The sequence below is a fragment of the Salicola sp. AFF1 genome (genome assembly GCF_056783195.1).
Map to the genome: position 1 here is coordinate 1 of NZ_JBXAYL010000020.1, position 55,525 is coordinate 55,525.

The 55,525-nt window shown below is 60.4% G+C and carries 58 protein-coding genes (1 of these 58 cut by a window edge); 40 read left to right on the forward strand and 18 right to left on the reverse strand.

Annotated features, from left to right (window positions below):
• Positions 1–160: 160 nt before the first annotated feature.
• A complete protein-coding gene (locus AC1RQI_RS12720) occupies positions 161–487 on the reverse strand; it encodes a hypothetical protein (protein ID WP_481905075.1) in 327 nt (108 codons plus the stop codon).
• Positions 488–490: 3 nt separating this feature from the next.
• Positions 491–1,018 (reverse strand): HEPN domain-containing protein, encoded by a 528-nt coding sequence (locus tag AC1RQI_RS12725; protein WP_481905076.1) that lies wholly within the window; start codon positions 1,016–1,018, stop codon positions 491–493.
• Positions 1,019–1,392: 374 nt separating this feature from the next.
• Between AC1RQI_RS12725 and AC1RQI_RS12730 the strand changes: the two genes are divergently transcribed.
• The gene (locus AC1RQI_RS12730) at positions 1,393–2,148 is read left to right on the forward strand and encodes a zinc ribbon domain-containing protein (protein WP_481905077.1); all 756 of its coding nucleotides are present in this window, start codon (positions 1,393–1,395) and stop codon (positions 2,146–2,148) included.
• A gap of 31 nt (positions 2,149–2,179) precedes the next feature.
• On the opposite strand, the gene AC1RQI_RS12735 is transcribed toward AC1RQI_RS12730, so the two are convergent.
• A complete protein-coding gene (locus tag AC1RQI_RS12735) occupies positions 2,180–3,571 on the reverse strand; it encodes an esterase-like activity of phytase family protein (protein ID WP_481905078.1) in 1,392 nt (463 codons plus the stop codon).
• Between the two features lie 394 nt (positions 3,572–3,965).
• Between AC1RQI_RS12735 and AC1RQI_RS12740 the strand changes: the two genes are divergently transcribed.
• Both AC1RQI_RS12740 and AC1RQI_RS12745 read left to right on the forward strand, forming a co-directional pair.
• Complete coding sequence (locus AC1RQI_RS12740; RefSeq protein WP_416632756.1) at positions 3,966–4,436, forward strand: DUF5615 family PIN-like protein; 471 nt, start codon at positions 3,966–3,968, stop codon at positions 4,434–4,436.
• Positions 4,437–4,465: 29 nt separating this feature from the next.
• The gene (locus AC1RQI_RS12745) at positions 4,466–5,143 is read left to right on the forward strand and encodes a class I SAM-dependent methyltransferase (RefSeq protein WP_481905079.1); all 678 of its coding nucleotides are present in this window, start codon (positions 4,466–4,468) and stop codon (positions 5,141–5,143) included.
• A gap of 4 nt (positions 5,144–5,147) precedes the next feature.
• Here AC1RQI_RS12745 and AC1RQI_RS12750 read toward each other — a convergent pair whose 3' ends face one another.
• The gene (locus AC1RQI_RS12750) at positions 5,148–5,576 is read right to left on the reverse strand and encodes an organic hydroperoxide resistance protein (RefSeq protein WP_481905080.1); all 429 of its coding nucleotides are present in this window, start codon (positions 5,574–5,576) and stop codon (positions 5,148–5,150) included.
• Between the two features lie 73 nt (positions 5,577–5,649).
• Positions 5,650–6,099, reverse strand: a complete 450-nt coding sequence (locus AC1RQI_RS12755) for a MarR family winged helix-turn-helix transcriptional regulator (protein ID WP_416635645.1) — start codon at positions 6,097–6,099, stop codon at positions 5,650–5,652.
• 118 nt (positions 6,100–6,217) lie between these two features.
• Between AC1RQI_RS12755 and AC1RQI_RS12760 the strand changes: the two genes are divergently transcribed.
• Positions 6,218–6,853 carry a class I SAM-dependent DNA methyltransferase gene (locus AC1RQI_RS12760; RefSeq protein WP_481905081.1) on the forward strand — a complete coding sequence of 212 codons (636 nt, stop codon included), beginning with the start codon at positions 6,218–6,220 and terminating at the stop codon, positions 6,851–6,853.
• 17 nt (positions 6,854–6,870) lie between these two features.
• On the opposite strand, the gene AC1RQI_RS12765 is transcribed toward AC1RQI_RS12760, so the two are convergent.
• Positions 6,871–9,909: an efflux RND transporter permease subunit gene (locus tag AC1RQI_RS12765; RefSeq protein ID WP_481905082.1), complete on the reverse strand. Its 3,039-nt coding sequence runs from the start codon at positions 9,907–9,909 to the stop codon at positions 6,871–6,873.
• Complete coding sequence (locus AC1RQI_RS12770; RefSeq protein WP_416632751.1) at positions 9,909–11,036, reverse strand: efflux RND transporter periplasmic adaptor subunit; 1,128 nt, start codon at positions 11,034–11,036, stop codon at positions 9,909–9,911. Before AC1RQI_RS12770 ends, AC1RQI_RS12765 begins: the two co-directional genes overlap by 1 nt.
• Positions 11,037–11,270: 234 nt before the next feature.
• On the opposite strand from AC1RQI_RS12770, the gene AC1RQI_RS12775 reads away from it, so the two are divergent.
• Positions 11,271–11,621: a hypothetical protein gene (locus AC1RQI_RS12775; RefSeq protein ID WP_481905083.1), complete on the forward strand. Its 351-nt coding sequence runs from the start codon at positions 11,271–11,273 to the stop codon at positions 11,619–11,621.
• 15 nt (positions 11,622–11,636) lie between these two features.
• Positions 11,637–11,864, forward strand: a complete 228-nt coding sequence (locus AC1RQI_RS12780) for a hypothetical protein (RefSeq protein ID WP_481905084.1) — start codon at positions 11,637–11,639, stop codon at positions 11,862–11,864.
• A 61-nt stretch (positions 11,865–11,925) separates the two neighbouring features.
• Here AC1RQI_RS12780 and AC1RQI_RS12785 read toward each other — a convergent pair whose 3' ends face one another.
• Both AC1RQI_RS12785 and AC1RQI_RS12790 read right to left on the reverse strand, forming a co-directional pair.
• Complete coding sequence (locus tag AC1RQI_RS12785; RefSeq protein WP_416632749.1) at positions 11,926–12,582, reverse strand: alpha/beta hydrolase; 657 nt, start codon at positions 12,580–12,582, stop codon at positions 11,926–11,928.
• Positions 12,583–13,037: 455 nt separating this feature from the next.
• Positions 13,038–13,502: a hypothetical protein gene (locus AC1RQI_RS12790; protein WP_481905085.1), complete on the reverse strand. Its 465-nt coding sequence runs from the start codon at positions 13,500–13,502 to the stop codon at positions 13,038–13,040.
• Between the two features lie 45 nt (positions 13,503–13,547).
• On the opposite strand from AC1RQI_RS12790, the gene AC1RQI_RS12795 reads away from it, so the two are divergent.
• Positions 13,548–13,808, forward strand: a complete 261-nt coding sequence (locus AC1RQI_RS12795; RefSeq protein ID WP_481905086.1) for a hypothetical protein — start codon at positions 13,548–13,550, stop codon at positions 13,806–13,808.
• On the opposite strand, the gene AC1RQI_RS12800 is transcribed toward AC1RQI_RS12795, so the two are convergent.
• The 7 genes from AC1RQI_RS12800 to rsmD all read right to left on the reverse strand — a co-directional run bounded on the left by AC1RQI_RS12800 (position 13,805) and on the right by rsmD (position 18,619).
• Complete coding sequence (locus AC1RQI_RS12800; protein ID WP_481905087.1) at positions 13,805–14,476, reverse strand: hypothetical protein; 672 nt, start codon at positions 14,474–14,476, stop codon at positions 13,805–13,807. The genes AC1RQI_RS12795 and AC1RQI_RS12800 overlap by 4 nt on opposite strands.
• 386 nt (positions 14,477–14,862) lie before the next feature.
• A complete protein-coding gene (hslO, locus tag AC1RQI_RS12805; protein ID WP_416632748.1) occupies positions 14,863–15,711 on the reverse strand; it encodes an Hsp33 family molecular chaperone HslO in 849 nt (282 codons plus the stop codon).
• Positions 15,712–15,720: 9 nt separating this feature from the next.
• Positions 15,721–16,140, reverse strand: a complete 420-nt coding sequence (locus AC1RQI_RS12810; protein WP_416632747.1) for an RNA-binding S4 domain-containing protein — start codon at positions 16,138–16,140, stop codon at positions 15,721–15,723.
• Positions 16,141–16,144: 4 nt separating this feature from the next.
• Complete coding sequence (gene yrfG, locus AC1RQI_RS12815) at positions 16,145–16,819, reverse strand: GMP/IMP nucleotidase (RefSeq protein ID WP_481905088.1); 675 nt, start codon at positions 16,817–16,819, stop codon at positions 16,145–16,147.
• Positions 16,812–17,144, reverse strand: coding sequence for a hypothetical protein (locus AC1RQI_RS12820; RefSeq protein ID WP_416632745.1), 333 nt, complete (start codon positions 17,142–17,144; stop codon positions 16,812–16,814). Before AC1RQI_RS12820 ends, yrfG begins: the two co-directional genes overlap by 8 nt.
• Positions 17,145–17,216: 72 nt before the next feature.
• On the reverse strand, positions 17,217–18,026 hold the full coding sequence (gene mutM / locus AC1RQI_RS12825; protein ID WP_481905089.1) for a bifunctional DNA-formamidopyrimidine glycosylase/DNA-(apurinic or apyrimidinic site) lyase: 810 nt from the start codon (positions 18,024–18,026) through the stop codon (positions 17,217–17,219).
• Positions 18,027–18,031: 5 nt separating this feature from the next.
• Positions 18,032–18,619 (reverse strand): 16S rRNA (guanine(966)-N(2))-methyltransferase RsmD, encoded by a 588-nt coding sequence (rsmD, locus tag AC1RQI_RS12830; RefSeq protein WP_481905090.1) that lies wholly within the window; start codon positions 18,617–18,619, stop codon positions 18,032–18,034.
• A 124-nt stretch (positions 18,620–18,743) separates the two neighbouring features.
• Between rsmD and ftsY the strand changes: the two genes are divergently transcribed.
• The 6 genes from ftsY to AC1RQI_RS12860 all read left to right on the forward strand — a co-directional run bounded on the left by ftsY (position 18,744) and on the right by AC1RQI_RS12860 (position 24,798).
• Entirely contained in the window at positions 18,744–19,895 is a 1,152-nt protein-coding gene (ftsY, locus tag AC1RQI_RS12835) for a signal recognition particle-docking protein FtsY (RefSeq protein WP_481905091.1), read from the forward strand.
• A 23-nt stretch (positions 19,896–19,918) separates the two neighbouring features.
• Positions 19,919–20,605, forward strand: a complete 687-nt coding sequence (gene ftsE, locus AC1RQI_RS12840) for a cell division ATP-binding protein FtsE (RefSeq protein WP_416632741.1) — start codon at positions 19,919–19,921, stop codon at positions 20,603–20,605.
• The gene (ftsX, locus tag AC1RQI_RS12845; protein ID WP_481905092.1) at positions 20,598–21,578 is read left to right on the forward strand and encodes a permease-like cell division protein FtsX; all 981 of its coding nucleotides are present in this window, start codon (positions 20,598–20,600) and stop codon (positions 21,576–21,578) included. The genes ftsE and ftsX overlap by 8 nt, the downstream gene beginning before the upstream one ends.
• Before the next feature lie 113 nt (positions 21,579–21,691).
• The gene (rpoH, locus tag AC1RQI_RS12850; RefSeq protein WP_416632739.1) at positions 21,692–22,546 is read left to right on the forward strand and encodes an RNA polymerase sigma factor RpoH; all 855 of its coding nucleotides are present in this window, start codon (positions 21,692–21,694) and stop codon (positions 22,544–22,546) included.
• Positions 22,547–22,715: 169 nt separating this feature from the next.
• Positions 22,716–23,396 carry a response regulator gene (locus AC1RQI_RS12855; protein ID WP_416632738.1) on the forward strand — a complete coding sequence of 227 codons (681 nt, stop codon included), beginning with the start codon at positions 22,716–22,718 and terminating at the stop codon, positions 23,394–23,396.
• Positions 23,383–24,798 (forward strand): HAMP domain-containing sensor histidine kinase, encoded by a 1,416-nt coding sequence (locus AC1RQI_RS12860; protein ID WP_416632737.1) that lies wholly within the window; start codon positions 23,383–23,385, stop codon positions 24,796–24,798. Before AC1RQI_RS12855 ends, AC1RQI_RS12860 begins: the two co-directional genes overlap by 14 nt.
• Positions 24,799–24,814: 16 nt before the next feature.
• On the opposite strand, the gene AC1RQI_RS12865 is transcribed toward AC1RQI_RS12860, so the two are convergent.
• Positions 24,815–25,090: a hypothetical protein gene (locus AC1RQI_RS12865; RefSeq protein ID WP_416632736.1), complete on the reverse strand. Its 276-nt coding sequence runs from the start codon at positions 25,088–25,090 to the stop codon at positions 24,815–24,817.
• Positions 25,091–25,203: 113 nt separating this feature from the next.
• Here AC1RQI_RS12865 and greB point away from each other — a divergent pair, with 113 nt between their 5' ends.
• The 3 genes from greB to AC1RQI_RS12880 all read left to right on the forward strand — a co-directional run bounded on the left by greB (position 25,204) and on the right by AC1RQI_RS12880 (position 26,575).
• Complete coding sequence (gene greB, locus AC1RQI_RS12870) at positions 25,204–25,704, forward strand: transcription elongation factor GreB (protein ID WP_416632735.1); 501 nt, start codon at positions 25,204–25,206, stop codon at positions 25,702–25,704.
• A gap of 87 nt (positions 25,705–25,791) precedes the next feature.
• Positions 25,792–26,229, forward strand: coding sequence for a hypothetical protein (locus AC1RQI_RS12875; RefSeq protein ID WP_416632734.1), 438 nt, complete (start codon positions 25,792–25,794; stop codon positions 26,227–26,229).
• A gap of 70 nt (positions 26,230–26,299) precedes the next feature.
• Entirely contained in the window at positions 26,300–26,575 is a 276-nt protein-coding gene (locus AC1RQI_RS12880) for an acyl-CoA-binding protein (RefSeq protein WP_416632733.1), read from the forward strand.
• 12 nt (positions 26,576–26,587) lie between these two features.
• Here AC1RQI_RS12880 and AC1RQI_RS12885 read toward each other — a convergent pair whose 3' ends face one another.
• The gene (locus tag AC1RQI_RS12885; RefSeq protein WP_481905093.1) at positions 26,588–28,492 is read right to left on the reverse strand and encodes a serine/threonine-protein kinase; all 1,905 of its coding nucleotides are present in this window, start codon (positions 28,490–28,492) and stop codon (positions 26,588–26,590) included.
• A gap of 208 nt (positions 28,493–28,700) precedes the next feature.
• Between AC1RQI_RS12885 and tagH the strand changes: the two genes are divergently transcribed.
• The 24 genes from tagH to AC1RQI_RS13005 form a co-directional block, all read left to right on the forward strand.
• Positions 28,701–29,864 carry a type VI secretion system-associated FHA domain protein TagH gene (gene tagH, locus AC1RQI_RS12890; RefSeq protein ID WP_481905094.1) on the forward strand — a complete coding sequence of 388 codons (1,164 nt, stop codon included), beginning with the start codon at positions 28,701–28,703 and terminating at the stop codon, positions 29,862–29,864.
• On the forward strand, positions 29,864–30,307 hold the full coding sequence (gene tssJ, locus AC1RQI_RS12895) for a type VI secretion system lipoprotein TssJ (RefSeq protein WP_481905095.1): 444 nt from the start codon (positions 29,864–29,866) through the stop codon (positions 30,305–30,307). Before tagH ends, tssJ begins: the two co-directional genes overlap by 1 nt.
• An 11-nt stretch (positions 30,308–30,318) precedes the next feature.
• Positions 30,319–31,644, forward strand: a complete 1,326-nt coding sequence (tssK, locus tag AC1RQI_RS12900) for a type VI secretion system baseplate subunit TssK (RefSeq protein WP_481905096.1) — start codon at positions 30,319–30,321, stop codon at positions 31,642–31,644.
• Between the two features lie 23 nt (positions 31,645–31,667).
• Entirely contained in the window at positions 31,668–32,942 is a 1,275-nt protein-coding gene (icmH, locus tag AC1RQI_RS12905) for a type IVB secretion system protein IcmH/DotU (protein WP_416632728.1), read from the forward strand.
• Between the two features lie 15 nt (positions 32,943–32,957).
• Positions 32,958–36,458 (forward strand): type VI secretion system membrane subunit TssM, encoded by a 3,501-nt coding sequence (gene tssM / locus AC1RQI_RS12910; protein WP_481905097.1) that lies wholly within the window; start codon positions 32,958–32,960, stop codon positions 36,456–36,458.
• A 12-nt stretch (positions 36,459–36,470) separates the two neighbouring features.
• Positions 36,471–37,142, forward strand: a complete 672-nt coding sequence (gene tagF, locus AC1RQI_RS12915) for a type VI secretion system-associated protein TagF (protein ID WP_416632726.1) — start codon at positions 36,471–36,473, stop codon at positions 37,140–37,142.
• A 3-nt stretch (positions 37,143–37,145) separates the two neighbouring features.
• Complete coding sequence (locus AC1RQI_RS12920) at positions 37,146–37,952, forward strand: PP2C family protein-serine/threonine phosphatase (RefSeq protein ID WP_481905098.1); 807 nt, start codon at positions 37,146–37,148, stop codon at positions 37,950–37,952.
• A gap of 14 nt (positions 37,953–37,966) precedes the next feature.
• Positions 37,967–39,097: a type VI secretion system protein TssA gene (tssA, locus tag AC1RQI_RS12925; RefSeq protein WP_481905099.1), complete on the forward strand. Its 1,131-nt coding sequence runs from the start codon at positions 37,967–37,969 to the stop codon at positions 39,095–39,097.
• Positions 39,098–39,158: 61 nt separating this feature from the next.
• Positions 39,159–39,671 carry a type VI secretion system contractile sheath small subunit gene (gene tssB / locus AC1RQI_RS12930; RefSeq protein WP_416632723.1) on the forward strand — a complete coding sequence of 171 codons (513 nt, stop codon included), beginning with the start codon at positions 39,159–39,161 and terminating at the stop codon, positions 39,669–39,671.
• Positions 39,668–41,158 (forward strand): type VI secretion system contractile sheath large subunit, encoded by a 1,491-nt coding sequence (gene tssC, locus AC1RQI_RS12935; protein ID WP_416632722.1) that lies wholly within the window; start codon positions 39,668–39,670, stop codon positions 41,156–41,158. Before tssB ends, tssC (AC1RQI_RS12935) begins: the two co-directional genes overlap by 4 nt.
• 72 nt (positions 41,159–41,230) lie before the next feature.
• Positions 41,231–42,742: a type VI secretion system contractile sheath large subunit gene (tssC, locus tag AC1RQI_RS12940; protein WP_481905100.1), complete on the forward strand. Its 1,512-nt coding sequence runs from the start codon at positions 41,231–41,233 to the stop codon at positions 42,740–42,742.
• Positions 42,743–42,814: 72 nt separating this feature from the next.
• Positions 42,815–43,624, forward strand: a complete 810-nt coding sequence (locus tag AC1RQI_RS12945; protein WP_481905101.1) for a type VI secretion system accessory protein TagJ — start codon at positions 42,815–42,817, stop codon at positions 43,622–43,624.
• Positions 43,611–44,075, forward strand: coding sequence for a type VI secretion system baseplate subunit TssE (gene tssE, locus AC1RQI_RS12950; protein ID WP_416632719.1), 465 nt, complete (start codon positions 43,611–43,613; stop codon positions 44,073–44,075). Before AC1RQI_RS12945 ends, tssE begins: the two co-directional genes overlap by 14 nt.
• A gap of 2 nt (positions 44,076–44,077) precedes the next feature.
• Positions 44,078–45,892 carry a type VI secretion system baseplate subunit TssF gene (gene tssF / locus AC1RQI_RS12955; RefSeq protein ID WP_481905102.1) on the forward strand — a complete coding sequence of 605 codons (1,815 nt, stop codon included), beginning with the start codon at positions 44,078–44,080 and terminating at the stop codon, positions 45,890–45,892.
• Complete coding sequence (gene tssG / locus AC1RQI_RS12960) at positions 45,889–46,857, forward strand: type VI secretion system baseplate subunit TssG (protein WP_416632717.1); 969 nt, start codon at positions 45,889–45,891, stop codon at positions 46,855–46,857. The genes tssF and tssG overlap by 4 nt, the downstream gene beginning before the upstream one ends.
• Before the next feature lie 17 nt (positions 46,858–46,874).
• Positions 46,875–49,457 (forward strand): type VI secretion system ATPase TssH, encoded by a 2,583-nt coding sequence (tssH, locus tag AC1RQI_RS12965; protein WP_481905103.1) that lies wholly within the window; start codon positions 46,875–46,877, stop codon positions 49,455–49,457.
• A gap of 12 nt (positions 49,458–49,469) precedes the next feature.
• On the forward strand, positions 49,470–49,895 hold the full coding sequence (locus AC1RQI_RS12970; RefSeq protein WP_416632715.1) for a hypothetical protein: 426 nt from the start codon (positions 49,470–49,472) through the stop codon (positions 49,893–49,895).
• Positions 49,888–50,343, forward strand: coding sequence for a hypothetical protein (locus tag AC1RQI_RS12975; protein ID WP_416632714.1), 456 nt, complete (start codon positions 49,888–49,890; stop codon positions 50,341–50,343). Before AC1RQI_RS12970 ends, AC1RQI_RS12975 begins: the two co-directional genes overlap by 8 nt.
• A gap of 113 nt (positions 50,344–50,456) precedes the next feature.
• Entirely contained in the window at positions 50,457–50,936 is a 480-nt protein-coding gene (locus AC1RQI_RS12980) for an Hcp family type VI secretion system effector (protein ID WP_416632713.1), read from the forward strand.
• Between the two features lie 82 nt (positions 50,937–51,018).
• Positions 51,019–52,914 (forward strand): type VI secretion system Vgr family protein, encoded by a 1,896-nt coding sequence (locus tag AC1RQI_RS12985; RefSeq protein WP_481905104.1) that lies wholly within the window; start codon positions 51,019–51,021, stop codon positions 52,912–52,914.
• 23 nt (positions 52,915–52,937) lie between these two features.
• Entirely contained in the window at positions 52,938–53,315 is a 378-nt protein-coding gene (locus tag AC1RQI_RS12990) for a hypothetical protein (RefSeq protein ID WP_481905105.1), read from the forward strand.
• Between the two features lie 48 nt (positions 53,316–53,363).
• Positions 53,364–54,269 (forward strand): hypothetical protein, encoded by a 906-nt coding sequence (locus tag AC1RQI_RS12995; protein WP_481905106.1) that lies wholly within the window; start codon positions 53,364–53,366, stop codon positions 54,267–54,269.
• On the forward strand, positions 54,251–55,042 hold the full coding sequence (locus AC1RQI_RS13000; RefSeq protein WP_481905107.1) for a hypothetical protein: 792 nt from the start codon (positions 54,251–54,253) through the stop codon (positions 55,040–55,042). The genes AC1RQI_RS12995 and AC1RQI_RS13000 overlap by 19 nt, the downstream gene beginning before the upstream one ends.
• A gap of 57 nt (positions 55,043–55,099) precedes the next feature.
• The coding region annotated (locus AC1RQI_RS13005) for a DUF6531 domain-containing protein (protein ID WP_481905108.1) crosses the window boundary (this coding region is incomplete at its 3' end): on the forward strand, positions 55,100–55,525 show 426 of its 1,656 nt. Its footprint extends 1,230 nt past the window's final position.

Genomic DNA, 55,525 nt, shown 5'->3' on the forward strand with positions numbered 1-55,525 from the left:
ACCATCGTGTCCTGGTCGATGTTGTAGGGGATGAATCGGGGCATGCGAACAGCTCCTTGTTGCTCAGTGCCAGCCTACCAAATCGGGGGTTTTTCTACAGCCTCAACGCTCTTTAATTGGATAAGCGTTTCTGCACAGGAATAGACTTCCCGGAACGGTACTAACTCCGCTTCTCTTCCCGTTCTTCATCTATTGTTTTTCCGCAATTCAAACAGGTATCACCCCACGACGGATCATATGGTTCGGCGGTTACTATCGGATTGTCCTTGCCTTCGACGTTCATGGAGTCGTAGCACTCATCACAGAACACGTCTGTTGGGTAGGCATCGCTACTCTTTTCCGCAGTCATATCGCCCCATACTTGACAGACCATCATAATGCTTCCTCCTTTTTTCGCTTTCACTCTTAGTGTAGATAATGCCTGCAGCTTGCGAGCCCATGGAATGGAGCCAAAGCCGCAATATAATGGGCTTCGCCGTGCCTGCATTGGTTATGTTTCATTGTAGTTCCGGAAATATTCATCAGATAACCTTCTCCAGATACGGTGCAGGTTATCGAAGCAGAATGTGTTGTTCGGTTTGAGCACCTCAAGGCTACCTAGTGGCTCCCGATCAAAGGCAGTATCTTGAATATTGTCCCAGTGTCGTTTCATTTTCGAGGGCTCTTTCGGCACGGGATATCGCCCATCCCAAACGATATACTCGCTAAGAACATTTAGAATTTTGTTGTCTGACTTTTCGAATTTTATACCCGCTATTCCTGCAAGCTCAGTCAGGTTGTGGGTCTTTTCAATTCTGGGATTCTCGATCTTTTGCCCGATACAGTATGCTTTCAGTAACAGCTCCAATGACATTCCAAAAAGCATTTTGTATGTGGCATGGCACGTCAACCGGGCTTGGCTATCTACTTCCATAGCCTTCCAAAGTACCCGGGCAGAGGCCATCAAATCAGCAGACTTATTGTGCCAGTACGTCGAGATCGTGGTTCTCTGCTCATACTGAATTTCGTATCCATCCATCTTTTCAATGTCATCCGCTTAGCATTGAGGCACGAGAAACATAACAGGTAATATCTCGAATTCAGCGATATCAATATCCCTGAATTCGAGATAGCACCACTCCATTTACACGTCCTTCCAGCAAAAAAGCCTATACAAAACAGTTTATTATGACCAAAAGCCTCAGAATCCATGTACTCGTTTGAATTCCTGGTTCCGCTCATCCAATAATGAACCCTGTTGAGCAGGATGCAGCGCCTGAACGCCGGTTGCAATCCCCGGATTGGGCGCGGGGTGCAGGATCGCTGGCTGGCTGAGTGAGCTGCAGCCGGGGCAATAAGAGGCGTTCAGGAGCGTTTTCCGGAATTGGTGGTTTCTGTTTGGGGTTCTGGTCCATGGAATGTCCAAAGTGTGGTCAGCCGGTGGGGGGTGGTGATACGGAATGTCGTCATTGCGGTATCGTATTTCACAAGTATCGGGCCTATCTGGAGCGCCAGGCGGCTGTTGAGGAAGGGTCGGAAGGGGCGGTCAGCGAGGGGGAGTCGCGCGCTACGGAATGGCGAAAAGCGCTGTTGCGCCCTGGTGATGACCTGTTGCAGTTCTGGTGGCCCCAGCTGGTGCTGTGGGCGGTGTTCGTTGTGTACGGCATGAGCTGGATGGTTCTGGACATTGATGCGCTGGGGCGCACTGGCGGGTTGCTGGCGAGCGTGAACACGGTCTTTCATGAAGCCGGTCATGTGATCTTCGGGGTGTTCGGAGATTTTATCGGCTCGTTGGGCGGCACGCTGGGGCAACTGCTCATGCCCACTATTGCGGGCGCGGCGTTGTTGCATCAGCGGGGCGATACCTTTGGCGCCAGTATCTGCCTGGGCTGGGTGGGTCAGAACTGCCTGGATATCGCGCCCTACATGGCTGACGCGCGGGCAGGGCAATTGCTTCTGCTTGGGGGCAACTACGGCCATTCCTCGCCCTACGGTTTCCATGACTGGGAGTATCTACTGGGCGAGACAGGGTTGCTTGCCTGGGATCGGACGCTGGCCGCCTTCACGCTTAACGGGGGCCGCTTGATCATGGTGTTGGCCATGGCCTGGGGCGCGGTTCTGTTATGGCGGGCCTGGCAGGCACGGCGCTATGGGGAGCCCGGGGTGTAGAGGGTGACTTGCCCCGGCTGCTTTCCCTTCCTTATTCCGTGGTGACATCGGCGTCAACAATGAACAGACGGTTGCCAGCCACGGTATTCGCATCCAGCATCTTTTGCTCAAGCTTGCCATTGGTGGACCAGGTGGCGAAGTCGTCATCGTTCAGTACGCCCAGGTGCTGGTCATCAATGAGCCACAGCCCTTCCATCTTATCGTGCGGGTAGCTCACCTCGGCCACCATGTCCACAACAAGGGATTTGCTGACTGGCTGAATGCCGGCGTTGGCCAGGGCGCTCCAGCCCTTTTCCAGAACCACTTCCTCCAGGGTCTTGCCCGCCAGGGTCAGGCCGAGTTCAGGGTCCTGAACTCGCTCGCCGCCGGTGGCAACGGTTTCCAGGTTGGTGGCGTTGGCAAGGTTGATCCGGTAAACCTGTTTTTGGGCGTCCGGTGCGGCCGCTTCAGGGCCATTGGGGCCGCCGTAGAGGAACTTGCCGTCGCGCTCAATCACCAGGAACTCCGTGGCGCTGAGGGCAACAATGCTGGAGTTGGCGTTCTGGGGGGTCTCCTGGCGATAAAGGTATTGCCCGGTCTCACCGGATTCGAGATTTACGGTTACGATACGGGTGATGGCAAGATCTTTTACCGTGTTGCTCGGGTTGTACATGGTCGATTGCATGACACCGACCAGGGTTGTTCCATCCGGGGTGAGGGTCAGTCCTTCCATGCCCCGGTTGGGGCGGCGGTTGGCAAACTCGGCTGGTAGGTTCATGCGGGTCCGGTCATCGGTCTCGAAGGGGTTGATGCGTTCGATCTCGCGCCCTTCGGCGTTGAAGTGCACGATGTGCGGCCCGTATTCGTCACTAACCCAAAAGCTGCCATCCGGCAGCGCCACCAGACCCTCGCCGTCCAGTCCATAATCGTCCAGCCGGAACGGGTTGGTGTCGTCATCATAGGGTTTGCTGTTGTCTTCCAGGAGTGGCTGGCCATTCGCTTGGTAGGGAGTTTCACCCGTGCCGCCCAGCGCGGAATGGTTGGGCAGGCCGCTAATGGGCGTACCATCGGGGCGCTTTAGGCGCAGGGTTTTGATCTGGCGAACCGAGCCACCCGGTTTAACCTCGAATAGCCCGATCCGTGGGGTAAAGTCAGGCGTTGGGAACTTCTTGCCTTTGCCGTGCTCACCCGTGAAGCTGGCATTGGGCCCTCTGTCGGTTAATGCGTAGAAACGGGTGGCGTTTGAGGGGTGGCCTGCCATTCCCGAACCATAGCCGCCATTGCGGATTTCGAGCGGTTGTTGGGATTTGTGGTCCAGCAGGTCATCCCGCATCACCTGGTAGGGCAGGAATACGCCCTCGGCTGGAAAGCGGTCGATCGCCGCGGTGTTGCCGGAGCTGTCATTGTCGTCGCCGCAGCCCACCAATAGCGAAGAGCTAAGCATTGAGGCTGCAACTAGGGCGTGTATACGCATTGATCAGTTCCTCGTCCCTGGCTTTAGGTTGGCGTTGACCCTGGGGTCATGACGGAGGGCAGGATGGGGGATCGACATGACGTGTGTTATGCATTCAGATGAATGTTCTCCAGGCACGCTCCGAGTTCGGCGCTCGTTGTTCCCGGCTTTTTGGCATTGCATTATTGCTTGGCAGGAACGCTTGGGCGTGATGTAGAGCCTTTCGAGCCATGTGCGGGGCCCTGCAAGGGAATGAATAGGCAGGTTGGCGGTGGTTGGGAATGATCATTCTGGATATTGATGGAACCCTGATTGACCAGGCCGGTTAGGTGACCTTCCTGTCGTGACAGCAGGCAGAATTTGAACGGCAGTGGAGCTGGCAACCGTGCGACTGCTCTGCGACGAAATGCTTGGCGGCATCGCCCAGTGGCTCCGTGTTGCCGGCTATGATACGGAGGTGCCCACTCAGGGCCTGCCGGACGATGAGCTGATGGCCTGGGCGCGTGCCGAGGGCCGCTGGTTGGTGACGGCCGACTCCGACTTACTTGGATTTACGGATGCGCCCCGTTACGTCATCCATCTGCAGGGGACGGATGAACACGCCCGGTTGCGGGAACTGACCCGTCGGCTGGACCTGGATTGGTGCCATGCGCCGTTCACCCGCTGCAAGCGATGCAACACCCCGCTGCACGCCGCCAGCGACTGGGAGAAGGCACATTACTACCCTGATTCCATACGCCTGGATGGGCAAAGCGTCTGGGCCTGCCCCAGGTGCTGCCAGCTTTTCTGGGAGGGCAGTCACGTACGCCGCATGCGGGCTCAGCTGGTGGCCATGAACGCCTGGCAGCGGGCCTGATGAACCACAACCAAACACGGAGAGTGATCATGGAACTGGATCATGTCGTCCCATGGGGGCGGTCCTTCCCGGAATACCAGCGGATGTTCAACCTGGCGCCCGCTGACCTGGACAAGCGGATTCTGGGCTGTGGCGATGGCCCTGCCAGCTTCAATGCCACGGTTACGGGCCGGGGTGGCCGTGTGGTCTCCTGTGATCCCGTCTACCAGTTCAGCGCGGATGCGATCCGCCGCCGGATTGAGACGGTCTATCCGGAGATTCTGGCGAAAGTATCAGCGAACGCGTCCAACTACCTCTGGGACGATCTCCAGACGGTGGAAGAGCTGGGGCAGGTCCGTTGGGAGGCGATGATGGCGTTCCTGTCGGATTTTCCCGAAGGGCATGCGCAGGGGCGCTACCGGGCGGTATCGCTTCCGGAGCTTCCGTTCGAGGATTCAGCTTTCGATCTTGCGCTTTGTTCCCATTACCTCTTCCTCTACAGCGACCATCTGGACACAGAGGGGCATCTGCAGGGGATGCGGGAACTCTGTCGTGTGGCGGACGAGGTCCGGGTCTTCCCGCTGGTTCGCCTTGATGGGCACCGATCCCGGCACCTGGATGCCGTGATGGAGGCGTTGGTTAGTGAGGGATGCCAAGTGGCACTGGAACCGGTGGATTACCGGTTCCAGAAGGGGGCCACTGACATGCTGGTGGTCAAGGCGGAATAGGCCTTTAGACGGTGACCACGAGCTCCACCGGCACGTTGTTGCGGGTGGCGTTGGAGTACGGGCACACCTGGTGGGCCTTGGCCACTAGCTCTTCGGCCTGTTGCTGCTCAAGGCCCGGGAGGTGCGCGTTCAGCGTGACGGCAAGACCAAAGCCTTCGCCCTCAGGCCCAATGCCCACTTGGCCGGTAATGGCGGTATCCTCGGGCAGCTCGACCTTGGCCTTGCCGGCCACCAGCTTCAGTGCGCCCTGGAAGCAGGCGGCGTAGCCGGCGGCAAAGAGCTGTTCGGGATTGGTGCCTTCCCCGCCGGCGCCACCCAGCGTCTTGGGGGTGGTCAGGTTCACGTTGAGCTGGCCGTCGTCACTGGCGGCTTTGCCGTCACGGCCGCCGGTGGCGGTTGCCTGGGCCTGGTAAAGGATCTTTTCTGCACCCATGGTCTTCCTCCTCTCGGGTTTTGCGGTTGTGCGCTATTAAATAGCGCGCGATTTAGATGATTAAAAACGAACGTTAATCGGTAAGCCGCTGGCGCAGCTTATGCAGGTCGTCACGCAGCCGTTCCAGTTCTTCCGGGCTGCACTGCGTGGCACACATCACCGATTCCGGTACGGCCTCGGCCCGTTCCCGTAGTGCCTGCCCCTGTTCCGTGAGAACCACCTCGACCTGTCGCTCGTCCTCGTGGCTGCGCTGGCGCCGCAGAAGGCCGGCGGTCTCCAGTCGCTTGAGAAGCGGCGTGAGGGTGGCCGAATCCAGGAACAGCCTTTCTCCGATCCCAGAGACGGTCTGGCCGTCTTCTTCCCACAGGACCAGCATCACCAGGTACTGGGGATAGGTCAGATCCAGCTCTTTCAGCAGCTTGCGGTAGACCTTGCTCATTGCCAGCTGGGCCGAATACAGGGCGAAGCAGACTTGCCGGTCCAGTGCGAGAAGGCTTTCCTGGGAATTACCGTTATCGTTCATGCTGGGCATTTTAGATCGTGCGCGATTTAATAGCAAGCATGGTTTCCGGTGTTCCATGCTCAGGCTGCTAAGGTAGCTGATTGGATAGCGTTGATGGATTATTGATGAGGAGCCGGTCATGACGGACAAGACCATTACCAAGACTGAAATCCTGAACAAGGTATACACAGCGGACGATCATGAGCAGCTGATGGACGCCTACAAGGCGTGGGCGGCGGATTACGACAGCGACCTGGCGGAGCTCGGCTATGTGGCGCATGTTACCAGCGCCAAGGCCCTGGACCAGGCGCTTGTTGGCAACCACGACGCGGTCATCCTGGATGCCGGCAGCGGCACCGGGTTGGTGGGAGAGGAACTGGCCAGGCTGGGCTACCACACCCTGGACGCACTGGACTATTCCCGGGACATGCTGGACCAGGCGGAGACCAAGAACGTCTACCGCCAGCTGATCCAGGCGGACATGAAGGAACGCCTGCCGCTGGACGACAATGCCTACGATGCCGTGGTCTGCACCGGCACCTTTACCTACGGCCACATCACGGCTGATGGCTTTGATGAGCTGATCCGCGTTACCCGCCCGGGTGGCATGATCGTGTTCACCGTGCGCGAGGGGGCCTACGAGGAATACGGCTACCGCAAACGGATGCTCGATCTGGAAGTGCAGGGCGTGTGGGAGCTGGTCAGCTTCTACGACACGCCCTACCAGATCGAGGAGGGCAATACCTGCAAGATGGGCACCTACCGGGTGCGTTGAGGGGCCATTGAGGCCCCTTACTCTCCGGGTCGGATCCCCAGAAGGCGCACATAGCCCGCCGGTAGTACCAGGATGGTCAGGATGGCGGCGAAGGCCAGCCCGAACATGATGGCCAGCGCCATGGGCGCCCAGAAGGGGCCGGAAACCGCCAGTGGCAGCATGCCGAGCATGGTGGTTGCGGCGGTCAGCAGGATGGGGCGCACGCGGCTGGTGGCTGCCTCGCCAATGGCCTCCAGCGTTCCGCTTTCAGCCAGCGCCATGTCCATTTTCTGGACCATGACCACGGCGTTGCGGATGATCATGCCGGAAAGGCTCATGGTGCCCAGCAGGGCCATGAAGCCGAAGGGCTGCTGGAACAGCAGAAGCCCGACGCTGACGCCCACCAGCCCCAGCGGCACCATCAGCATGACCAGCAGGGTACGCCGGAACGAGTTGAACTGGGCCATCAGCGCCAACACCATTAACCCAAGGATGACCGGCACGGGCTTCAGAACACCCGCGCGGGCTTCGTCTGACTGGTGAACCTGGCCGTCCCACTGGGTGTCGTAACCGGAGGGAAGGTTGACCTTCTGGATCTTGGGGGCCAGGGCGGCGCGCACCTCGGATGCGGTATAACCCTTCGCCAGGTCCGCTTGCAGTGTGATCGCCCGTTCACGGTTGTGGCGCCAGATCACGGGGCGCTCCCAGTCGAGCTCGATATCGGCGACCTGTGTGAGCGGGACGGGTTTGCCGCCGCTTTCCGGCCAGACCACCATGGTTTCAAGCTCGGAGGGGTCGGTCCGCTCGGGCAGCGGGAAGCGCCAGACGATGGGAATGCGCTCATCGTCCTCACGGAACACGCCTACGCCTTGCCCGGCAAAGGCGGTGTTCAGGGCCTGGTTGATGCTGTTGGTGGTGATCCCGGCGCGACGGGCCCGGTCCTGGTCCACATCAATGGTGACTCGGGGCTGGGTCTGGCGCCAGTTATGCCGCAGGTTCGTGACGCCCGGATGCTCGGCCATGACGGCCTGCAGTTTCCCGGCCGTATCCATCAGCTCCTCCCGTTCCGGCCCGGTAACCCGCAGCTGGAGCGGGAAGCGAACGGGTTCGCCCAGCTGCATCGGCCGCACCCGGGGTTCGGCTTCCGGGTAACCATCTTCGAGATGCGCCCGGACTTTGGCCATCACTGGGTCAACGTCTTCCTTGGTCTCGACGTTGACCAGGATCTGCCCGAAGGCGGGGTTGGGGGTTCGCGGGATCATGGGCAGATAGAAGCGTGGCGCGCCTTCACCGATGAAGGCGGTGACGTCCGTCACTGATTCCATCGCCATCAGCCGTTGCTCAATCCGGGCCATGTCCTCGCTGGTCTGCTCGATGCGACTGCCTTCCGGGAGCCAGTAATCCACCATGAACTGGGAGCGTTCGGCCGGTGGGAAAAAGGTCTGTGGCACGAAGCTGAACGCCACGGCACTGGCGGCCACGATGAGGATGGCACTGCTTGTGAGGATCCAGGGGCGCCGGAGTGTGGCGCTGATCAAACGGTGCACCCACTGATAGAAGGCGCGGTCCTCGGGGTTGCCAAGCCCGCTTTTGCTGTCCAGCAGCCAGTAGTTCATCAGCGGGGTGCCAACGATCGCCAGCAACCAGGAAATGGCCAGGCTGATGGCTACTACCCAGAACAGCGAACGGGTGAACTCGCCCGTGGCGGTGTTGGTCAGGGCGATGGGGGCGAAGGCGAGAACCGCGATGGCGGTGGCTGCCAGCAGGGGCCAGGCGGTTTCCTGCACGGATTCCGCGGCTGCTTTCAGGCGCTGGGTTCCGTGCTGCATCTTCACCTGCATCAGCTCGGAAATCACGATGGCATTGTCCACGATCATACCGAGCACGATCACCAGGGCCCCGAGTGATACGCGATGGAGCTCAAAGCCCATCATGTACATGCCCACAAAGGTGCCGAGGATGGTCAGGGGCACCCCAAGCCCGACGACGAAGCCGGTGCGCAGGCCCAGCGAGATCATCAGGACCGCCAGCACAATGGCCACTGCCGTGACCAGGTTGATCAGGAATTCGCCGACGGCCTTTTCGACTTCCTCGGACTGCAGCGCGATGCTACCGAACTTAATGCCGACTGGCATCTTGGCCTCGATCCGGTCCAGCTCGGCCTGGACCCTTTCGGTGAGCTCGACCACATTGGCCCCTTCAGCCGGCACCACGCCCAGGGCGAGGGCGGATTCGCCCTGGTGGCGCAGGCTGGCATCGGGCGGATTGGCGTAACCGCGCCTGACTTGCGCGAAGTCACGCAGCTGCACAAGCTCACCGGTCACGGGGCTGCGGATGTTCAGTCTGGCCAGCTCCTCCACGGACTCAAAGGTGCCGGTGGTGTTGATCCGCAACCGCCGTGAGCCCATCTCGGTGAAGCCACTGGGCGCGACCACGTTCTGCTTGTTGAGGGCGTTCACGACCAGCGCGGGGGTCAGGCCCAGTTCGGCAATCTTGGAACGGCTGGTTTCAATGAAAACCCGTTCGCCCTGGTCGCCGAAAAGGTCGACCTTGGCCACGTCATCAACCCGCAGCAGCCGTTGCTGGAGATGGTCCGCGATGTCATTGAGCTCGGCGTAGCTGTAGTCGGCGCCTTCCACGGACAACAGCATGCTGTAGACGTCGCCGTAGTCGTCATTAACGCGCGGGCCACGCACGGAGTCGGGGAGTTTGGCGCGGGCCGTGATGACCTTCTTGTTGAGTTCATCCCAGATCTGGCGCAGTTGCTGGCCGCCGTACTGCTCCTTGACCTCCACGTAAATGATGGAGGTGCCATTGCGGCTCAACGACTCAATGCTCTCCAGCTCACCCAGCTGCTGGATCTGCTTCTCAAGCGGTTCGGTCACCTGCTGCTCCACCCGCTCCGCGTCCGCGCCGGGGTAGCCGGTCATCACGATGGCGGTACGGATGGTGAACTCAGGGTCCTCCAGCTGCCCGAGCCGGGTGAAGGCGATGACCCCGAGCAGGGTGATCAGGAGGATCAGGAATCCCACAAAGCGATTGCGGCTGATCGCGCCGCGCACCAGTTGCGCCAACATCACTGAACCACCCCGCCTTCAAGCCGCTTGACCTTCTGGCCTTCCTTCAGGTGTTGCGCGCCGGCCACCACGATCTGTTCACCGGATTCGATCTTGCCGGTGATCCGGACGCTGTCCGTTTCCAGTGACTCGGTGTTGACCGGGCGTGACGCGACCTGCCCTGAGTCCGGATTCCAGACCCAGACATGGGGTTGATCCTCTTTCTTGAAGATGGCTTCCACCGGAACCAGGAAGCTGTCATCCCAGGGGGTATCACTGAGACTGGCCTTGAAGGAGACTTCAGCGGTCATCCCTGGGAGCAGCTCTCGCTCCGGGTTGTCCACTGCAACCCGCACCGGGTACGCCTGGGTGGCGGGTGAGACATCGAGGCGGACATTCTCCACCCGCGCGTCGAAGCGCTTGTTGTCCAGAACCGGCATGAATACATGAACGTCTTCAAGATGGTCGCGGAACTGCATCAGCCGTTCCGGAATGCTGACCTCGACTTCCACGGTTTCGATGTTGTCGATCGAGAACACCGGGCGTTGCGGGCTGACCTGCTCGAACGGCTCCGCCATGCGGCGGTTGATCACGCCATCAAAAGGTGCCTCCAGAACGGTGTCATCAAGTGCTGAGCGGGCAGTTTCAAGGGCTTGCCGGGTGGCGTTGCGCTTGGCGCGGGCCTGTTCATAGGCGCTTTCGAGGCGGTCGAACCTGGCGTCGCTGATGGCATCGGAGTCCACCAGTTTTTTGCCCCGCTCCCAGTTCTTGCGCGCTTCGTTCAGGGTGGCCTGGATGGATTCCAGCTTGCTCTCGGTTTCGTTCACCTTGAGGCGGAAATCCCGCTGGTCCAGTTTCCCCAGCACCTCGCCCTCGGTAACCTCATCACCCACGTCCGCGTTGAGTGTTTCGATCTTGCCAGGCACCCGGAAACTCAGGGTGGTGGTCTCGGCGGGCTCCACACGCCCGCTGAACCGGCGCGAGGCCAGGCCGGTGGGCGTTTCAAGCGTCATCATCCGCGCGGGCCGCAAGGGCTGGTCTTTAGCGGTTTCGGAGCTCTTGCCGGGATCCCCGTCACAACCGCTCATCAACAGTGCGATGGCTGGGATCCAGAGGTAACGCCTGAGGTATGCACGTGGCTGAGTCATGGAACAGGTCCCTGTTGCAGGAAAAGTGGCTGGTGTTGGTGTTCATTCTGCGGCTGGCGAGCGCCGTCTGCAATCTGCCGGAGGTAATAGAGCGGAGAAAACAGGGGGGCTTTTGGCGGGGTTGTCGGATTTGCAACCGGGCTAGGTTAGGATGGGGGACGACCTCGCGCCTACCAGGGTAGTTCTGCGTATTGGCGGCGGCGGACTTGGGAGCAATGACATGGAGGTTATTGAATGGAGCTGGTCATTTTCATCGGACTCATCCTGGCGCTGACCGTATTACCGATCATGGGCGCAGGAAGGCTTCTGGGAGCACGGCGCACCGGCTTTGGTATTTGTGTGCTGGCCGTTGTCGGGGTGTTGGCGGGGCGGATTTTGTCGGAAAAGGTTGCCCAGGACCTTGCGCTTACCTTGCTGCTGGAGTTGGGGTTAGCGGCGATTGTCATTTCCGTTCTTCTGGGGGTTCGTTATCTGCGGAGCCTGGTGATCGCGGCCCTGTCTCTGGCCTGCCAGTTTTTTCTGGCGTTGCTGCTCATCCCGTTTGGCTTCTTCGGGGCGGCCCTGAGCGCATGGCTGAGCATTTAGTGGGGAGGCCATAGCATGCGGCTATTTGCAGGATGCTTCCAGCTGCTGATGACGCTGCTCGGGGTGCTCGTGTTGGGTGGTGCAATCCTGGAGCCAAACTGGGTCATGCTGTTAATCGGTCTTGGGGTGACCGTGACCAGTGTCGGAACGCTCTGCCACATTATAACCCGCCGCCCCAATCCCTTATCCCGTTATCCCAGCGATTGGGGGCAGCGCAGGCGGAAAGAAAAGGGTCGTGCCTGAACTTTTGGGGAGAGCCTGTCCCGTTTCTCCCCTCCCCCGATCAGTAGCGGCAGCCGGACGTTCAGATCACAGACCGCAGCCAGGCGCCGATCGCCTGGATCTCTTCCAGGCATACTTCGTGCTCCATGGGGTAGGTGCGGTACTCCGGCTCGTAGCCGAGCTTGCGCAGGTGTTGGACCGCTTCCTGGCCCAGGAATTCGGGCAGCATGGCATCGTTGGTGCCGTGGGCGACGAAGACGGGCAGCTGCTTGTTGGCCTCGGAGGGCGTGGTCAGTTTCATGGTGGCGAAGTAGCTGGAAAGCACCATGAGCCCGGCCAGGGGCTGCTCAAAGGTGAGGGCGGTGTGATAGGCCACGGCGCCGCCCTGGGAAAAGCCGGCGATGACGATGCGGTTGCTGGGTACACCGCGCTCCATCTCACGGTGGATCAGGTCGCGGGTGCGGCCGGCGGAGGCGAGGATGCCCTGTTCGTCGGTATCGTTGTGGCGATCCAGTGAACGGATGTCGTACCAGGCGGGCATGACCATGCCGCCGTTGAGGGTGACCGGGATCTGCGGGGCGTGTGGGAAGACAAAGCGTACGCTGGCGTCTTCCGGCAGGCCCAGGTGCGGGATGACGGGTTCGAAGTCGTGCCCGCTGGCGCCCAGGCCGTGCAGCCAGATGACGCTGGTGTCCGGATTGTCGCCGGTGGTCTTTTCCACGCAGTCCAGGTATTCCATGAGTGCCCTCCGCTGTTCAGTGAGGGCGTTACTCTAGCGTGCCAGGCGGTGCCCGGGCCAGTGTCAGTGTCAGTGGCGTTGATGGGGCCAGCACAATGTCATCAACTCACCGGCTGGCAGTGACGATACTACCAACACCCACTCAGAAATCAGTGAGGAGAACACCGCTACTATCGGTCAGAGAAATCCGTACTGAGCCCCCTGTAGTCGGCGTCCATAAATACAGCGAAGCTGACCCAGAGCAGTAGCGCCAACTTCCATTCCGTGGTTTGGAGAAGGTACGAGGTCATGGCCATTACGGATAAGCTGGCAAGCATTGAGCACGGTATGACGGTGATAATCCAGCCCAGCCCATAGTGCCCGGCGGATTGAGGCGATCTATAGCTCAAGCACCACCTGTACAATGCGACTGTTGTTACTAAAGCTGCGATCCCGAGAGCAAGCACAAGCATAAATTAGGGTGCGTCGTTGCCTGGCGAATCAGATGTTTTTTGGGGCGAGGGGATACCGGAATCGATTTGCTTGGATGCGGATTCGGCAACGGCCTGACATCGTTCCTCGGTAAATATCCGGCGTGTGGCCTCTTGCATGCTCTCACCGGGTTTAATAGTCAACTCTGGAAAACCTAGAGCGGTGACCGACTGCATGGCATTAGCGAGTTGTGCCGATGACCATCCATTCTTAAAAATAGCGGTTTCCAGTTGATCGTTGATTTCAAGAAAGGCTTCACTTTGTTTTTCCCTACCCTCTCTCTCCGCAACACTTCCACAAAAGCTAATCGTATAAAGAAGCCGGGCCAGGGGATTCAAAGGGTCTTCTGGTTTTTCCGCGCCGTTGACGTCTGTTGCTGGAATTCCAATCAACAGGGATAGAACAAGGCTGGCTGAACCATGCATTAGGTATCGTATGACTTTCATCATCGATCCCTCTTGGGAAGATTATTCCGTGTCTCTCGCCTTAATCCAATGGCTCTGTTGCATCCGCAAACCGCCAATGGCAAAGCCGTGGCGAAGATAACAACAGAGAGTTTTCTTGAGAATCCAGTTTCAATCTCAAGAAATGATGCCGTTAATGCCACGCTCGAGAAAGCGAAAAGTGCGGCGTTGAGGAAACTGTACCAGATGGCAATGGCCGCTCCAGAAGGTATTCTGCCGTTCCTTATTCCATTGATCACCGCCAACCGTATAAACCACGCGAACATGAGCGCGATCAGCCCACCCATTTAGAGGTCCTGATAGACGAGGAGGCCTCGGGCGGCAAGCTCCCTGCGGGCCTCTTCTGAGCTTTTCCTGGCAGCGACATTAATCCCCGCAATAAGTATAAAAATGAAAACGGTCACTCCACCGGCACGTGCGGCTATTTTGGGATCTTTCCCGAATCGGTTGGCAACGGCCTCTACCAGCGGGCTTGAGCGCAACGCTCGGATTGTGTCGGAGGCTGCTCCTCTAAATCCCTTACTGAGATAGGTAATAATCGTCGTGGCGATTCCTGCCACCGTCAAATCCATTCCGATGTCAAATATTTTTGCCTGGTCTGTATAAGTGGCCACCTGCTTGTTAAACGTAAAAAATTCCCTTAGCTCATCATCATCAAGGGACCACATGAACCAATACGGCTGGGCCTTTTGGAAGCCGATCAACTTCCGAAGGTCCCTGAGGATACGAGAATCACGGGGAAGTTGCTCTAGCATACGCCTTAATACCAGGCGCTGTTTCTGCTCAGGAAGGTGTCTGTATAGGACAACACCGGCCAAGTGAGGTGCGTATTTTGAGGGGGATTGTTTGAGTTCATCAATGCAGGCTTTTGATAGCCCCATGATTTTCGCCAATGCTATGACTGGCTGATCATCGAAACCTGCAGTGTTGTACCGAGAGAAAACTGCTTCTGTCTTCATGCGCTGACTCCTTTCAGCAATGCCTGATTCCACTGGTTCGGTCGACGACCAGTAGCTCTCCGTCGCGTTCAAATTCGAAAATACTGGGGACGTTCCCCTGAGTCAACCCGTCTCATTCACGAGACTCCGTTTGTGGACCCGCATCCGGCTCCAGCCCCTTGCTTCAACCTTGTCTAAAGCCCTAGACCTTCCCGGATGAGGCTTGCCTGGGTGCCTGAAAGCGCTTGACCGTTCGGTTTGGGCCATTTTACGACTCATGTCGGCGCTTTCAGCGCAGGCGGGCCCCATGATTACAGTGCTGGAACCGCTACAGTGACTGGGTGCTCCATAGGGTACGTTCGGAACGCCGGCTTATAGCCGAGCTGACGCAGGTGCCCGGGCCAGTGTCAGTGGCGTTGATGGGGCCCGAACAGGGCTTCGATATCCTCTTGGCCGAAGCGGTACTGTTGGTTGCAGAACTGGCAGTCCACGCTGATCTCGCCCTGTTCCGCCAGCAGGTCGTAGCATTCCTTGGCACCCAGGGTTTCCAGCGCGTTGGCCGTGCGCTCGCGGGTGCAATGGCAATGGAAGAACACTGGCTCGGCCGGATAGAGGCTCAGGGACTCCTCGTGGAAGAGCCTGTGGAGCAGTGTCTCGGGGGCTACGGAGAGCAGTTCTTCCTGGGAGGTGGTGCGCGCGAGCTGCGTCAGCCGGTTCCAGAGGTCATCGTCTTCGGTGGTCTCGTAGCCGGGCATTTTCTGCAGCATCAGGCCGCCGGCACGCTCGGTGCTGGCGAACAGCAGGATCAGGGTCTCGAGCTGTTCGGAGCGCGCGAAGTAATCCTCCAGGCATTCCTGGAGGGTGTCGGATTCCAGCGGGACAATGCCCTGGTAGCGCTGGCCCTCGTCGGGCTCGATGGTGATGACGAGCTGGCCGTGGCCCAGTTGTTCGCCAATGGAGCCGTTCTGAATGCTGTCTTCGGTGTGGATGAGCCCGCGCGCGCCGCGTTCATCGCTGCAGTCGGCCATCAGCAGGGTGACGGGGCCCTGGCCCTTGGCCTGGAGGCTGATGCGGCCCTTCATCTTGAGCACCCCGCCGAGCAGGGTGGCCGCGCTGAGGCTTTCGGCCAGCAGCTGCTGTGCGGGCTCGGGATAAGCCCGGCCTTCGGTGGCGCTCTTGAGGGTGTCTTCAATCAGAACGAGCTCGCCACGGACCTCGCCCTCGTTGAACAGGAAACGCTGCAGGGTATCGGTCATGTCGGCTCGCTAGTGGGACATCTGTTCTTTCACCCGCCTGAGTTCGCGGCGCTGCTTCTTGTTCGGGCGGCGCGCGGGCGGATGTTCGGCGGCAACCATCATGCGCCGGCGCCAGGCGTTGTCCTCGCGCTTTTCCTTGCTGGCCTCGGTCTCGGTGTAGAGCATCTCGGCCTGGGGGGCACTGCCGCGCTTATCGCTGAGCTCGTCAATGATGACCTCAAAGGTGGTTGAGCCCTTGTGCACTTCCACCTTCGCGCCCTTGGTGACGAACTTGCCCGCCTTGGGGCGTTGCCCTTCGTAGCGGACCTTGCCACCTTCAATGGCCTCGCGGGCCAGGGTGCGGGTCTTGAAAAAGCGTGCGGCCCAGAGCCACTTGTCGAGGCGTACGCGCTCAGAGCCAGCGTCGGATTGGTTGCCTTTCTTGCTCATGGGGTCATTGTACCGTTTGCGGCGGCGTGATCGGAAGGAGCGTGTCGAAGTGCTCCAGCGCCGGCCAGCGGCCCAGGGGCAGGGGGTCGCGTTGGCTGTCCGGCTGGTGAATGCTCAGCAGGTGGCCGATGCCGAACGCTTCCGCGGCACTCAGGGCGGCGTGGTTGTCATCGATCAGGACGGTGGTTTCCGGATCAAAGGGCTCAATGGCACGCAGGGCGGGCCAGAACGCAGGGTCCTCCTTGGGCCGGCCAAAGCTGTGGGTGGTGTGGATGGCATCCACCCATTGATCCAGACCGGTGCGCTGGCGCTTGAGCTCCAGCCCGCCTTGATGGGCGTTGGTGACGATTATGCTGCGGCAGTGCGAACGGCTGAGCGCGCGCAGGAACTCGGCCGCATCCGCCCGGAAGCGGATGCGGTCGCTTACTTCATGCTTGAGCCGGCTCACATCCATGCCCAGGCGTTCACTCCAGAAATCCAGGCAATACCAGTCCAGTGACCCCTGCAGGCTCTGGATGGTGTTGTGTATCTCCCGGCTGGCCTGTTCTTCACACAGCCCATGGGCCTGGGCGTAGCGGGCCGGGAGGTGGGTGAGCCAGAAGTGCGTGTCGTAGTGGAGGTCCAGAAGGGTGCCGTCCATATCCAGCAGGACGGTCTGGACCCGCCGCCAGTCAATCATCGTCTTGGTTGACGACCTCGTTGGTGTTACCGCCGATTTTGGTGCAGCCCAGGCAGCGGTCAAAGGTGGCTCTGGCCGGGCCAACCACCAGGGTCTCGCCCGCCTGCTCCGCGTTGCCTCCCAGGGCTGAGAAGGGCAGCGAAACGGTATACACGGCCGCGCCAGCAACCGTTGCGCCCAGCAGCACAGGGCGTGCGATCAGCGCATCACCGACCATGGCCAGCGCCGAGGGTTCTTCCTCAATGCGTTGCGCCTGGGCGGGGCCGGCGAGCACCATGAAGCTGCTTAACAGGGTCACGGTGACCAGTGTGCTCAACTTTGTCATCGGGAATCTCCGGAGGTCAGTTAGCCTGTCTCCACTATGGCCCAAATTCGCTTTTTTTCAACCCCTGGTGGCTCAGCGCTGGCAGTGAACGCAAAAGACGGTGCCGCGCTGGCTGATGACCCTGTGGCGCAGGAGGGCGCCGCAGTGATGACAGGGCTCTCCTTCCCGACCGTAGACGGCCAGTGATTGGCGGAAATAGCCCGGGTTGCCCTGGCTGTCCGTGAAGTCGCGCAGGGTGGTGCCGCCGAGCTCAATGGCATTGGCCAGCACGTCCTTGATCGTGCTGGCGAGGCGATGGTAGCGGGCCCGTCCCACACGACCGGCGGGGCGCTGGGGGTGGATGCCGGCCATGAACAGCGCCTCGGAGGCGTAGATGTTGCCGACCCCGACGACCACTTTGGCGTCCATGATGAACGCCTTGACTGGCGCACGGCGCTTGCGGCTCAGCTGGTACAGGTGGTCGCCGTTAAACGCGTCCGCCAGCGGCTCCGGTCCCAAGGGCGCCAGCAAGGGGTGTTCTTCCGGCTCCGTACTCCAGAGCCAGGCCCCGAAACGGCGTGGGTCGTTGAAGCGTAGTACCCGTTCCGCCAGCATGATTTCCACATGGTCATGGGTGCGGCGGGGCTCGTCCGGTGGAGCCAGGCGGAGGCTGCCGGACATGCCCAGGTGCACCAGGGCGGTGCCCCGGCTGTTGTGCAGGAGCAGGTACTTGCCGCGCCGGGTAACCTCAGTGATGGGGGTACCGGTCAGGTGCTGGGGCAAAGCGGTTGGAATGGGCCAGCGCAGCGAGGGGGCGTGCAGCCGTACGTCGCGGGGCTCTGTGCCTTCCAGCCAGGGCGCAATGCCGCGGCGGGTGGTTTCAACTTCAGGCAATTCGGGCATGGGGTTCAGGCAACCTCGAACAGGCTATAGGCGACCTGACCCGCCTGTTTGCGCCGCGCCAGGTGCCATTCCGGCGGTACACGGGGGTCATGATCCGTTTCGTGTTCTACATAGACACGGGCATTATCCGGGAGCAGGCTGGACTCGGCCAGTGCCCCGCATACCGGTTCTACCAGCCCGGCCCGGAACGGCGGGTCCATGAAAACAATCCGGGGTCGGGTCTCGCCGGGGGCGTGGAGCCAGGTTAGCGCCTCCTGCTGGACCACCGTGGCGCCCTGGGCATTGAGGGTGGCCAGGTTCTGCGACAGGGCGCGGGCAAGGGCGGGGCTTTGCTCCACAAAGGTGACGCTACTGGCTCCCCGGGAAAGGGCCTCCAGCCCAAGGGCGCCGCTGCCGGCGAAGAGATCCAGGCAGTGGCTGCCGGGCAGTATCGGCATCAGCCAGTTGAACAGGGTTTCGCGCACCCGGTCCGGTGTCGGGCGCACACCGTCCACTGCTGGAAAGTTGAGTGTGCGCCGGCGCCAGTCGCCACCAATCAGGCGGAACTGGCCCTGGTCGTTGCGCCGGCCCCGGCGCTGGCTGCGTGATGCCATGCTGTGTTCGCTTTTTGGACGCCCCCTTTGAGGGCGGGTAGAATAACGCGCCTTGACCACGCCCGGCCAGCTTCCCTGATGGTCGGCCAATGGCACCCACGATACACGCGCAGGACTGATCGCCATGAATGCAGAACTGATTTTTAATGCCCTCTTCGTGCTCCTTGTTGCCTGGTTCGTGGTGGACCTGCTCCGCGGCCGGCAGCAGATCCCGAAACCGCCCCAACCCCCCGAGCGCCAGCAGCGGGAAAGCAGGGAGCAGACCCCGGAAACACCGTCCGAGGCGGAGGCGCCCGCCGAGGCTGAGCCAGCAGCCCCGGCAGCCGAGCCTGAACCCGAACCCGAGGAACCGGTCAGCTTCTTCCAGCGTATGCGCGAGGGGCTGGGCCGGACGAGGGGGCAGCTCGCGGATGGTCTGGCGAATCTTTTCGCCACCCAGAAACAGGTTGATCAGGATCTTCTGGAGGAGATCGAGAATCTGCTGCTCACCGCTGATGTGGGCATGACCGCAACCACCGAGATCATCGACAGCCTGAAGGACAAGCTCGAGCGCAGCGAACTCCGGGATTCCGATGCCCTGTTCCAGGCGCTGCGTGAGGAGCTGCACAGCATCCTGGCGCCGTGCACCACGCCATTGGAGCCGCAAACCCAGAACAAGCCCTTCGTAATCCTGATGGTGGGCGTTAACGGTGTTGGCAAGACCACCACCATTGGCAAGCTGGCTAAGCGGTTCCAGAACGAGGGCCAGAGCGTCATGCTGGCGGCGGGGGACACCTTCCGGGCCGCGGCGGTGGAGCAGCTCCAGGTCTGGGGCGAGCGCAATGACGTGCCGGTGGTGGCCCAGCACACCGGTTCCGACAGCGCCTCCGTGATCTATGATGCCCTGGAATCCGCCCAGGCCAAGGGAACGGACGTACTGATTGCCGACACGGCCGGCCGGCTTCAGAACAAGGATAACCTGATGAATGAGCTGGCAAAGGTGGTGCGGGTGATGAAGAAACTCGACTCCGAGGCGCCCCATGAAATCATGCTGGTGCTGGATGCGGGTACTGGCCAGAATGCGCTCAGCCAGGCCCAGACCTTCCAGGAGGCGGTGGGCGTGAGCGGGGTGACCCTGACCAAGCTCGATGGCACTGCCAAGGGTGGCATCATTTTCGCCATTGCGCGCCAGCTGGGGCTGCCGATACGCTACATCGGCGTTGGTGAGACAGCCGACGACCTGCGGCCCTTTGCCGCGGACGAATTCGTGCAGGCCCTGTTCGATGGTCGGGAGTGACCCATGCCCAGAGATGAGGCGCGATGATTGAATTCCGCCAGGTAACCAAGCGCTACGCGCAGCAGTTCACGGCCCTGCGGGGCGTGAGCTTTGCGCTCGGGCGCGGTGAGATGGCGTTCCTGACCGGCCACTCTGGTGCCGGTAAGAGTACCCTCCTCAAACTCATCATGCTCATGGAGCGTGCTACCGCTGGCCAGGTCGTGGTCGGCGGTCAGGCGCTGGATCGGACTCCGCGCCGGCGTATTCCCTATATCCGGCGCCATATTGGCGTTGTTTTCCAGGATCACCAGCTGCTGTTTGACCGGACTGTCTTTGACAACGTGGCCATGCCGCTGGAAGTCACCGGTGTGCCGCCGAGCGACGTCGGGCGGCGGGTGCGGGCGGCACTGGACAAGGTGGGGCTTCTGAGCAAGGAGCAGCTGAACCCGATCAGCCTCTCCGGGGGCGAACAGCAGCGGGTGGGCATTGCTCGGGCGGTCGTGAACAAGCCCCCGCTCCTGCTGGCGGATGAGCCCACGGGGAACCTGGATCCGGCGCTGTCCTCGGAAATCATGGACCTGTTCCAGGAGTTCAGTCGGGCAGGGGTCTGCGTGATGGTGGCGACCCACGATATCGGGCTCATCCAGACCATGGGCCAACGAACTCTGGAACTGTCGAAGGGGGAAATGGTGCACGATGGCCCGCCCCCTGTGGAGGTTGGGCATGGCTGATGCGCGCCAGCACAACCCCAGGGGCGCGGCCAGTGCCCGGACGCCCTGGCGGGATCAGTTGCACAGCTGGCTCAGCCATCACCGGCGCTCTGCCCGTGACAGTGCCCTGCGGCTGCGCAACGCGCCTCTGTCGAGCCTGATGACCGGGCTGGTGATGGGCATTGCGCTGGCGCTGCCCACGGCCCTCTTTCTGATCATGGCCAGTATCCAGCAGATTGGCGGGGGCTGGGAACAGGCCGGGCGCCTGAGCGTCTACCTCGAGCCGCAAGCCGGTATGGAGCGGGCGGAGGCGTTGGCCGAGCGCTGGGCGGACAACGCGGCGGTGGCCGATGTGTCGATCATCCCACGGGATGAGGCCATGGAAACGATGCGCGCCAGTGAAGGATTGAGTGGAACCCTGGGCTTTCTGGATGAGAACCCGCTGCCCCACACTCTGGTGTTGACCCCTGATCGGGCTTACCGGGAAGCGGGGGCACTGGAGGATCTGGCGCAGCGCCTGCGCCAGGCGCAAGGGGTGGATCAGGTGAAGCTGGATCTGGCCTGGTTGCAGCGACTCAATGCCATGACGGCGGTATTGGGCCGGGCTACCCAGGTGCTGGCGCTGATGCTGGTGGTTGGTGTGGTGCTGGTGATTGCCAACACCGTGCGGCTGGCGATTGAAAGCCGGCGCCGGGAGATTATTGTGGCGCGGCTGGTGGGGGGAACCGACAGTTTTGTTCGCCGGCCTTTTATCTATACGGGGCTCTGGTACGGGGTCCTGGGAGGACTGCTGGCGTGGTGGCTGGTGGAAGTGGCATTCTGGTGGCTGAGCGGCCCCGTGGGCCGCTTGGCGGAACTCTATAATAGCGGTTTTGAGCTCCAGAGACCGGGGCCCGATGAAGTAATGCTTCTGCTTGGCAGTGCCCTGTTGCTTGGGTGGCTTGGGGCCTGGTGGGCCGTTCATCGCCATCTTCAGTCCGTGGAACCGGCGTAATCGCCCGTCCGGGTTAGTCCGTATGGACTCGCAGGGCTTGAAAACGTAATAAATGACCATATATTCAGTCAGCAGACTCTTTGTCGGGAGACAATGAAATAGGGGGGAGCACCATGGGTACAGAACTTCAGCTCAGCCAAAACCTGGTGCCAGGTGCCAATCTGGAGAGCTACATCCAGACTGTGAATCAGATTCCTGTCCTGAGCTCCGACGAGGAACAGACGCTGGCGCAGCGCTTCCAGGAGCACGGGGATATTGAGGCCGCACGGCAGATGGTGCTGTCGCACCTGCGCTTCGTCGTGCATATTGCACGCAGTTATTCCGGATATGGCCTGAACCAGGCCGATCTTATCCAGGAAGGCAACGTTGGCCTCATGAAGGCGGTCAAGCGGTTTGATCCGGGTTATGGCGTACGGCTGGTTTCGTTCGCCGTACACTGGATCAAGGCCGAGATCCACGAGTTCATTCTGCGCAACTGGCGCATCGTGAAAGTGGCCACGACCAAGGCCCAGCGTAAGCTGTTCTTCAATCTGCGCAGCTCCAAGAAGCGCCTGGCCTGGCTCAACAACGATGAGACCGAGGCGGTAGCGAAGGATCTGGGCGTCGAGCCGAAGGTGGTTCGTGAAATGGAAGGCCGTATGGCCTCCCACGATATGGCCTTCGATGCGCCGACGGACGATGACGAGGACGCGGGCTGGCAGTCACCCGTCCATTACCTGGACGACAAGCGGTACGATCCCGCCAGCCAGCTTGAGCAGGCGGACTGGACGCAGGATTCCAACGAGCGGCTCGGACACGCCCTGTCGGCGCTGGACGAGCGCAGCCAAGACATCCTGCGCCGGCGCTGGCTCAACGAGAGCAAGTCGACCTTGCATGAGCTGGCTGATGAATACGGCGTTTCCGCTGAACGCATCCGCCAGCTTGAGAAAAACGCCATGAAGAAGATCCGAACCAGTATGGTTGCCTGAGATGGGCTGGTTGCAGGGATCTGAAAGGCCGCTCTTCCGGGAGCGGCCTTTCTGTTTGGGGGCTTGCCAGGTTTAATACATGGTAACTTTGCCGGTAAGGCTCCTCGCCCGTAACCTGCCAAGGAGTTGTTAATGTTATCCGTAGCCGTTTGAAAGGGGGAGTGTCAGGGTGCGTGTACTGGTGATTGAAGATGATCAGGATGTGGCGGATTACCTCAATAAGGGGCTCCGCGAGAGCGACTATGTGGTCGACCACGCCACCGAGGGCAAGGAAGGCATGACCATGGCGGCCTCGGGCGACTATGATGTGATGATCATCGACCGGATGCTGCCGGGGATGGATGGGCTGAACATCATCAAGACCATCCGGGCCACCGGCAACCAGACCCCGGTCCTGATCCTGAGCGCGCTGGGTGACGTTGATGCCCGGGTGGAGGGGCTTCGTGGCGGTGGTGATGACTACCTCACCAAGCCCTTTTCGTTCACCGAATTGCTGGCACGGCTGGATGTGCTGGCACGGCGGGCGCGTAGCGGTGGCGATACGGAGACGGTACTGAAGGTGGCGGATCTTGAGATGGACCTGCTGGCCCGTACCGTCAAGCGCAATGGCATGAACATCGACGTCCAGCCGCGGGAATTCCGGTTGCTGGAATACCTGATGCGTCATGCCGATCAGGTGGTAACCCGTACCATGCTTTTGGAGAAGGTCTGGGACTACCATTTCGACCCGCAGACCAACGTCATTGACGTGCACATCAGTCGCCTGCGTTCCAAGATCGACAAGGGATTCGAGAAGCCGTTGCTGCAGACCATCCGTGGCGCCGGGTACATGCTTCGTGACGATTCTTAGCCAGCTCCGTACCTCTACGTTCCAGGTCGCAATGCTCTACATGGTGGTGTTCGCCACCTCCGTGTTCATCCTGTTGGCGTTCATCTACTGGCGTACTGCCGGATTCATGATGGAGCAGACCGACCAGACCATTGAGGCGGAGATCGCCGGTCTGGCGGAACAGTACCGTTCGCGTGGCATCAATGGTCTGATGAACGTGGTGCGTGAGCGTGTGGCTCGGGACCCGGACGGCCAGTCCCTTTACCTCTTTGCCACTGAAGACTACCTGAAGCTTGCCGGCAACCTGCCCCAGTGGCCGGATAACGCGCGCAAGGACAATGGCTGGATCGACTTTACCCTTGATGAGTCCATGGGCTATGAGGGGGAAGAGCGCCGGGCCCGGGCACGGGTGTTCGAGGTCCAGGGAGGATTGCGCCTGCTCGTGGGGCAGGACATCAGTGAACTCAACCGCGTGAAGAGCCTGATTGAAGCGGCGATGAACTGGGGGATGGGAATCTCGCTGGGCCTGGCCCTGATCGGGGGCTTTCTCATGAGCCGGAGTACGACAAGGCGGATCGAGGTGATTAACCAGACCGCCTACCGGATCATGCACGGTGATCTCTCCCAGCGGGTCCCCACCCGGGGTACGCAGGATGACTTTGATCAGCTGGCGGATAATCTCAATCAGATGCTCGATCGCATCGAGTACCTGATGGAAGGCATCCGCCATGTATCGGACAGCATTGCCCATGACTTGCGCACGCCGCTGACCCGGCTCCGCAGCCAGCTCGAGAACACCCTGATCAACCTGAAGGATCCCGACGCTCAGGAGCAGGTCGGGGAGGCGGTTGCCGAGGCGGACCAGTTGCTGGGTACCTTCAACGCCCTTCTGCGCATTGCCCGCCTTGAAACCGGTGGCAAGACCTTACAGAGCGAACCCTTGGAGCTGGACACCCTGGTGACCGATGCGGTCGAGCTGTATGAAGCCGTGGCCGAGGAGAAGGACCAGGTTCTTGATTGTGCGGTGGATGAGGAGGTACAGCTGCTCGGGGACCGGGATCTTTTGTTTCAGGCCGTCAGCAACCTGATCGACAATGCCATCAAGTATACCGACGAGGGGGGTCGCATTGCGGTGGCCGTGCGGCGTGAAAAGGGGCAGGCTGTTCTTGAGGTGGCGGACAGCGGTGACGGCGTGCCGGACCACGAAAAGGAAAACGTCTTCGGTCGTTTCTATCGCGTTGGTAAGAGCCGGTCGCAGCCCGGCAATGGCCTGGGACTGAGTTTGGTCAGTGCTGTGGTCGAGCTGCACGAGGGCCGCATTGACCTCTCGGATGCGGAACCAGGTGCCGAGAGGCCAGGCCTGAAAGTGACGCTCTATCTCCCGGCCCAACCCTCATCAGTGGATAGCGGTGAGCGGGAGTAACGCGTGGTGTTCCCGTTCAGGCGCTCTTGCCACCGAGCAGGCCGCGTATCGTCTCATTGGCCAGGCGTGCGGGGCGGAAGGCCAGGTCGGTGGCGTTTTCAGCCAGAGCCCTGTAGCGCGCCGTGCGCGCGTGCAGGCTGTCCATCTCGCCCTCCAGGCGGTTCTTTTCGGCCATCATGAAGGCGGCCAGCGTGTGCCGGTTGACCCGGTTGGTGATGCCGAGACTTTCGAGTTCATAGCCGACCCGATCAAGGCCGTTCAGTGCCATTGCGGTCAGTTTTTTGGTATTCATTGGGGTCACCTCTGATTGGGTTCCGGATTCAGTCTGTCAGAAGCCTACTGCGCATGGTTAGAGTGCACAACCTAACAGTCCTCGTCATCAGTGAATAAATTACGGGAGAACCTATGGGACGTTATCGACCCCCGCGCGAGCGCGGTTCCCGCTACATCACACCTGAAGGGGAGCGCGCCTTGCGTGAAGAGCTGCGCTATCTATGGAAAGAAAAGCGCCCGGCCGTGACACAGGCCGTGAAGGAGGCGGCTGCCCAGGGTGACCGCTCCGAGAACGCCGAGTACATTTACGGCAAAAAACAGCTGCGCGAGATCGACAGCCGCGTGCGATTTCTGGGTAAGCGCCTGGAAGAGCTCACGGTCGTGCGTGAGCCACCCCAGGATACCAGCCGTGTTTTCTTCGGGGCCTGGGTCACGCTGGAGGATGACGAAACCGGCGATGAGGTGCGTTACCGGCTGGTGGGGCCGGATGAATTCGATGTAAGCCAGGGGCTTCTGAGTGTGGATGCACCCTTCGCCCGGGCCATGCTGCGCAAGCGGGTGGACGATGAGGTGGTACAGAAGACCAGCGAAGGCGACAGGCTGTGGATCATTACGGCCATTGATTATCACTGAATGCCGGGAATGCGAGAGCGTTGGCGCTTTGCAGACTCCGGGCGCGGTATCATGCTGGCTGAATCCGCTGTATAGGGTGGATCCGGTATGCTGGCCCAACACCGCCACTACACCTATTGGCTCAGTGCGCTTCTGGTTGCGCTAATGGGCCCATTGCACGCAGAGCAGGCTGATCAGGGCCATGTAGAGCCATTGTCAACGCCGGCTGAACGCTCCACAAAAGAAAGCATCCAGTTCACGCCGGTGAAGGACAAGCAGCTGGGAGAAACCACCATTAAGGGGGCGCTGGGACCGTCGTCCGGGCTGGTGGGGCCGGATACCGAGGTTCTGGTTGAGCCCGTGTATCTCAGCGACGAGTTGCGCCGCACCCTGGATCTGGAGCGCCACCAGCTGGAGCGCCAGCGTGAGCAACTGCTCGGGCCTGCCAGGGAGAACGCGGAAACGCCGCCGCAGGTCCAGTATCCCGGTTTCGAGAATCGAACCTATGCCCCTGATTCCACCACCAATACGCGGGTGCGCGACTGATCGCCGGTTATGCAATATGCAAGGGGATCGGGTCGGTTTCAAACAACGATCAATGAGTAAGAGGTAGTTCATGGGAGACCTGAAGCAGCAATTCGATGATGCCGTCAATTACGTGCAGACCGCGGAGGGTGACTTCGAACCCTCCAATGACCTCAAACTTCAGTTCTACGCCCTCTACAAGCAGGCCACCGAGGGGGATGTGAAGGGGAAGAAGCCCGGCCTTCTCGATCAGGTGGGTCGGGCCAAGTACAACGCATGGGAAAAGGTCAAGGGCACCAGCTCCGAGGATGCCATGCAACAGTACGTGGATCTGCTGGAGAGCCTGAAACAGGAAAACGGCGGCTGAACCGCCCTGGAGTCAGGGCGACGCCTGGCTCCGTTGAGTGAGTTCCGTGGCCCGCTTGAGCAGGGGTTGGGCGGATTCCAGCTGTTGCTCGTCCAGTCTTTTCTGGGCCTGCTGCATGTAACGGTTGGCCAGCGATTGGCGCAGGCTTGCCCGCCTGCCCTTATTCTCTTGCTGAGCCTCGGGAAGCGCCTTTACAGCTTTGAAAGCGGCATCCAGTTCCGCAACGCTTTCAGCCTCGGAAACTGCTTTCTCCAGGCGCTCCAGCTTTGATGCCAGCGTCTGCTTGGAGGCATTCGCCAGCGAGAAGCCCGCTTGGGTGCGCGCCCAGGCCAGGGCAGCGCTGGTGCTGGAATTGTTCGCGAACGCCAGATCACCAAGGGCAACCAGGTCCTTGAGTGCGGTCCTGTCGTGGGCAGTCATGGCATCATGGAGTGCCGTGCTGTAGCGCCCGCGAAGCTCCGCCGAGGGCGTCGGGCGCTCTGCTCCCAGCAGGGCAAGGCGCTGGCGGAGATCGGTAAGCGTTTCCCGTGTGTCGGTGCTCCTGAAATCACCCTGTGCCAACTGCTGGCGCCACTGTTCCTGCAGCGCGTTTGTCAGCGAGACACGACCCTGACGGAACTGTTCGCGAGCCCGGTTGATAGCTACGTGGTTCGGGTAGTACTGGTACGCTTGCTGGCCCAGGGCCCGGGCTTCGGGAACCTCTTCGAGTTCGCCCTTCTGGAGTGCCTGGCTCGCTGCCGCAAGTGCCTCGCTGTAGTACTCGCTGAGCAGTGGCTCATGGTGTCTCAGAAGCGCTTCGCGCTCCAGCTCTGGCAGCGCGGGAAGGGAGGTCAGGATCTGCCGTGGCGTGGCCTCTTTCGAAAGCAGGCCAAGCTCACTCAGCCGGGTTTCCAGCGAGCGGGTTGCACCATTATCCAGTTCCAGCCCGGTATAGGCTGCAGCCAGCGCCAGGCTGGCAGTGACCGCGCCCAGGGTTGCTGCCGTGGGTACCTGCCACTGTTTGGGCCTTACGGCTTTTTCCCAGCGCTCCGTAGTGGATTCGGTATGGCTCTGGCGCAATAACGGCCGCATGACTCGCCAGACTCGCACGGGTAGGTGTTTCGGGCGTTTCAGCGGGTAGGCGGCTCTTTCGGCATCGGAGAGCTCGCGACGCTCAAAGGGGTGGCGGCTGCTGACGAGCTCGTAGGTGATGCAGGCCAGGGCGTAGAGGTCATCCCGGGGGTGGGGCTCGTTCCCCGCCATCAGCGACGGGGACGCATAGGCTGGCGTGTAGCCGAACATCCGGGTTTCATCTCTCTGGCGTGGCGCCAGGTAGTCCTCCATCTGCCGCTGGGACGCCAGGGCGCGGGCCACACCGAAGTCGAGCAGCTTAATCTGGCCATCCTGGGTCAGGAAGACGTTGGACGGTTTGATGTCGGCGTGGACGATGCCTTGACCGTGGGCGTAACGCAGGGTTTCCAGAATCTGCTGTATGATCCAGCGGCAGCCCTTCCAGGGAAGGCCGCGGGGGCGATAGCGCTGGATCAGCCGTGTGAGTGGCTCCCCCTCGAGCAATTCCATCACAATGAAGCAGGTATCCCCGTCCCGCTCCAGGTCTTTGACCCGGATGATACCGGGATGGGATAGGCGCATTGACCGCGCTGCCTCTCGGGCCAGCATGGAGACCGCATCTGGATCGTCGGTCAGGGAATGGCGGAGGATCTTGACCGCGACCTGGCAGTCGCTTGAGTTGGCCTGTTCCAGGTACTCATCCACGGCGCGGTAAACATCGCTCATGCCACCGGAGGCGATCAGCGCCTCAATGCGGTATCGTCCCGCAAGGCGCTGGTCCAGCCGCGGATGACGGGAACCAGTGGAGTGGGTTTGCTCGTCCGCTCCGGTCTGTTGCTTTTGGGGCTTAACCCTTGTTGCCTCCATGCTCAATTCCCTTTCCCTGATCCAGTTACGCTTCTGGAGTCTATACAAGCCCGTTCATCAGGGTCAATGCGAGTGGTAGGGCCTGTGACACACGTCATTGACAGGCTTGTGCGCAGGCAATAGCATTCTAACCAATCGGGGTGCCCAGCCGCACCGCGATTCATGAAGGTAATGTTGATTCAGGACGTCCTAGGGACAGGAGAGGCCAATGGAATTGGCGCTTGCCATAACCAGCTATCAGCGACTTTCGCCAACCGTAACGAGTCAGTGCCGCTTTGGGGCCGACCGGCGTTATACGTTCGGGCGTTCCGAAGAGTGCGACTGGCATCTGCCCGATCCCGAGCGTGTCGTTTCCTCCGTGCACGGTGAAATCGTCTATCGCGAGGGCGCTTTCCATCTGCTCGACCGCTCTACCAACGGCATTTTTCTGAATCATGCTGATACGCCCCTCGGTAACAGCAGCGAGGCTGCGTTGGGCGATGGGGACCGTATTGTGCTGGGCGATTACGAGATCAGTGTCAGCGTTAAGCAGTCGGCGCCAGCTCAACCGGAAGCGCCTGTTGAGGCCTCTCCCCAACCGAGGCCGGGCGCCGGAGCTGGAGCTGGCAGCCCGACCAAACAGGAGGCGCCCACGGTCTCGAATCCCATGGTGGAGCTTGAGGACACCTCGGACCCCATGGACAGTCACGTCACCCTGCCAGAGGTCTCAATTCCTTCTGATTGGCAATGGGGAGACGAGCCGGCGACGACGGCGGAGCAGCCCGTTCCGCCGGAAGACAACGTCGCCCCTGATGAGTCCCGAGGCGGGCTCGATCCCTTTCTGGAGGCGCTTGGGGTGGACGCGATGGTTGGTGATTCGCTCTCCGAGGAAGCGCAGAGAGAACTGGGCGGATTAACCCGTCTCCTGCTGGATCAATTGATGAGCCTGTTGCGCCAGCGGGCTCGCGAAAAGCAATCCCTAAGGGTGGAGCAGACTCTTTTCGAGCGCCGTGGCAATAACCCTTTGAAGTTCTCAGCTACCCCTGAGGATGCCATTGAAGCATTGCTCCTACGGCGTAATCCGGCGTTCATGCAGCCCCGGCAGGCCGTTGAGGATGCGTTCTCCGACATCCGAGGGCATGATCGGGCCATGCTGCGGGGGGTTGAAGCTGTTGTCCAGGAATTGCTCGCGGATGGTCCGGAAGGAACGACGTCTGGACGTCCGCCCAAATGGGATCTGGTTCGCCGCTCTCGTGCCTATGGGGAACTGATGGATCGGCGTGACTGGCAGCGTGAGGAATGGGGAGATACCGAGCGCATGATGCGCAGCCCCGTCTTCGCGGGTGCCTACGAGGCTGCGATGCGGGAACAGGAAGCAGAGGGGAATGGCTGATGCGTTTGCTGTGTGCCCTGGTAATGGGGCTGATGCTTGGGGGGTGCGCCTTCTTCCACCCTGTCGCGGATGTTCATGTTTCAGCAGGGGAGGAGGTCAACCCGGATTCCGAGGGCAGGGCCTCTCCGGTGTTGGTGCGTCTGTATGAACTCAAGGCGCCTGATGCCTTTAAAGATGCTGGATTCGATCCTCTTCACGGGGATCCGGAGTCTGTTCTGGGGGATGACCTTCTGGGGATGAAGGAAACGATGCTTCGTCCAGGGGAGAGCTGGCATATAGAAAGAGCCCTGAAGGACGAGACTCATTATCTAGGCGTAAGCGCTGCCTTCCGCGACATCGATGACGCCCACTGGCGAGTGGTTCGGTCAACAAACGGTATCTTCTTCGTACCCGGCATTGAGCTCCGGGTGGATGGTGTTGAGATCAAAAACAGGGACGACTGACGGAGTAACGCATGACGGACGCAATGGCCAGGGTGGCCTGGTCGGAGGGTATGCTCCTCCGGCCGCAGCATTTCCAGCAGCAGGACCGGTTTCTGTACCACGCAGCCCGGCTCCGGCACTTCCATTTAACGCCCTATGGGTATGGAGTGAGCGAGCTGAGTCTGGATGAGCAGCAACTGAACCTGGGCCAGTTCGGTGTGGTGTCGGCGACCGGCGTGTTCCCGGACGGGATGCCTTTCAACCTCGACGGGAATGACGGCCTTGTGATCGAGGTGCCCTCGGATGCCCGGGATGAGCTGGTGTATCTGGCGCTGCCCTATGAGCGCCAGAGCGGCACCAACTTTGCCGGGGAGGGTGACGGGTCGGTGGCTCGGTTTGTAATCCGGGATGCGCCCTTGCTCGACGAATCCCTGGCCGAGCATGAGCCGGAAACCGTTGGGTTGGCCCGGCTGAATCCCTGTCTGCGCCTGGGGCGCGAGGATATGGCCGGCTATGTGGCCATTCCGGTGGCGCGGATCATTGAAGTTGCCAATGAAAAGGAGGTCCGCCTGGATCGCCACTTCATTCCCCCCTGTCTTGATGTGGGTCGTATTCCCGCGTTGACCTCGCTGTTGAATGAAACACTGGCGATGATACGCCAGCGAGGCGAGGCGCTGGCCGGTCGTATGCAGAAGGGCAACCAGCAGTCCAAGACGCTTTTCGACATCATGATGCTGCAGACCCTGAACCGCTGGCAGCCGGCGCTGGAGCACTGCGAGCAGACCCCGGGGGTGCACCCGGAAGATCTTTACCGGACCCTGGTCACCCTGGCGGGCGAGCTCGCCACCTTCACCCGGAATGAGAAGCGCCCGCCGGAGCTGCCACGCTATCGTCACGATTCGCTGACGGAAACCTTCGGGGACCTGGGGGCGATTCTGAGCCAGTCGCTGAGCACGGTGCTTGAAGAGACAGCGGTGGCGCTGAAACTGGAGGAAGCGGATTACGGCATCCGGGTAGCGCCACTCAACGACAAATCGTTGCTGGATACGGCTCAGCTCGTGCTGGCCGTTCGGACGGATCTCAGCACGGAGGAGGTCCGGCGGCGGTTGCCGGCGCAGATCAAGCTCGGGCCCGTAGAGCATATTCGCGAGCTGGTGAACAGCCATCTGCCGGGTATCCCCGTGAGCGCACTGCCGGTTGCTCCTCGCCAGATTCCGTATCATGCGGGGTATCACTACTTCATGCTGGAAAGCGGCGGCGAGCGTTGGCGCCAGCTCCATCACAGCGGGGGGCTGGCCGTGCATGTGTCCGGTCACTATCCGGGCCTGGAACTGGAGCTCTGGGCTATCCGGCGTTAATCACGGATTGAGGAAAAAGGGTCATGACGGATCAGACCATTATGAAACCCCGCCCCGGGGCCAGGAATCAGCCCCGCCCACAGGGTGAACAGGAAGGCACCCGGATGGCCGCGCCCGCTTCGGTGCCGGCTTCGTCTGACCTGCGCTTGCCCTCAACCCGGTTGGATCCGGTGTGTGATGAGGCCTCCAGGCTGCTCTCCCTGGCCGACCGACTTGGGCGGGCCAGCAGCGTAAAAGACGTTGCGGCGCTCAAGCGCCAGTGCACGGCCCTTGTTGCCGAATATCAGAGGGCCCTTGCCAATAAGGACGTCAGTCCTGAGACGGTGGATACCGCTTCCTACTGTCTGTGCGCATTGCTCGATGAACTGGTTCTTCACAGTGAGTGGGGGCAGTCCAGTGACTGGGCGGCCAGCTCCCTGCTTTCCGAATTCCATTCACAGACCTGGGCGGGAACCCACTTTTTTGAGCGTGTGGACCGTGCCAGGCGTGAGGGGAACCGTCCCCTGATGCGGCTCCAGTATTTGTGCCTGGCTTTAGGCTTCCGCGGTCGGTTCCGTGTGGAGGAGCGTGGTTCGGAACAGTTGGAGGTCCTGCGCAATGGCCTTTTTCGGGAAATTGCCCAGGATGGGGAAAAGCAGGGCCAACCCTTCGAGCCGGAATGGGAGAGGCGCGTTTTTACCGGAAGCAGTTCGGTGCATCGAATTCCCTTGTGGTCGCTTGGCGCTATTGCCGCTGGCGTACTGTTGGTGGTCTATCTGGGGCTGACCCATTTCCTCGGCCAGCATGCCCAGCCAGTGGCCGAACGGCTTGCAGCTATCGGTGTGCCTCCGGCGCCTGCCTCCGGGGAAACACAGGGGGAAGGGCCGGATATTGGCTACCTGAAACAGGTTCTGGGGACCGAGATGGAAAGGGGGCTGGTGCAGCTGGAGACGAAGGACAATCGTGCCAGCTTGGTGCTCGGGAACGAGGGACTGTTTGCGCCGGGCTCCGCTGCTATCCGCGAATCCCGTAAGCCTTTGCTGGGCAAGATCGCCCGTACGCTCGAGGGTACCGACAGCCTGATCCAGGTGACCGGGCACACTGATGACACGCCGATCAGTAGCGAACAGTACCCCTCCAACTGGCACCTGTCACTGGCGCGAGCCACGGCGGTTTCGGATTTTCTCGGTGAACGGGCGTCGCTGGAAGGGCGGCTCTGGCCCGAAGGGCGCGGTGCGGCTGAGCCCCGTTTCAGTAATGAATCGCCTGAAAGCAGGGCAGGGAATCGACGGGTGGTTATCACCCTGACACCAAGGTAGGTGAGTATGCGTTTAATGGGATGGATGCGTTCTCTCGGTAAGTGGATCACGCTGCGAGGCTTTCTGATTGGACTCGCGGTCGTGGCGCTGGTGCTGTTGGTATGGTTCGGTGGTCCTCTCGTGGCCATTGCCGGCTGGACGCCGCTGGCTTCCATGGCTGCCCGTCTGGTTTTTCTGTTGTGTCTCCTGGTCACTGCGCTGGCCGTTGCCTTATGGCGTGCACGTCGGCAAAGGGCTGATAACGAGAAAGTAGTCAGCGAAATGCTCGCCGATAGTGACGGAGATGACTTTCTGGAAGAAGAGGTTAGCGAGCAGCGTGAGCGCCTCCGGGAAGCGCTCGCCCTGGTGCGGCGCTGGCGGCCGGGCCGTTTCCGGTCGGTGTATGATCTGCCCTGGTATATCCTGATTGGCGCGCCTGGCTCCGGAAAATCCACCGCTCTGCTGAATTCCGGACTGGACTTTCCGCTGCGGGACCGGATGGGCGTGGAGTCGGTCCGCGGTGTGGGCGGCACCCGTAACTGCGACTGGTGGTTCACCAACCGTGCCGTTGTGATTGATACAGCGGGCCGCTACACGGCTCAGGAAAGTGCGGATCGACGCGATGCCAGGGGGTGGGAATCCTTCCTGGGGCTGCTCCGGCGCCATCGTCCGCGCCAGCCCATCAATGGCGCCATGGTTTCGGTAAGCGTGGCCGATCTTCTGGAGCAGACCCCTACGGAAAGGGCGTTGCATGCACGGGCGCTCAAGCAGCGCGTGCAGGAGCTACGGAATCGTTTGGGGGTGGTGTTTCCGGTCTATGTGGTGTTGACCAAGACGGATCTCCTGGAAGGTTTCACGGAAACGTTCGGGATGCTCACCGAGACCGAACGTGAAGAAGTGCTTGGGATGACCTTTGAGCTGGAGCCAGCTTCGGACAGTGACGCGCTGGCAGCCCGCTTCAGCGAGGCCTTTGACGGGCTGATTGAACGCCTCAGCCATTTCGCCCTGCACCGGGTTCAGCAGGAGCGCACCGCCGACGCTACCCGGCGCCTTTACCATTTTCCCAAACAGATGGCGCTGCTGCGTGCCCCGATGTGGAACCTCATCAACGAGGTGTTCTGTCCTTCCGCCTATGAGGACACGGCGCAACTGCGAGGGATTTATCTGGTTTCCGCAGAGCAGTCAGAGACCAGCTATGACCGGATTTCCCAGCTGGTGGATGACGAATTCGGTCTTACGCCCGCCCAGGTGGAGCCAGAGGCTCTGGGCGCCCATCAGCAGGGATTCTTCCTTCGCCGCCTTTTCGACAGCATCGTTTTTTCCGAGCATGGACTGGTTCGGCCTGACGGTCAGCACCGTTGGAGGCTGCGTTGGCTCCAGAGGGGTGCCCTGGCTGGTCTTGTGCTTGTGATGGCTGGCAGTGGCGTGGCTTGGGCGTTCAGCTACCAGTGGAACCAGACCCTGATCAGTAACTATGAGCAACGGTTGGCCAAGGTCGAGAAGGCCGATGAAGCGGGTCCAGAAAACTGGGTAAAGCTGGAGCAACTGTTGTCCAGTGTGGCCTCTTTACCGGGGGTGGCGGGCAGCGCGTTCCCGGACGGGGGACCTCGCCACGTCGGGCTCGACCAGGGTGAGCGACTGAGCCAGCTGGGGGAAGGTGCCTATGGACGACTGCTCCAGCACCATTTCAGCACCCACCTTGGTAATGCCCTGGAGCAGGCTCTTGCAGAGAATCCGGATAATACGGAGTACCTCTACGAGACGCTTAAGACGTACCTGATGCTGAACCAGCATAAGCACCTGGAACCACAACAGGTTCGTGACTGGTTCCAGGCCTGGGTGAGCCGGGAACTGTCGGGCCCGGCAAATGAGCAAGCTCGGGAGCGTTTGCTGAAACACCTGGACCGTTATCTGGCGTTGGGCCACAGGTTGGCGCTGGACGGCGAGCGGGTTGAGAAAGCCCGTCAGAAGCTCGCAAGCTTGCCGGTGGCGGAGCGGGCATATGAGCGGGTCAGGCTCAGTGCCCAGGGGTCGGGGTTTCCCGATTTTCGTCTACCGCTGGTTCTGGGCTCTGTGGCAGACCGGGTGTTCGAACGCCGTTCTGGAAAGCCGCTGGATGAGTCCATTCCCGCGCTTTACACGCGGAATGGATTCGAAGGGCTTTTCCAGCCTGAACTTGAGCGGGTTTCGGAACGCCTTCTGGAAGAGTCCTGGGTTTATGGCGAGGACAGTGAGCCTTTCCGCAATCTGGATGAGACAGCTCTGAAGCAGGGGGTCCGGGACCGGTATTTCAGGGACTACGTTTATCGTTGGCGTGACCTGTTGACGGATCTGCGTATCCGTTCTTTTGAGGAAGAAGCGGAGGGTGCTCGTATCGCCCAGGCACTTGCCGGCCCTGAAGCCCCGGTTGAGCGGCTGATGAAGGCGGTGTCCCATAACACCCAGCTGACGCCGGTGCTGGAAGGCCAGGGGGGCGGCAAACTCGCCGAGGCCGCTTCTGAGCAGGCGGGGCGCATGGCCGATCGGGCGAGCGGTCGAGGGCCGCGCCTCAGCAGCCTTATGCCGTCGGGTGATGGTGGGGATGAGTCGCCCACTACCCCGGTGGATAACGCCTTCAGTGAATTGCACAAGGTGCCCGCTGAGGCCTATCAATCCTTGCGTGACAGTGCTGGGACCATTGCTGACTATCTCTCAAAAGAGGAGGCCGGGCTGGCGCGTAAGGATTTCCGAAAGGCCGTTACCGGACTCCATGAAACCGTTAACGGAACGGAGTCGGAAAGCCTGGCCGCATTGTTTGATGGCTTTCTGCAGGATGGACGTCGTCTTGAGCGGGCCTCACGCACCCAAAGCCTGAATCAGCTGTGGCAGAGCGACGTTTACGGGGAATACCGTGAGGCCATCTCCGGTCACTATCCGATTGACCTGGATGCTTCTGAGTCGATTGCGCTGAAGGATTTTGTGCGCTTCTTTGATTATGGCGGCACATTGGACAGTTTTGTTGAGGAGAATCTGGCGGATCAGCTTGATCGATCCAGCTCCCCTTGGAAGGTAACCGGCGACCTGGATATCCATGCGCGAACGTTACGTCTTCTGGAGCATGCAGAGGAGCTCCGGAGCGCCTTCTTCAATCAGGATGGAGGTGGTCTGGCTGTCGGGTTCAGCCTGAAACCCATCCACTTGGATGCCGATGTAACCCGGCTGGACCTGACACTTGGTGACCAGACACTGGTCTATCGGCATGGGCCGGAGCGTGATCAGAGCTTCCGCTGGCCTCTCAAGGCGGACGATGGAAACTCGCTACTGGCCCTGAAACCCGGCGGTGATGGTGCGGAACCAAGACGTCAGCGCTATGAGGGCGAATGGTCGGTGTTCCGTCTGCTGCAATCCGGAGGGGCCCTCAGGGGTAATGGCCGAACGCGTGAGGTAGCCCTGGAAATGGATGGTTACAGCGCTCGGTTTGAGTTGACCGCGGATTCTGTTGACCACCCGTTCAGCCGGGACCTGTTTAAACCGTTCTGGCTGCCGCCAAACCTGTAAGGGAGAGTGACCATGGAATGGGGTTATATGGGAAAGGTTCCCAGCCGTGGTGATTTCATCACCCATGGCCTGCCCGGTGAGCTGCGTGAACGCTGGTTCGAGTGGTGCCAGGCGGCCCTTGCCGTCAGTCGTGAGCAATTGGGAGACCAGTGGCTGGACGCCTATCTGACCTGCCCGATCTGGCATTTTGCCGCAGGCCCGGGGGCCCTGGCCGAAGGCGGCATGATTGGAACGCTGATCCCTTCAGTGGATCGGGTGGGGCGCCACTTTCCGTTCCTGGTAGCCGGCGCTCATGAGGGGACTCTTCTGGACGCCTGGCGTCAACCGGAGTGGTTCAGTGCCATGGAGGAGCGCGTTCTGGCCGTGCTCGAGGACGATTGGAATGAAACCGCCTGGCACAAAGAACTCGCCGGGGTCAGTGGTCCGGAAGCTGAGGTGAGTCGACTGCAGTGGCCGGAAGGCGAGGGGAACCTGATGCTGCCCGGTGATGCCCGGGAAGACGATTGGTTGACGGCGGTATTTGGCGTCCGTCGTGGCCGGGTACTGTGGTGGAGCCAGGGATCCGCCTTTGTAGAACCAGCAACCCTTCTGACGGAAGGGTTACCCCAGGTAGGCCAGTTTGCGGCCATGATTGGCGGCCAATGGCGGGAGCATGGTTGGCGCCAGGGCGTGATGGTGGAGTAATCAATGGAGCTGAATTCAGTAGGGTTCACGCATCAGGGCGGAACCCGGGAACACAATGAGGATGCTTGGCGAGCCTGGCCGGAAGCTGGTCTCTGGCTGGTGGTGGACGGGATGGGCGGGCACAGTGCCGGGGATGTGGCAAGCCGCATCATATGTGACACCGTTGACCGGGACCTGGCGAACACTGGCGCCGCCGCCTATGATGCCGACCAATTGGAACAGTCCCTGCAGAACGCCAATAAAGCGATCCGGGACTACGGGGCACGTTCGCTCAATGGCGGCACCATGGGGGCCACCATGGTGGCGTTGCAGATCCGGGACGGCCGCTACCAGTTGCTCTGGGCCGGGGACAGTCGCTGCTATCGGCTGCGCTCATTGCGTCTGGAGCAACTCACGGAAGATCACAGTCAGGTTAATGACATGCTCCGGGCTGGCGTTCTCGCGCCCGAACAGGCCCGTGGGCACCCGTTAGCCCATGTGGTGACCCGTGCATTGGGGGTGGAGTCCAACCTAGAGCTGGAGCGGCTACAGGGTGAGGCCAGGGCAGGGGATCTATTCATGCTCTGTAGCGACGGTATCAGTGACGAGTTTGCGGATGAGCAGTTGCATCGGTTCCTGACCAATAGCAGCCTTCAGGATGCGAATGATGCCATCCTGTACTCGGCACTGGTTAACAAATGTGGAGATAATATTACCTGCCTTCTGGTCAAAGCTGAAACGAGCGGTTATCATTCAGGGGCAGTTAGGGAAGCGCGGGATCCGGACGCCACAATACCGGTGCGGGTACCGCCAGGAACATCACAGGGATAGCGTGTGTGTAGGTTATGGACGACACGATAGAACCTCTCTTCGACTTTGAAGCACTCCTAAGGCCTATATCCGAGGCGCATCCCTGCGGTGATGATACCCGGGAGGACGACACGCCCGAGGCCCCCTATTTCAACCTCAAGGATCTGCGCAGCCAGGCCCGTGCTCTGGAGCGCGAACGCCAGATTGATGGGGAAGCGGGGGAGCCCACGCAGTGGCAAGAGCTGCTGGATCGTGTTCCCGAGTTGTTGGCAGCCCGAAGCAAGGACCTGGAGCTGGTAGCCTGGTATATTGAAGCGTTATGCCGCCGGCATGGCTTTGAAGGGCTGGCGCAAGGATTTGATCTGGCGCGCTCCATGCTGGAGCGCTACTGGGAACACCTCTACCCCGCCCCTGACGAAGAAGGCATGACCACCCGGATCGCGCCCTTGGTGGGTCTTAATGGTGGTGATGCTGAGGGAACGCTGACCCAGCCGATTCTGGAGATTCCAGTTCTGGCTCACCCGGAATCCGGTTGGATTGCCGCTTGGCAGCTTGAACAAGCCGCCGAGATGACCCGCCTTGATGAACAAAAGACGCAGCAACGTCTAGCCTCGGGGGTGCCCTCCGAGGAAGACGTTGCCCAGGCTGTCAAGGAAACCCCACTGGCCGAACTCAAGACTTTGGCTGACGCCATTGAGCGGGCCCAGACTGCCTTTTCCGCATTGAGTGAGAGCATGGATCAGGCCATGGACGGTGAGCCGCAGCCTACCAGCCATATTCGATCGGCATTGGAGCGCTGTCGTGCCATCTTCTTCCATTATGCGTGGGAGCGCCTGGCGTCAGCCCAGCCGGCAACGGCTGACGAAACCGGTGATGAGCCGGTTGACGGTGAGAGCGGGGCTGAGGCGACAGGCGGGAGCTCCGCTCAGGACCCGGTCCGTGTTGCAATTGATAGTCGCGCCAGAGCCTTGGCGCAGCTCAGGGAGCTGGCAGCGTTTTTCCGTCAGACTGAGCCCCATTCCCCCGTTTCCTATGCCATTGACCAAGCGGTGCGATGGAGTGAACTGCCGTTGCCAGAACTGATGCAGGAATTGATCGAGGATAAGAATGTTCGTGACGGTTTCGCCCGTATGACGGGGGTGCCGTTGCAGGACGCGGAGCGCTGAAGGCCGCATTGACCGAAAAAGGGGTGGCGACCGCCCCGGAGGACGACAAGGAGAAACCGACATGGAAAGCGTTCATGACAAGCTTTCACGAGTCCGCAAGCCGCGGGTTCACATTACGTACGATGTAGAGACCGAAGGCGCGCTGGTCAAGAAGGAACTGCCCTTCGTGGTCGGCGTGATGGGGGACTTTTCAGGCAACAATAATACCGAGCTCAAACCGCTCAAGGATCGCCGGTTCATCCAGATCGACCGGGATAACTTTGACGACGTCATGCGTCGCATGAGTCCAAAGCTGTCCATGAAGGTGGATAACAAGCTCTCCGATGATGATTCCCAGATGACGGTGGAGCTGGAGTTCAACCGTATGGAGGACTTCGAGCCGTCATCCGTTGTGAATCAGGTTGAGCCGTTGCGTGAATTGATGGAAACGCGGAACAAGCTGCGTGACCTGATGACGAAGGTGGACCGATCGGAAGAGCTTGAGGGGCTACTGGAGCGGGTTCTCAGTAATTCCGACGATCTGAACAGCCTGAATGATGAACTCGGAACCAGGGAAGGGGAGGACTCGCAATGAGTGCCGAAGAACAGACGCAAGAAGCGGTTGCCGCCGAAAGCGAGAGCCTGAGTCTGCTGGATCAGGCCATCGGTGCCACCAAGCAGACCGAAAGCGATCGGGCACGCGAGCTGATCCGGACGCTCACTGATGAGGCCATGAAGGGGACGGTGACGTGGAACAAGAATCTCAACGTCACCTTCAACCAGGCCATTGCGGCGATTGATGAAGCCATCTCGAGCCAGCTTGCCGAGGTTATGCATAACGAGGAATTCCAGAAACTGGAAGGCTCATGGCGGGGGCTCCATCATCTGGTCATGAACTCGGAAACCAGTTCGACCCTTAAGCTCCGGGTGCTCAACGTAAGCAAGAAGGAGTTGCACAAGGACCTTTCCAAGGCCGTCGAGTTTGACCAGAGTCAAACCTTCAAGAAGATTTACGAGTCCGAGTTCGGAACCCCTGGCGGTGAGCCCTATGGGGCGCTCATTGGGGATTACGAGTTCAGTAATCACCCCACTGACATGGAGACGCTGAGCCTGATGTCCAACGTGGCGGCGTCGGGTTTCTGTCCCTTCATCGCCTCATCCAGTCCGGGGCTGTTCGGTTTTGATGACTGGACTGAACTGACCAAGCCCAGGGATCTCGAGAAGGTTTTTGAGTCCGTGGAGTACACCAAGTGGCGGTCATTCCGGGAAAGCGAGGATTCCCGTTTTGTTACCCTGACTATGCCGCGGGTGCTGGCTCGCCTTCCGTACGGTTCTGCCACTCAACCGGTGGAGGCGTTCAACTTCGAGGAGTTCGAGATGAACTCGGGCTCGGGTATGTCTGTAGCGGCGGATCACAACGACTACTGCTGGATGAACGCGGCCTATGTTATGGGGACCCGTCTTACGCAGGCCTTTGCCAAGTACGGGTTCTGTACTGCGATCCGGGGTGCTGAAGGGGGAGGTAAGGTTGAAGGCCTGCCCACCCACGTTTTCCAGAGCGACGATGGCGACCCCGACCTCAAGTGTCCCACTGAAATCGGGATCACGGACCGGCGCGAGGCGGAGCTGAGCAAGTTGGGCTTCCTGCCGCTGTGTCACTACAAGAACACGGACTACGCCGTATTCTTCGGCGCGCAGACCTGTCAGAAGCCCAAGGTCTACGATAACCCTGATGCCACGGCCAACGCTGCTATCTCCGCGCGCTTGCCCTATTTGATGGCGACCTCGCGGTTCGCCCACTACTTGAAGGTGATGGCGCGGGACAAGATCGGCTCCTTTATGGAGGCCGAAGATGTGGAGAACTGGCTTAACCGCTGGATTCTCGGTTATGTGAATGGCTCCGAAGGCGGAGGCCAGGACATCCGCGCGCGCTATCCTCTGGCGGATGCCAGGGTAGAGGTTCGCGAGATCCCGGGACGCCCCGGCTCCTACAATGCTGTGGCCTGGCTCCGGCCCTGGCTCCAGCTTGAGGAGTTGTCCACCTCGTTGCGGATGGTCGCCAAGATTCCGGAGGCGGGTTAATCAATTCCTGGCTTGGCTAGCGGATAATCCATGGATGGGGTCACGCACCCCGTCCCTTTGCAGGGATGCGCCATGAGCAGTGCCCTTCAGTTCGTGCCCAGTGATTACCTGGACAGACCCGGCTCCAAAGAGTCGGGGGTGATCCCTGATGTAGGGTTCGCGTCGCGGCTTGTTGCGGAGGCGGATGACCTTGTCGCGTTGCTGATGTGGCTGAGTCGGCAGGACCCTGAAAAGCAATGGGACCGGCCTTCCATCAGAGCGTTACTGGTTCAGACGCTGGATGCGCTTGATCGGCGCATCAACGATCAGCTCAACGTGATTCTCCATCACCCGCAACTGCAGGCTCTGGAGGCGAACTGGCGAGGCGTTTGGCTGCTCACCGAACAAGCGCATCACGACGATGGTGAGTCCCGTGTGCGGGTCAAGATGCTGGATCTGAGCTGGCGGGAACTGGCACGGGATTTGTCACGTGCTATTGAGTTCGACCAGTCGCATCTTTTCGGGCATGTCTACTCGGAAGAGTTTGGCAAGCCCGGCGGAGAGCCCTTTGGCCTGTTACTGGGTGCCTACAGTGTCAGCCATCGGACCAGCGGGGGACAGTCCAATCTGGATACGCTCCAGGAACTGACCCAGGTGGCCGCCGCAGCCTTTGCGCCGCTGATACTGGACGCCGACCCGAGTCTTCTGGGAGTGGATCATTACGCGGAGCTGGCCAGCGTTACGGACCTGGAAAATCATTTTAATCAGCCCGAGCTGATCAAATGGCGTGCTCTGCGGCAAAGGGAGGATGCACGGTTCCTGGGGCTGGCGATGCCCCGGATGCTGATGCGCCAGCCCTATCCGGACGCCGGCTGGGGCCCTGAAGGGTTTCGTTTCCGTGAGGCCAACGACAACGCGGCAACGGATTATCTGTGGGGCAATGCGTGTTTCGCGGTCGGTACTGTCGCCATCCGGGCGTTTTGTCAGTCCGGTTGGTTTGCCCAGATTCGCGGTTACCGTGAGGGCCGTATCGCCCATGGCGCCGTCGACAATATGCCGGCAATCCAGGCTCTGTCCTCGGCAGGGCGAATTTTCCCCACCCGCAGTCCGGTGGAATGGCAGATCAGTGACCGTATGGAACGGGTCCTGTCCGAGGAAGGGTTTATCCCCCTGATGCCGTTGGCGAATACGGAAATGCTGGTGCTGCATTCCGTACCCTCGGTGCAGGAGCCGGCCCGTTATGACAGTGGCGAGGCGCAGGTCAGCGCACGCTTGGCGGCAATGCTGCACTACACGCTGTGCGTGTCGCGGTTTGCCCATTACTTGAAGGTGATGGGGAGGGATCGGGTTGGCGGGTATCGTTCTCCCGAGGAGTGTGAGAGCCAGCTCCAGCGCTGGCTCCACAGCTATACCATGGCGACGGAAGGCGCCTCGGATGAAATGCGCGCGCGTTTCCCGTTGCGGAGTGCGAGCGTCTCGGTCAAGCAGCGGGTAGGAGAGCCGGGACGCTATTACTCGGTCATCCGGCTTCAGCCGCACTTCCAGCTGGATCAGCTTGTGACCAGCATGCGGCTGATCACCGAACTTACACCAATACAGACGTGAGAGTGTTACAGGACGCCGTGCAGCTCAGGCCAGGCCTCTAGACACATATGGACCGATCAAGGATAAGCCGATATGGATGTTATCAAGCAGTATCTATCCGCGGGACAGCTTCAGGAAGCCATCGAACAGATCCAGACGGAGCTAAGACAGTCTCCAGGCGCCAGCGACCTGCGGGCCTGCCTCGTTGAATTGCTGTGCATTGCCGGTGACCTGGAGCGTGCCGATGACGTTCTGGAGCACCTTGTGCGTCACCATCAGGACTGGGTGGCCGGGGCCGCTAACCTGCGTCAGCTTCTAAGGGCTCAACAGGCACGGTTGGCATTGCGTGAGGGCAAGCTGGCCGACGATGTGGTTGCGACCCCAGGAGAGTCGCTGGAAGCGCTGCTTAAGCTGCACCTTCATCTTTCCAAGGGTGAAACAGAGCAGGCCCGAGAAGCTGCCATGGCACTGGAGGCAAGCCGGGTCGGCGAAAGGTTTCGGGTAGGAGAGTCCGAAGGTGACATACGGGACTGCGACGATGCGCTGAACAGCTACGTCGAGGGCCTGGGTACCGACGGATACTATTACCTCTGGCAGTGGCATGAGATTGATGCCCTCCGATTCCAGAAACCGGCCTCGCCCATTGAGCTGGTGTGGCGGAGGGCTTTGATCGAGCTGGCGGATGGTCGCCAGGGCGAGGCTTTCATTCCTCTGACGTATGCGGCCAGCGAGCAGGATGCAGACAAGCTTGGGCGCCAGACCGAGTGGGTAGAGCACGCCGGCGGTCTTGTGACTGGGCTGGGCCTCAAGATGTATCTGGTTGGCGACGAGGCTGTTTCGCTTGAAGCGCTTACGGATGTTGAACGCCTGACATCGGAAGAAATGCCTCATGCAGAGCTCTGATGCCCGTAACGGACTCCAGCTTAGCTTGCTGGACAGGCTCCTGGATGAAGGTGCACTGCGCCCCAGCCTGGCTCAGGTCCGTCAGTCCGTCAGGCGTGATCTGGAATGGCTGCTCAACGCGCGTCGGTGCTGGATCCCGCGTCCCTCTGAGTACCGTGAGCTGAGCTGCTCGGTCCTCACCTATGGGCTGCCGGATTTCACCGTTATGGAGCTAAGTACTGAGGACGGGCGTCAGTGGCTGTGCGACGAGGTTAAGCGCACCATCGTCCAGTTCGAGCCGCGGCTGACGCAGGTCGAAGTGGTGATGAAGGATACCGAGGCGCCCATGGATCGTTTTCTGCGCCTTCGTATCGAGGCGGTCCTGTTGGTGGAGCCGGTGCCGCAGCAGGTGGCCTTCGACTCAGAACTGGAACCCGTCAGTTTGTCGGTTACCCTCAAGGAGTGTGCCTGATCATGAGTGACGAACTGCTCCAGTACTACAATCGCGAGCTGGCTTATCTCAGGCGCCAGGGAGCGGAATTCGCAGAAGCCTACCCCAAGGTGGCGGGGCACTTGCGGATGAGCGAAGAATCGGTGGAAGACCCCCATGTCTCGCGGCTCCTGGAAGGCGTCGCCTTTCTTACCGCCCAGATACGCCAGCGATTGGACAGTCATTTTCCGGAACTTACGGATGTGCTGCTTGGCACCCTTTACCCGGATTATCAGGCGCCCGTGCCGTCCATGACGATCCTGCAGGCGGAGCCCGCACCGGCGCAGACGCATGCAGCCCCCCTTGAGCAGGGTCAGCCCTTTGAAACACTGACCGACGATGTGCCCACCTGCCGCTTCGTAGCCAGGGGCGAGCAATGGGTGGCACCGATTCAGGTTCAGGAAGCGGTCTTTGAGAACAGCCCCTTCGAGGCGCCCCGGCCCGAGGGAGTGGAAAAGGCACGCAGTGTGATCCGGCTTCGGCTCAGCAGTCCGGTGGCGATGAGTGAGACCAATGCGCCCTGGCTTCGCTTCTATCTCCATGGTCAGCCTCATCAGAGCCATGAACTGTATGACCTGATTCACAGGACAGGACTTGGATTCGCGATGGTGCCTGTGAATGATCGTCGCCAGGTCCAGTTCTTCCCGGCGCAGAGGATCCAGCCCGTCGGCTTTTCAGAAGCGGATGCCATGGTGCCCTACGGCTCGAGAAGCTTTGAGGGCTACCGGCTTCTGGTGGAGCACTTCCTGTTCCCGGAAAAGTTCCTGTTCGCGCAGCTCGATGGCCTGGCGGACCAGTGGCCCGACGACAGTGAGGTGGAGTTCTACATCTATCTGGCCGAAGGCTCCGCGGAACAGGAAAAGAGCTTTGTAGCCGACCACATGCGGCTGTGGTGTGTACCGGCGGTTAACCTGTTTGAAGAGAATCTGGAGCCGGTGCGCCGGGACGAGACGGACTACGCGTTTCATCTGGTGCCGCGTTACCGCAATAGTGATGCCTATGAGGTTGTTGGTGTTGATCGCGTGGACCTGGTCAACAATGGGGAAGTGCGGGAGTTGGCACCGTATTATGGATTTGGTCATCCCCGCTGGCAGACAGAGTTGGGGATCTACTGGCACCTGCACAGGAGCAATGCCGATTGGGCGGGGGGACAGTACGAGCCGGGCATCGAGTCCTATTTGAGTCTGGTGGATCAACGGTTCGAGCAACAGGATAAGGCGGCCCTGCCCAAGGACGAGATGCTGGTTGTCCGGGCCCAGTGCTGCAACCGGAACATTCCGACCAGCCTGCCGTTCGGGGGCGGTGAGCCGCGTTTCAAGGCGGTATCGGAACCACTGGTGAAGCATGCCAATGCGCTGGTGGCACCCACGGCAACAGTGCGGCCTGAACTGGACGATGCGAGTCGCTGGCAGTTCGTCCAGAACCTGACCCTGGACCATTTCGCGGGTGAGGATGCCTGTGAGCGGCTCAAGACGGTCCTTCAGCTCCACGATTTCAAGAAGACGCCGGAGTCACAGGCGCTAATCGATGGCATTGAGGCCGTCGTGATCAAGCCAACGGTCGCTCGGGTGGGGAGTGGAGTCCAGCGTGGCATCTGCCGTGGCAGCGAGATCACGATCACCTTTTCCAAGCCCCGTTATGCCGGCACCAGTATCTATCTGTTTTCCGCGGTTCTGGATCGCTTCTTTGCGCATTTTGCCCAGATCAACAGTTTTACACGGTTGCGCATCCGGCTCAGTAGCCAGAATCAGGATTATCACGTCTGGCCTGCACGCATCGGAGAGAAGGCGCTGCTATGAGTATCGCTCCCTCTGCCCGCAGCCTGGATTTTTTCCGGACGGTCTGGCGGATTGAGCGCCAGATCCGGGATGAGCGTTCGTCCTACCATCGTGTTGGCCATGATGGCTGGCCGAGTCAGGAACTGGTGCGCTTTCGAACCAGTCAGCATATGGGATTCGCTGGCCAGGACCTGGTCGAGGCCCGGGAAGAATGGCTGCCGCGGGGCGTTCTGAGCGCGGAACTCACGGTGGACAGCCTCGGGCTGACCGGAGCGCGAGGGGCGCTCCCGGCCCACTACACCGAGGTGGTCCTGTCCCAGCTCAAATCCCGCTCCCCGGCATTGAAGGATTTTCTGGACCTGTTTAATCACCGTTTGCTGTCGCTGCTTTATCGCAGCTGGGAAAAGACGCAGCCAGCGGTGCACCAGGAGCGTAAGGACCAGGATGTCTTCACCAGCATATTGCGCTCACTGACGGGAAGCGGGCCGGATTGGGAAATCCATTACGGTGCCGCGTTGGCACGCGGGCCGCGTTCTGCCTCGACCCTGAAGCGTCTGCTGGAGGATGTGGCCGACATGCCGGTATCGGTTGAGCCCATGCAGGGTGGGTGGGAGTCCGTGGTGGTGAGCGACCAGACTCGGATGCCTGCTCGTGGGCTGGCGGAGGGGCAGTATGCCCGTCTTGGCGAGGCCATGCTGGGGAAAAGCGCCTGGATTGCCGACAAGGGAGCCAACATTGTCTTCCAGCCTCAGGATAACGAGCAATTGAAATCCTTGTTGCCGGGCGGGCGTGTCAGCAAAACGGTGGGCCAATTGAGCACCAAGCTGGTCGGAACCGGATTGAAGCTCCATTACCGAGCCGTGGCAAACCTGGCGGAAGTCGACAACGTGCAGCTGTCGCGACAGGGACGCCTGGGCACCGACAGCTTCATCAGAGCACTTCACTCATCGCCTCGATGGGTGACTATCAGTTTCCATCCAACCTAGGGAAAGGATCAGCCGTTATGTCATCGATGACATTGAAATCACTGGTGGAAAAGATGAACAGCTCCGCCCGCAGTGCCATGGAGCGGGCTGTTGGTCTATGCCATCAACGCACTCACCACAGCGTTGAGATTGAGCACCTGCTCAAGTCGCTGTTTGCAGAGCGCGACCCGGACCTGGTCCAGATGCTGGACCATTACGGCGTGGACAGGGGGCGGCTGGAAGGCCAGCTGGACCAGGCGCTGGAATCGTTCAAGACCGGCAGCGGCGCGACACCCAGCCTTTCACCACGGCTGGTGGAATTGCTCAGGCAATGCTGGCTGGATACCTCCATTGAGTTTGGTGAACCCGTCATGCGGGGCGCGACTCTGCTTTACACCCTGCTCAATGACCCAGCCACAGCCTCGCTGGCGACGCGTTATGCCAAGGAGCTGGAGCAGCTGGATGCGCAACGCCTCCTCCATGACTGGCCGGCCCTGCGCGACAGTGTGGGTGAGGAAACTGCGTCACAATCCGCGCCAAGCGCCGGGAAGGAGCAACACCTTGATCAGTACACAATTGATCTGACCGCTCAGGCCCGCGAAGGCAGCATCGATCCGGTTCTGGGACGGGACGACGAGATCCGCCAGATGATCGATATCCTGACGCGGCGCCGCCAGAACAACCCCATCCTCACGGGCGAGGCGGGCGTTGGCAAGACAGCTGTGGTGGAAGGGCTGGCCTGCCGTATCGCCGAAGGCCAGGTACCTGAAGCCCTTCAGAACGCGCGCCTGCTCACACTGGATCTGGCATTGCTCCAGGCCGGGGCGGGCGTGAAAGGCGAATTTGAAAACCGGCTCAAGGGCGTGATTGACGAGGTCAAGGCCGCTTCCCAGCCGGTCCTGCTGTTCATTGACGAGGCTCACAACATGATCGGCGCCGGCAATCAAGCCGGCCAGAACGACGCGGCGAACCTTCTCAAGCCCGCCCTGGCACGGGGCGAGCTGCGCATGATCGCCGCCACGACCTGGGCCGAGTACAAGAAGTATTTCGAAAAGGATGCGGCTCTGACCCGACGCTTCCAGGTGGTCAAGGTCGATGAGCCGGACGAGGAAACAGCAGTCCAGATCCTGCGCGGCATCGCACCCACACTGGAAGCGCATCATGGCGTGGGCATCACTGATGCCGCTCTTCGGGCCGGTGTTCACCTGTCAACGCGCTATCTCGCCAGCCGGCAACTGCCGGATAAAGCGGTAGCTCTGCTGGATACCGCCTGTGCCCGCGTGGCCATGAGCCAGGCAAGCCTCCCCATTGCGTTGGAGCAGGCAAGGGCGCGCTACAACGGCCTCCAGGCCGAGGCGGAACGGCTTGGTGCCGAAAGTCGTATGGGCGTTGAACATGGTCGTCGTCAGGACGAGGTCGCCACCCAGCTGCACACGCTGGAGGATTCGCTGGCGGAGCTGGAAGCGGCCTGGGCGGATGAAAAGGAGAAGGTTCAGTCCGCTCGTGAGCTTGGGCAGAAGCTGAGCGAGGCAGCGGATGGGGAACTGCTTGAGGAACTGAACGCGATCCGAGCCAGCCTGTCCGAGCGCGTGGAACCCATGGTGCATTGGCAGGTGGATGAGCAGCTGGTTGCGGAAGTTCTGGCCGACTGGACAGGGATCCCCGTCGGCCGCATGCAGTCAGACGAGGCGGCCAATGTGCTGGCTCTCGATGAGCAGCTCCGCGCCCGGGTGCGTGGCCAGGACCATGCCGTTGAAGACATAGCGCGGACCATCCGGATCGCGCGCGCCGATCTCGCGGACGAGAAGAAGCCCCTGGGCGTCTTCCTGTTGGTGGGCCCCAGCGGCGTGGGCAAGACCGAGACGGCCCTGGCGCTGGCGGAGCAGGTTTACGGCAGCGAAGACAACATGATCGTCATCAACATGTCCGAGTTCAAGGAAGAGCACAAGCTCTCCCAGCTGGTGGGTTCGCCACCCGGCTACGTGGGATACGGCGAAGGCGGCGTGCTGACCGAAGCCGTGCGGCGCAAGCCCTACAGCGTCATTCTGCTGGATGAAATGGAAAAGGCCCATCCGGGTGTGCAGGACATCTTCTACCAGGTGTTCGACAAGGGCCAGCTGCGCGATGGCGAGGGCCGGGATGTGGACTTCCGCAACACTGTCATCCTGATGACCTCCAACGCGGGCTCCGGGATGATTACGGACCTCTATGCCGACGAACTCACGGCTCCGGAACCCACGGCGCTGAAGGAGGCCATCTGGGATGAGCTACTGACCATCTTCAAGCCGGCCTTCCTGGGCCGCACCTCGGTGCTGCCCTACAAGCCGCTTGAGCGCACCCAGCTCGGGGAGATCGCCCGCATCCAGCTGGGCCGGGTGGCCGAGCGCATCCAGCGCCACCATGACTCGACGCTCAACTACACCGACGACGTCATCGAGGCCATCGTGGACCGCTGCACCGAGAGCACTTCCGGCGCGCGCAACATCCAGCGCATCCTCCAGCAGGAAGTGCTGCCAGTGATGTCGCGCCGGGTACTTGAGTGCCTGGGTGACGAGAAGAAACCGGGGCCGGTGAGCCTGTCGGTAGCCGGTGATGAACTGAAGGTTGAAGTTGCTCAGTAAAGGGATTTTCGAATGTTCACAAGAGCAAAGATAAAGGTTTCGATTGGTAGAATTCTGGAGCTTTCCTACTCCAAGAATAAAGGCGTAACAACAAGCCTTGTTACGGGCACGAAGAACTTCAAGGTAAAAGTCACTGAGAATGGCAAGGTCAAGGTTGAAGGGGCAGCAGGTGTGGTGACCTTTAACGGTGACCCTGCCCTCCAGGGGCTGGGAGCAAAGCTCAAGGCAGCCTCCATTACCTTCCGGGAAGCTGAGAATGGTGATATTGCCTATGATGCTTCTTATCACTTCTACGGAGCGGGAAGTATAACGCTGTCCGGAAGCTTCGATCCGTTTGAGCTGATCCAGGCGTGTTCAGGATTGTTGTGTAGGGCGGCAAGGGCCCTTAATGCAGACAGACGGAAAAATAGAATAATGAAGGAGGTTATGGTTGATTAAAGCAATGCGGAACAGTGTTCTTTTGCTTCTTCTTTTTGTTGTCTCCTGTGCCGCTGTTGGTGAGCGGGAGGTGCTTCATGAGCGGTTCAAGGAGTACGCCAGGCTAGTGGCTGCGAAGGAATATGACGCGATAGTGGAGAGCAGTATCTCAGCGGATAACAGGACCGAGTTCCGTAAAGGCACAGGATCCTTCGGAGAGCAGTTCCCTGTTCTGGCCGCGCTCCCCGAAACGCTTTCAAAGCGCATGGGTCAGCATGAACGGATTATCAACGGGAAGAAGGGTTGCCTCACAATCAATGGCCTTGATGAAAGCGGGGGTCCCACTTCACTTCACATTGAGTATGTCAGAGAGGAAGGGAGCTGGCGTCTTAATTATGCCGAGATTGCATACCTTGAATCGGAAAAGGAGTTCAGCAGGACCGGAAAGTGTCCGGTCAAGCCTGAGTAGTATTCTGGGGCCCTTGGATAAGGGCCCGGAATGTATGCCCGGCGCTTCGGCAAAGGGCAAATCGCCACTGTCCTAGTTACAGGACGTAACGCAATTAAGAAAGGAGCTAATCAATGCAAACCAATACCTACCTCGAATATGGTGGCCTGAAGGGTGAAGCAACCGCTGAGGAATACAAGGATCTGATCACAGTGGACACCCTGGACTTCAACGTCCATCGGGAAATCGCGGCGCCGACTGGTACCGCGATGGATCGTGAAGCCTCCGCAACCCGTCTTGGTGATATCACCATCACGAAGCGGCAGGACAAGGCGTCTCCCGACCTGTTCAAGGAAGCCACCATTGGTAAGGGTAAGCCGGCAACGTTTTACCTCACCAAGCAGGGCGACAAGATTGAAGAGATCATGAAAATCGAGCTTACCGATGCCATGATCTCGGACTTCAGCGTCTCTGTTGATGGGGATCGTCCGCAGGAGTCCATCACGATCAGCTACACCGAGATGACCATGTCCGTCACACCGACTGACGACACCAACGCGGCCACAGCACCGCTGGTCTACGGTTACAGCGGCGTGAAGGGCCAGCAGATGTAAGGATGGCACTAGCCATTGTCGACAGGAGAGGGCCGAGCCCTCTCCTGATTCTGTTAGACCGACCAGGATGGTTCAAAGATTCATGGCAACGGAACAGCAGCATCACCACATCAAGATTGAAAGCTCGCTGGGCAAAGACGCCCTGGCCCTGGAACACGTGCGCGTGAACGAGGGGATGTCCCGGCTCTTTGAGATCCACGCCCGGTTTGTAGCCAATTCCCGCATTTCGGATGTTGAAGGCCAGGTCGGTGAGCCGGTAACGATTATCCTCACGCTCAGCGGCCAAGCAGGTGCCGAGGAGCGTTATTTTCACGGCCACATCAGAACGATCCGTGAGCTGGGCAAGCCGATGCATAACAGCGACGGCCAGCGTTATGAAGCGGTGATCGTTCCCCGTGCCTGGTCTGCGACCAACCGAACCAATTGCCGAATCTTTCAGGACGAAACCGCGATGGACATCGTGGAAACCGTGCTGGGAGAACACAGCGTTGCTCTGTCGAAGAAGATCGAGTCCACGCTGCATACCTACAAATACTGCGTCCAGTTCAACGAGACCGACTGGATCTTTGTGTGCCGACTACTGGCTCAGGAAGGCCTGTTTTTCTTCTTTGAGCATTCCAGGTCCGCCCACAAGATGGTGATCACGGACAATGTGAACGCCTACCAGCCCGCGAAGGAAAACCAGGTGGTATTCCGTTCCGGCTACACTGGCGATTGCCAGATCTCCAATTGGTATACCGGGTTCCGCGCGACCCCTAATGCCATGGTGGAACAGAGTTTTGACTTCACCAAACCCAAGGAAGATGTAACGGATAGCACCCAGGAAAAGGTACCCGGCAAAACATTCGGGCAAAGGGAACTCTATCGGTACATCGGTGAAGACAAACCGTTGAACCAAAACACCAAGCTGGCGGAGACGCATCTTCAGGGGCTGACCCAGGAGGCCAAGATTTTCAGGGGCGTTTCGGACTACGCCTCTTTTGGCGTGGGCCTGACGTTCTCCTTCAAGGAACACGAGGACGAGATTCCCTCGCCCAACGAGTTTGTGATTACCCGGATGCTGCTTGAAGCGAGCGCGCCGATCAACAGCGAAGATGGCACAGCCGGGGAAGGGGTGAGCTTCCACAATAACTTTGAATGCATTACCACCGAGGAGCCCTACTCCCCCAGGCGATTGAAAAAGCCCCATATTCCGGGCGTCCAGACTGCGACGGTTACCGTTGCGCCCGGCGAGGAAATCCACGTGGACGAACACGGCCGGGTCAAGGTGCAATTCCACTGGGATCGTGAGGGCAAGTATAACCATAAGAGCTCCTGCTGGATCCGTGTTGCCCACAGCTGGGCTGGCGAGGGCTTTGGAGCCCAGTTTCTGCCGCGCGTGGATCAGGAAGTGATGGTGGAGTTCGTCAATGGCGACCCGGACCAGCCACTGATCACCGGTGCCGTCTACAATGGCGACAACCGGATGCCCTATTCGCCCGAGGACCAATACAACTCCTCTGGTATCCGCTCCCGCTCCACAACCAAAGGCGGGAAGGCGAACTACAATGAGATCCGGTTCGACGATGATAAAGGCGAGGAACTGCTGGTCCTCCATGCCGAAAAAGACCATGAGTTGACGGTTGAGAACGATGAGACCGACGACATTGGTAATGACCGGGAAACCCAGGTCGGCAATGACGACACCCTGACGGTCAAGAATAACCAGACAGTGGATATCACCGGTGATCAGACAGAAGATGTCGGCGGTAACCAGACAGTGGGGATCGTCGGTGATCAGGCAACGGACATCGGTGGCAGCCAGACGGTCAAGGCAGGCCAGACCATTACCGTGAGCGCGGGAACCAGCATCACCCTTCAGGCCGGCGCTGCCAGCATCACTCTGGAAAGCTCCGGAAAGATTTCCGTCCAGGGTACCCAAATCAACCTGCAGGGCACCACCATCAGTCTTCAGGGTTCCGCCATCAAACTCAACTGAGCGCAGGGATCAAGGAACAACGGATGTTAGGCACGAGAGAGCACTTTCTGACGGACTGTCTGGGTCGTATCCACGTCTTCACCACTATGTTGCAGCGCGAGGAAGCGGGAGGATCCCGCTGGCCGGATGTCCCGGAGTGCTGGGCGTATGCCCGTTACATCCTGGAAGACATCGCGGATGCCTGGGAAGACCCGTTCAACTATAAGCTGCTGGATCTATGGATGGACGTCTACCGGTCTCCATGGGAACAGCCACAGGACCTTGAGGACCTCATCAATGACCTGGCCGAGGCGATCAGCTCTGGCGATATCAAGGTCTATGTGGATTACGACCCCCTTGATCATGTTCCGGGATTTCTGGGGGCAGCCCATGGGAAGACCGGCTCCAGGAAAAGAAGGTAGCCCGGCGCGCGGCATCAAACAGGGACGCATCACCAGGACCCGTCGAATATGGAAGACGAACTAGCGCTTTACCTGGGCCAGAGGGCGGAGCTGATTGCCAGTGATTACGCGGACCTTGGCCATCTGAGGCAGCACGACCGCAAACTGCTTGCTGCCATGGATCGAGGGGCATTGGAATCGCCCCTGGTCCAGAGAGAGGGGGCTGATGAGGCCTTGGTGGCAACGCTGGAAACGGATCCTGAACAGCATGCTCTCTTGTTGGAGGCACGGGATCGCTTCTGGCCGGGGGAACTGGCCCGGGTACAGCAGTTGCTGCTTGAGCGCGAGGGAGGCAAGGCGGCCGCGTGGTGGCTGGCCGCGCATTACGCCAGCCTCCCCTGCCCGGAAAGCTTCCCCTCAGCCTGGTTTTCCCAGGTGTGGGCAGCGCGGGCCCTGTATTGGCGCAACCGGGCCGATACGTTACCAGAGCCGTGGACAGCCTGGGCTCGGGCCCGGTCGGAGGGAGTGAATGCCGTGGAGGTGGCGGTTGAGCTCTGGCAGGCCGGGGAGGGCGCGCTCTGGGAACACTGGTTGCCGCCCTTGCTGGTGTGTTGTGCCCCAAAAGGAGCTTCCTCACTGGTTAATGCTTTGGCGCCCTACATGACGGATGAAGAAGTCATCAAGCTGATGGGTATGAGCTGCCAGAGCCGCTTTGTGCCATGGCTCACCAGCCTCCAGCACGATGAACAACTCAAGGAGACGGCTCACAGGGAAGTCCGTTGGCTTACCGGGGATCAAGAGAAGCGGCATCGGGAGCCGCAATGCTGGGGTGAGGCCATCGCGCAGGCGCCGTGGCAGCAGCTGTTCCATACCCTGCCGCTGGGCTTCCGGGGCCGGCTCTGGCACTGGTGTGCCGATGCCGTTGAGGGTGCTGCGACCTCGTTACAGGGAGGCCAATGGTGCGCTGGGCACTGACATCGGTGGAAGGGCAGCTGGGGAGCTGGCCTGCTGCCGATCTCCTGGCGCCCGGGCTCACTGCCTCGCCCCTGGAGCCGGATGAACAGGGGCAATGTCTGATCGAGCCGCGCGCGGACGAGTCGAATCAAAGTCGTCTGCTGAGACGCGTTCGGCCGTTACTGGATGCCGACAAACCGAACTGGGTTGTGCTTCCAGAAGGTGAGCGGGCTGAACGGGACTGGTGGCGCGCCCAGTTGGCAGATGTTGCCGAGCCCGGGTTCGGGCGTGGGACTGTGGCGCTGGCATTGGGCCAACTCAACCGATTGGCCACTCCCGGCCGCGTTATTGCCGCCTACGCCCCTGAGCCAGGCGAGGAGGGGGTTGAAGGGGCACTGGCCCTGGAATGGGCGCCTTCCGATAAGGGCATGACGTTTGAGCTGGCCCGCATGGACGGGCGTCTCGATGGTAAGACCGATGTCGGCAAACTGCTGAACCTGGGACGCGAGACCCTGGCCAACCCGGAAGCCCTTGTCTGCCCGGGCACCGGGGGCGACAACAATCTGGAACGACTGCTGCCTTTTCTGGGAGAGCTGGGGGGCTGGGCTGGGGCGCAAGTGCGTTGGGAATTTCCCGAGGCGCCGCTGGGACAACTGGGGGTAGCAGGTAGCCTCTACAACTGGGCCTGGCTGGAGGCGGGGTATCGGTTGCGGGATTGGACCGGGCCCTGCGCTGTCCTGGAGATGGATGAAAGCCACCTGGTGGGGCTTTCGGCTGTCAGTTGGCATGGATGAGGCCTTGAACGGATGGATTCGGGTCAAATGAAGAATCAGAGCTGAGCAAGGGAACGCATGAGCCAATCGAAACCTATTGAACTGATTGCGGATAACGGGGACGCCTTTGCTTTCGCGGTCTCCCAGGCGGACGGGGCCGGGGATGGCATCAAGCAGGAATCCCTGCAGGGCTGGCGGAGCTGGTTGCATGAACGTTTCCGGTTCAAGTTCTCCGAACAGGCCCCGGATTGGGAAAACCTGCTGAGAAGAACCGGGGACCGTGTTCCCGCCCAGGCCCCGGGTATGACCTTCCAGCGCGTGGCCCGCCTGCTCAATGATGGAACCATCCAGGTCCGGCGCGGTTCGAGGCCGGCTACCGCCTCAGCTGGTCAGAGTCAGTCGGCTGAAGGTGAGCCCGCCTCGCAAATGCGCTCGCAGTCCGCCGCTGGGACTGGCAGTGGTGCAGGCACTGGTGCCGGGGCGGGGCAGGCCGGCTCCGCGCCC

Bases quoted from the DNA above. Each gene is read 5' to 3' on its own strand.
- AC1RQI_RS12985 (WP_481905104.1), top strand. From the start codon at position 51,019: ATGGCAACGGAACAGCAGCATCACCACATCAAGATTGAAAGCTCGCTG.
- ftsY (WP_481905091.1), top strand. From the start codon at position 18,744: ATGAATGCAGAACTGATTTTTAATGCCCTCTTCGTGCTCCTTGTTGCC.
- tssM (WP_481905097.1), top strand. From the start codon at position 32,958: ATGGGATGGATGCGTTCTCTCGGTAAGTGGATCACGCTGCGAGGCTTT.
- AC1RQI_RS12980 (WP_416632713.1), top strand. From the start codon at position 50,457: ATGCAAACCAATACCTACCTCGAATATGGTGGCCTGAAGGGTGAAGCA.
- greB (WP_416632735.1), top strand. From the start codon at position 25,204: ATGGGACGTTATCGACCCCCGCGCGAGCGCGGTTCCCGCTACATCACA.
- AC1RQI_RS12865 (WP_416632736.1), bottom strand. From the start codon at position 25,090: ATGAATACCAAAAAACTGACCGCAATGGCACTGAACGGCCTTGATCGG.
- tssC (WP_416632722.1), top strand. From the start codon at position 39,668: ATGAGTGCCGAAGAACAGACGCAAGAAGCGGTTGCCGCCGAAAGCGAG.
- AC1RQI_RS12760 (WP_481905081.1), top strand. From the start codon at position 6,218: ATGACGGACAAGACCATTACCAAGACTGAAATCCTGAACAAGGTATAC.
- AC1RQI_RS12730 (WP_481905077.1), top strand. From the start codon at position 1,393: ATGGAATGTCCAAAGTGTGGTCAGCCGGTGGGGGGTGGTGATACGGAA.
- AC1RQI_RS12735 (WP_481905078.1), bottom strand. From the start codon at position 3,571: ATGCTTAGCTCTTCGCTATTGGTGGGCTGCGGCGACGACAATGACAGC.
- tssE (WP_416632719.1), top strand. From the start codon at position 43,611: ATGCAGAGCTCTGATGCCCGTAACGGACTCCAGCTTAGCTTGCTGGAC.
- ftsX (WP_481905092.1), top strand. From the start codon at position 20,598: ATGGCTGATGCGCGCCAGCACAACCCCAGGGGCGCGGCCAGTGCCCGG.
- tssA (WP_481905099.1), top strand. From the start codon at position 37,967: ATGGACGACACGATAGAACCTCTCTTCGACTTTGAAGCACTCCTAAGG.
- ftsE (WP_416632741.1), top strand. From the start codon at position 19,919: ATGATTGAATTCCGCCAGGTAACCAAGCGCTACGCGCAGCAGTTCACG.
- AC1RQI_RS12945 (WP_481905101.1), top strand. From the start codon at position 42,815: ATGGATGTTATCAAGCAGTATCTATCCGCGGGACAGCTTCAGGAAGCC.
- AC1RQI_RS12755 (WP_416635645.1), bottom strand. From the start codon at position 6,099: ATGAACGATAACGGTAATTCCCAGGAAAGCCTTCTCGCACTGGACCGG.
- tssJ (WP_481905095.1), top strand. From the start codon at position 29,864: ATGCGTTTGCTGTGTGCCCTGGTAATGGGGCTGATGCTTGGGGGGTGC.
- AC1RQI_RS12800 (WP_481905087.1), bottom strand. From the start codon at position 14,476: ATGAAGACAGAAGCAGTTTTCTCTCGGTACAACACTGCAGGTTTCGAT.
- rsmD (WP_481905090.1), bottom strand. From the start codon at position 18,619: ATGGCATCACGCAGCCAGCGCCGGGGCCGGCGCAACGACCAGGGCCAG.
- AC1RQI_RS12785 (WP_416632749.1), bottom strand. From the start codon at position 12,582: ATGGAATACCTGGACTGCGTGGAAAAGACCACCGGCGACAATCCGGAC.
- AC1RQI_RS12970 (WP_416632715.1), top strand. From the start codon at position 49,470: ATGTTCACAAGAGCAAAGATAAAGGTTTCGATTGGTAGAATTCTGGAG.
- tssG (WP_416632717.1), top strand. From the start codon at position 45,889: ATGAGTATCGCTCCCTCTGCCCGCAGCCTGGATTTTTTCCGGACGGTC.
- AC1RQI_RS12765 (WP_481905082.1), bottom strand. From the start codon at position 9,909: ATGTTGGCGCAACTGGTGCGCGGCGCGATCAGCCGCAATCGCTTTGTG.
- AC1RQI_RS12750 (WP_481905080.1), bottom strand. From the start codon at position 5,576: ATGGGTGCAGAAAAGATCCTTTACCAGGCCCAGGCAACCGCCACCGGC.
- AC1RQI_RS12770 (WP_416632751.1), bottom strand. From the start codon at position 11,036: ATGACTCAGCCACGTGCATACCTCAGGCGTTACCTCTGGATCCCAGCC.
- AC1RQI_RS13000 (WP_481905107.1), top strand. From the start codon at position 54,251: ATGGTGCGCTGGGCACTGACATCGGTGGAAGGGCAGCTGGGGAGCTGG.
- AC1RQI_RS12990 (WP_481905105.1), top strand. From the start codon at position 52,938: ATGTTAGGCACGAGAGAGCACTTTCTGACGGACTGTCTGGGTCGTATC.
- AC1RQI_RS12790 (WP_481905085.1), bottom strand. From the start codon at position 13,502: ATGATGAAAGTCATACGATACCTAATGCATGGTTCAGCCAGCCTTGTT.
- AC1RQI_RS12775 (WP_481905083.1), top strand. From the start codon at position 11,271: ATGGAGCTGGTCATTTTCATCGGACTCATCCTGGCGCTGACCGTATTA.
- AC1RQI_RS12995 (WP_481905106.1), top strand. From the start codon at position 53,364: ATGGAAGACGAACTAGCGCTTTACCTGGGCCAGAGGGCGGAGCTGATT.
- tssH (WP_481905103.1), top strand. From the start codon at position 46,875: ATGTCATCGATGACATTGAAATCACTGGTGGAAAAGATGAACAGCTCC.
- AC1RQI_RS12820 (WP_416632745.1), bottom strand. From the start codon at position 17,144: ATGACAAAGTTGAGCACACTGGTCACCGTGACCCTGTTAAGCAGCTTC.
- tssB (WP_416632723.1), top strand. From the start codon at position 39,159: ATGGAAAGCGTTCATGACAAGCTTTCACGAGTCCGCAAGCCGCGGGTT.
- AC1RQI_RS12795 (WP_481905086.1), top strand. From the start codon at position 13,548: ATGGCTCTGTTGCATCCGCAAACCGCCAATGGCAAAGCCGTGGCGAAG.
- mutM (WP_481905089.1), bottom strand. From the start codon at position 18,026: ATGCCCGAATTGCCTGAAGTTGAAACCACCCGCCGCGGCATTGCGCCC.
- AC1RQI_RS12720 (WP_481905075.1), bottom strand. From the start codon at position 487: ATGCAGGCACGGCGAAGCCCATTATATTGCGGCTTTGGCTCCATTCCA.
- tagH (WP_481905094.1), top strand. From the start codon at position 28,701: ATGGAATTGGCGCTTGCCATAACCAGCTATCAGCGACTTTCGCCAACC.
- icmH (WP_416632728.1), top strand. From the start codon at position 31,668: ATGACGGATCAGACCATTATGAAACCCCGCCCCGGGGCCAGGAATCAG.
- tssK (WP_481905096.1), top strand. From the start codon at position 30,319: ATGACGGACGCAATGGCCAGGGTGGCCTGGTCGGAGGGTATGCTCCTC.
- hslO (WP_416632748.1), bottom strand. From the start codon at position 15,711: ATGACCGATACCCTGCAGCGTTTCCTGTTCAACGAGGGCGAGGTCCGT.
- AC1RQI_RS12780 (WP_481905084.1), top strand. From the start codon at position 11,637: ATGCGGCTATTTGCAGGATGCTTCCAGCTGCTGATGACGCTGCTCGGG.
- AC1RQI_RS12725 (WP_481905076.1), bottom strand. From the start codon at position 1,018: ATGGATGGATACGAAATTCAGTATGAGCAGAGAACCACGATCTCGACG.
- AC1RQI_RS12880 (WP_416632733.1), top strand. From the start codon at position 26,300: ATGGGAGACCTGAAGCAGCAATTCGATGATGCCGTCAATTACGTGCAG.
- tagF (WP_416632726.1), top strand. From the start codon at position 36,471: ATGGAATGGGGTTATATGGGAAAGGTTCCCAGCCGTGGTGATTTCATC.
- AC1RQI_RS12920 (WP_481905098.1), top strand. From the start codon at position 37,146: ATGGAGCTGAATTCAGTAGGGTTCACGCATCAGGGCGGAACCCGGGAA.
- tssC (WP_481905100.1), top strand. From the start codon at position 41,231: ATGAGCAGTGCCCTTCAGTTCGTGCCCAGTGATTACCTGGACAGACCC.
- AC1RQI_RS12745 (WP_481905079.1), top strand. From the start codon at position 4,466: ATGGAACTGGATCATGTCGTCCCATGGGGGCGGTCCTTCCCGGAATAC.
- AC1RQI_RS12875 (WP_416632734.1), top strand. From the start codon at position 25,792: ATGCTGGCCCAACACCGCCACTACACCTATTGGCTCAGTGCGCTTCTG.
- rpoH (WP_416632739.1), top strand. From the start codon at position 21,692: ATGGGTACAGAACTTCAGCTCAGCCAAAACCTGGTGCCAGGTGCCAAT.
- AC1RQI_RS12810 (WP_416632747.1), bottom strand. From the start codon at position 16,140: ATGAGCAAGAAAGGCAACCAATCCGACGCTGGCTCTGAGCGCGTACGC.
- yrfG (WP_481905088.1), bottom strand. From the start codon at position 16,819: ATGATTGACTGGCGGCGGGTCCAGACCGTCCTGCTGGATATGGACGGC.
- tssF (WP_481905102.1), top strand. From the start codon at position 44,078: ATGAGTGACGAACTGCTCCAGTACTACAATCGCGAGCTGGCTTATCTC.
- AC1RQI_RS12885 (WP_481905093.1), bottom strand. From the start codon at position 28,492: ATGGAGGCAACAAGGGTTAAGCCCCAAAAGCAACAGACCGGAGCGGAC.